At 67.7% G+C, this 48,302-nt stretch carries 46 protein-coding genes and 1 pseudogene; 37 read left to right on the top strand and 10 right to left on the bottom strand.

Annotated features, from left to right (window positions below; genetic code table 11):
- Both B0F77_RS14530 and B0F77_RS14525 read right to left on the bottom strand, forming a co-directional pair.
- A pseudogene (locus B0F77_RS14530) lies at positions 1-611 on the bottom strand (lysophospholipid acyltransferase family protein); the annotation flags it as partial.
- 24 nt (positions 612-635) lie between these two features.
- Complete coding sequence (locus tag B0F77_RS14525) at positions 636-974, bottom strand: hypothetical protein (RefSeq protein WP_086663414.1); 339 nt, start codon at positions 972-974, stop codon at positions 636-638.
- Positions 975-1,475: 501 nt separating this feature from the next.
- Here B0F77_RS14525 and B0F77_RS14520 point away from each other — a divergent pair.
- Positions 1,476-2,399, top strand: a complete 924-nt coding sequence (locus tag B0F77_RS14520; protein ID WP_086663413.1) for a GNAT family N-acetyltransferase — start codon at positions 1,476-1,478, stop codon at positions 2,397-2,399.
- Here B0F77_RS14520 and B0F77_RS14515 read toward each other — a convergent pair.
- Together B0F77_RS14515 and B0F77_RS14510 are read right to left on the bottom strand one after the other, a co-directional pair.
- Positions 2,349-3,908: a sodium:solute symporter gene (locus tag B0F77_RS14515; protein ID WP_086663412.1), complete on the bottom strand. Its 1,560-nt coding sequence runs from the start codon at positions 3,906-3,908 to the stop codon at positions 2,349-2,351. The two genes, B0F77_RS14520 and B0F77_RS14515, sit on opposite strands and share 51 nt — an antisense overlap.
- Entirely contained in the window at positions 3,896-5,023 is a 1,128-nt protein-coding gene (locus B0F77_RS14510) for an anhydro-N-acetylmuramic acid kinase (protein WP_086663411.1), read from the bottom strand. The genes B0F77_RS14515 and B0F77_RS14510 overlap by 13 nt, the downstream gene beginning before the upstream one ends.
- A 114-nt stretch (positions 5,024-5,137) precedes the next feature.
- On the opposite strand from B0F77_RS14510, the gene ftsY reads away from it, so the two are divergent.
- The gene (gene ftsY / locus B0F77_RS14505) at positions 5,138-6,433 is read left to right on the top strand and encodes a signal recognition particle-docking protein FtsY (protein WP_086663410.1); all 1,296 of its coding nucleotides are present in this window, start codon (positions 5,138-5,140) and stop codon (positions 6,431-6,433) included.
- Positions 6,434-6,661: 228 nt separating this feature from the next.
- Here ftsY and B0F77_RS14500 read toward each other — a convergent pair whose 3' ends face one another.
- Positions 6,662-7,411 (bottom strand): IclR family transcriptional regulator, encoded by a 750-nt coding sequence (locus B0F77_RS14500; protein WP_086663409.1) that lies wholly within the window; start codon positions 7,409-7,411, stop codon positions 6,662-6,664.
- 76 nt (positions 7,412-7,487) lie between these two features.
- Here B0F77_RS14500 and aceB point away from each other — a divergent pair, with 76 nt between their 5' ends.
- The 3 genes from aceB to B0F77_RS14485 all read left to right on the top strand — a co-directional run bounded on the left by aceB (position 7,488) and on the right by B0F77_RS14485 (position 10,684).
- Positions 7,488-8,972 (top strand): malate synthase A, encoded by a 1,485-nt coding sequence (gene aceB, locus B0F77_RS14495; RefSeq protein ID WP_245848150.1) that lies wholly within the window; start codon positions 7,488-7,490, stop codon positions 8,970-8,972.
- Complete coding sequence (locus B0F77_RS14490; protein WP_086663407.1) at positions 8,972-10,141, top strand: DUF6986 family protein; 1,170 nt, start codon at positions 8,972-8,974, stop codon at positions 10,139-10,141. Before aceB ends, B0F77_RS14490 begins: the two co-directional genes overlap by 1 nt.
- Positions 10,142-10,216: 75 nt before the next feature.
- Complete coding sequence (locus B0F77_RS14485) at positions 10,217-10,684, top strand: Imm1 family immunity protein (RefSeq protein ID WP_086663406.1); 468 nt, start codon at positions 10,217-10,219, stop codon at positions 10,682-10,684.
- A 33-nt stretch (positions 10,685-10,717) separates the two neighbouring features.
- Here B0F77_RS14485 and B0F77_RS14480 read toward each other — a convergent pair whose 3' ends face one another.
- On the bottom strand, positions 10,718-13,927 hold the full coding sequence (locus tag B0F77_RS14480) for an NACHT domain-containing protein (protein WP_143466724.1): 3,210 nt from the start codon (positions 13,925-13,927) through the stop codon (positions 10,718-10,720).
- On the opposite strand from B0F77_RS14480, the gene B0F77_RS14475 reads away from it, so the two are divergent.
- The gene (locus B0F77_RS14475; protein ID WP_086663404.1) at positions 13,926-15,227 is read left to right on the top strand and encodes an FAD-dependent oxidoreductase; all 1,302 of its coding nucleotides are present in this window, start codon (positions 13,926-13,928) and stop codon (positions 15,225-15,227) included. The two genes, B0F77_RS14480 and B0F77_RS14475, sit on opposite strands and share 2 nt — an antisense overlap.
- Here the strand turns inward: B0F77_RS14475 and pucL are convergent.
- Together pucL and uraD are read right to left on the bottom strand one after the other, a co-directional pair.
- Positions 15,154-16,032, bottom strand: coding sequence for a factor-independent urate hydroxylase (pucL, locus tag B0F77_RS14470; protein WP_086663403.1), 879 nt, complete (start codon positions 16,030-16,032; stop codon positions 15,154-15,156). The two genes, B0F77_RS14475 and pucL, sit on opposite strands and share 74 nt — an antisense overlap.
- 3 nt (positions 16,033-16,035) lie before the next feature.
- Complete coding sequence (gene uraD / locus B0F77_RS14465; RefSeq protein ID WP_281252513.1) at positions 16,036-16,557, bottom strand: 2-oxo-4-hydroxy-4-carboxy-5-ureidoimidazoline decarboxylase; 522 nt, start codon at positions 16,555-16,557, stop codon at positions 16,036-16,038.
- Positions 16,558-16,641: 84 nt separating this feature from the next.
- On the opposite strand from uraD, the gene B0F77_RS14460 reads away from it, so the two are divergent.
- From B0F77_RS14460 to B0F77_RS14420, 9 genes are all read left to right on the top strand, one after another.
- Complete coding sequence (locus tag B0F77_RS14460; protein WP_086663401.1) at positions 16,642-17,388, top strand: hydroxypyruvate isomerase family protein; 747 nt, start codon at positions 16,642-16,644, stop codon at positions 17,386-17,388.
- On the top strand, positions 17,385-18,242 hold the full coding sequence (locus B0F77_RS14455; protein ID WP_086663400.1) for an NAD(P)-dependent oxidoreductase: 858 nt from the start codon (positions 17,385-17,387) through the stop codon (positions 18,240-18,242). Before B0F77_RS14460 ends, B0F77_RS14455 begins: the two co-directional genes overlap by 4 nt.
- A 3-nt stretch (positions 18,243-18,245) precedes the next feature.
- The gene (gcl, locus tag B0F77_RS14450) at positions 18,246-19,946 is read left to right on the top strand and encodes a glyoxylate carboligase (protein ID WP_086663399.1); all 1,701 of its coding nucleotides are present in this window, start codon (positions 18,246-18,248) and stop codon (positions 19,944-19,946) included.
- A 58-nt stretch (positions 19,947-20,004) separates the two neighbouring features.
- Positions 20,005-21,018: a glycerate kinase family protein gene (locus B0F77_RS14445; RefSeq protein WP_245848148.1), complete on the top strand. Its 1,014-nt coding sequence runs from the start codon at positions 20,005-20,007 to the stop codon at positions 21,016-21,018.
- A gap of 5 nt (positions 21,019-21,023) precedes the next feature.
- The gene (gene allB, locus B0F77_RS14440) at positions 21,024-22,313 is read left to right on the top strand and encodes an allantoinase AllB (protein WP_086663397.1); all 1,290 of its coding nucleotides are present in this window, start codon (positions 21,024-21,026) and stop codon (positions 22,311-22,313) included.
- On the top strand, positions 22,310-23,302 hold the full coding sequence (gene alc, locus B0F77_RS14435; protein ID WP_086663396.1) for an allantoicase: 993 nt from the start codon (positions 22,310-22,312) through the stop codon (positions 23,300-23,302). The genes allB and alc overlap by 4 nt, the downstream gene beginning before the upstream one ends.
- A 123-nt stretch (positions 23,303-23,425) precedes the next feature.
- The gene (locus B0F77_RS14430) at positions 23,426-24,862 is read left to right on the top strand and encodes an alpha/beta hydrolase (RefSeq protein WP_086663395.1); all 1,437 of its coding nucleotides are present in this window, start codon (positions 23,426-23,428) and stop codon (positions 24,860-24,862) included.
- A 114-nt stretch (positions 24,863-24,976) separates the two neighbouring features.
- A complete protein-coding gene (locus tag B0F77_RS14425) occupies positions 24,977-26,494 on the top strand; it encodes an alpha/beta fold hydrolase (RefSeq protein ID WP_086663394.1) in 1,518 nt (505 codons plus the stop codon).
- Positions 26,495-26,582: 88 nt separating this feature from the next.
- Positions 26,583-27,341, top strand: coding sequence for a hypothetical protein (locus B0F77_RS14420; RefSeq protein WP_086663393.1), 759 nt, complete (start codon positions 26,583-26,585; stop codon positions 27,339-27,341).
- Here the strand turns inward: B0F77_RS14420 and B0F77_RS14415 are convergent.
- A complete protein-coding gene (locus B0F77_RS14415; RefSeq protein ID WP_086663392.1) occupies positions 27,338-28,144 on the bottom strand; it encodes a hypothetical protein in 807 nt (268 codons plus the stop codon). The two genes, B0F77_RS14420 and B0F77_RS14415, sit on opposite strands and share 4 nt — an antisense overlap.
- A gap of 241 nt (positions 28,145-28,385) precedes the next feature.
- On the opposite strand from B0F77_RS14415, the gene B0F77_RS14410 reads away from it, so the two are divergent.
- From B0F77_RS14410 to B0F77_RS14375, 8 genes are all read left to right on the top strand, one after another.
- Positions 28,386-29,723: an ammonium transporter gene (locus tag B0F77_RS14410; protein WP_169730934.1), complete on the top strand. Its 1,338-nt coding sequence runs from the start codon at positions 28,386-28,388 to the stop codon at positions 29,721-29,723.
- Positions 29,720-30,058: a P-II family nitrogen regulator gene (locus B0F77_RS14405; protein ID WP_030479675.1), complete on the top strand. Its 339-nt coding sequence runs from the start codon at positions 29,720-29,722 to the stop codon at positions 30,056-30,058. Before B0F77_RS14410 ends, B0F77_RS14405 begins: the two co-directional genes overlap by 4 nt.
- Positions 30,059-30,079: 21 nt before the next feature.
- A complete protein-coding gene (locus B0F77_RS14400) occupies positions 30,080-32,404 on the top strand; it encodes a [protein-PII] uridylyltransferase (RefSeq protein WP_086663391.1) in 2,325 nt (774 codons plus the stop codon).
- A 277-nt stretch (positions 32,405-32,681) separates the two neighbouring features.
- Positions 32,682-33,692 carry a hypothetical protein gene (locus B0F77_RS14395; protein WP_143466722.1) on the top strand — a complete coding sequence of 337 codons (1,011 nt, stop codon included), beginning with the start codon at positions 32,682-32,684 and terminating at the stop codon, positions 33,690-33,692.
- 69 nt (positions 33,693-33,761) lie between these two features.
- Positions 33,762-34,322 (top strand): AAA family ATPase, encoded by a 561-nt coding sequence (locus tag B0F77_RS14390; RefSeq protein ID WP_086663389.1) that lies wholly within the window; start codon positions 33,762-33,764, stop codon positions 34,320-34,322.
- Positions 34,319-34,933 (top strand): HAD family hydrolase, encoded by a 615-nt coding sequence (locus tag B0F77_RS14385; protein ID WP_086663388.1) that lies wholly within the window; start codon positions 34,319-34,321, stop codon positions 34,931-34,933. Before B0F77_RS14390 ends, B0F77_RS14385 begins: the two co-directional genes overlap by 4 nt.
- A 26-nt stretch (positions 34,934-34,959) precedes the next feature.
- The gene (ffh, locus tag B0F77_RS14380) at positions 34,960-36,525 is read left to right on the top strand and encodes a signal recognition particle protein (protein ID WP_086663387.1); all 1,566 of its coding nucleotides are present in this window, start codon (positions 34,960-34,962) and stop codon (positions 36,523-36,525) included.
- 2 nt (positions 36,526-36,527) lie between these two features.
- The gene (locus B0F77_RS14375) at positions 36,528-37,583 is read left to right on the top strand and encodes an amidohydrolase family protein (RefSeq protein WP_086663416.1); all 1,056 of its coding nucleotides are present in this window, start codon (positions 36,528-36,530) and stop codon (positions 37,581-37,583) included.
- Between the two features lie 17 nt (positions 37,584-37,600).
- On the opposite strand, the gene B0F77_RS14370 is transcribed toward B0F77_RS14375, so the two are convergent.
- Positions 37,601-38,080: a carboxymuconolactone decarboxylase family protein gene (locus B0F77_RS14370; protein ID WP_086663386.1), complete on the bottom strand. Its 480-nt coding sequence runs from the start codon at positions 38,078-38,080 to the stop codon at positions 37,601-37,603.
- A 148-nt stretch (positions 38,081-38,228) separates the two neighbouring features.
- Between B0F77_RS14370 and B0F77_RS14365 the strand changes: the two genes are divergently transcribed.
- The 14 genes from B0F77_RS14365 (at position 38,229) to B0F77_RS14300 (ending at position 48,292) form a co-directional block, all read left to right on the top strand.
- Positions 38,229-39,104 (top strand): RNA polymerase sigma-70 factor, encoded by an 876-nt coding sequence (locus B0F77_RS14365; RefSeq protein WP_086663385.1) that lies wholly within the window; start codon positions 38,229-38,231, stop codon positions 39,102-39,104.
- A gap of 303 nt (positions 39,105-39,407) precedes the next feature.
- Complete coding sequence (locus B0F77_RS14360) at positions 39,408-40,184, top strand: CPBP family intramembrane glutamic endopeptidase (protein WP_086663384.1); 777 nt, start codon at positions 39,408-39,410, stop codon at positions 40,182-40,184.
- Positions 40,184-40,915 carry a LamB/YcsF family protein gene (locus B0F77_RS14355; protein WP_086663383.1) on the top strand — a complete coding sequence of 244 codons (732 nt, stop codon included), beginning with the start codon at positions 40,184-40,186 and terminating at the stop codon, positions 40,913-40,915. The genes B0F77_RS14360 and B0F77_RS14355 overlap by 1 nt, the downstream gene beginning before the upstream one ends.
- A 123-nt stretch (positions 40,916-41,038) precedes the next feature.
- Entirely contained in the window at positions 41,039-41,482 is a 444-nt protein-coding gene (gene rpsP, locus B0F77_RS14350) for a 30S ribosomal protein S16 (protein ID WP_086663382.1), read from the top strand.
- Positions 41,479-41,718: an RNA-binding protein gene (locus tag B0F77_RS14345; protein WP_030468017.1), complete on the top strand. Its 240-nt coding sequence runs from the start codon at positions 41,479-41,481 to the stop codon at positions 41,716-41,718. Before rpsP ends, B0F77_RS14345 begins: the two co-directional genes overlap by 4 nt.
- 20 nt (positions 41,719-41,738) lie before the next feature.
- Positions 41,739-42,254 (top strand): ribosome maturation factor RimM, encoded by a 516-nt coding sequence (gene rimM, locus B0F77_RS14340; RefSeq protein WP_086663381.1) that lies wholly within the window; start codon positions 41,739-41,741, stop codon positions 42,252-42,254.
- Positions 42,244-42,990, top strand: coding sequence for a tRNA (guanosine(37)-N1)-methyltransferase TrmD (gene trmD / locus B0F77_RS14335; RefSeq protein WP_086663380.1), 747 nt, complete (start codon positions 42,244-42,246; stop codon positions 42,988-42,990). Before rimM ends, trmD begins: the two co-directional genes overlap by 11 nt.
- A 153-nt stretch (positions 42,991-43,143) precedes the next feature.
- Positions 43,144-43,503, top strand: a complete 360-nt coding sequence (gene rplS, locus B0F77_RS14330) for a 50S ribosomal protein L19 (protein ID WP_086663379.1) — start codon at positions 43,144-43,146, stop codon at positions 43,501-43,503.
- 3 nt (positions 43,504-43,506) lie between these two features.
- The gene (gene lepB / locus B0F77_RS14325; protein WP_086663378.1) at positions 43,507-44,247 is read left to right on the top strand and encodes a signal peptidase I; all 741 of its coding nucleotides are present in this window, start codon (positions 43,507-43,509) and stop codon (positions 44,245-44,247) included.
- A gap of 4 nt (positions 44,248-44,251) precedes the next feature.
- Entirely contained in the window at positions 44,252-45,118 is an 867-nt protein-coding gene (gene lepB, locus B0F77_RS14320) for a signal peptidase I (protein ID WP_086663377.1), read from the top strand.
- Positions 45,115-45,906, top strand: a complete 792-nt coding sequence (locus tag B0F77_RS14315; protein WP_211293787.1) for a ribonuclease HII — start codon at positions 45,115-45,117, stop codon at positions 45,904-45,906. The genes lepB (B0F77_RS14320) and B0F77_RS14315 overlap by 4 nt, the downstream gene beginning before the upstream one ends.
- Entirely contained in the window at positions 45,906-46,229 is a 324-nt protein-coding gene (locus B0F77_RS14310) for a DUF2469 domain-containing protein (RefSeq protein WP_030468024.1), read from the top strand. The genes B0F77_RS14315 and B0F77_RS14310 overlap by 1 nt, the downstream gene beginning before the upstream one ends.
- Before the next feature lie 154 nt (positions 46,230-46,383).
- Complete coding sequence (locus B0F77_RS14305; RefSeq protein ID WP_245848145.1) at positions 46,384-46,767, top strand: YraN family protein; 384 nt, start codon at positions 46,384-46,386, stop codon at positions 46,765-46,767.
- Position 46,768: 1 nt separating this feature from the next.
- Complete coding sequence (locus B0F77_RS14300; RefSeq protein ID WP_086663375.1) at positions 46,769-48,292, top strand: YifB family Mg chelatase-like AAA ATPase; 1,524 nt, start codon at positions 46,769-46,771, stop codon at positions 48,290-48,292.
- Positions 48,293-48,302: the final 10 nt, after the last annotated feature.

Here is a 48,302-nt window from a genome sequence, read left to right as displayed (position 1 = left end):
CGTCCAGTCGGGCCGCCTCTTCCGGCGTGGGTGCGGTGCCGCCGAGGTGCCGGGGAGCCCACCACGCGCCCGGTTCGGTCGGGTAGGCGGCCTGGGCGGTGTCCAGCAGGTCCTGCATCCGCTTGCGCAGCAGACCGTCGCCGGAGTCGCCGGGAGAGGCCTCGAACGGCTCGCCGATGAGAATGGTGATCGGGATGTGCCGCTGGGTCAGGTCCTTGGGCCTGCCCTTGGTCCACAGGCGCTGGGTGCCCCACAGCGCGACGGGGATGAGCGGAACGCCGGCTTCGTGCGCCATGCGGTTCGCGCCGGACTTGATGTCCTTGACCGTGAACGAACGGCTGATGGTGGNNCCGCGCTCCGGTCGACGGGGATGTGATGCATGCCGCGCATGAGCGGGCCTGCGATCTTGTTGGCGAAGATCTCGTGCTTCGCCATGAACCGCGTGAGGCGCCCCGACGGTCGCGCGCCGTAGCCCGCGAANNGTTCGACGCCAGCACGGCTCCACCTGTGCGCGGGACGTGGTGCGCCCCTTCGACGGTGATCCGCATGTCCAGCACCTTGAACATGAGCTTCGCTGCGGCGATCACCGGGGGATATACGCGATCCGACATGCTTCCGAACGGTAGTCGGAAAGACTACTGACCGGTAGCGGCCCTTTCGTTGTCTCGGATGACCCTCGGCACACCCGCTAGGTCCTCGTCGTTGCACAGCAGCTTGAGGTCGTAGTACGGGTTGCCCTTGGTGTCGTCGTAGTCGAGATGAACTGCGATGACGTCCACGGGTTCGCCCAGCCAGTCCTGCGTCTGCCGCAGCCAGGCGGCGGCACGTTCGAGGGCAGTGGGCAGATCATCGTCTCGGAATTCGACCGGCCGATACGGAACACCCTGGACACCGTCCCGGTTGTTCGGCGGCAAGGGCAGGTCGACGGCCACCCCGGATTCGTTGAGATCGAGTTGGATCGTTTCCTCACTCACTGTAAAAGAGTCCCCCACCCTCACCAGCCCTGCAAGCCCGAATCTGGGTGTGGTCCCGGCGGCGGTGTGAGTGTCATCTCTTCAGGAACGCGATCTCCCGCCTCAGCTTGGTGATGCGGTCGTGCGTGGGCATGAGCACGAGCGACAGAGCCGCGTGCAGCTCCTCCAGTTCCTCGATCGCGCCTTCGACGTCGCCGGTCCGGTACCGCAGGTTGGCAAGCAGTTGCCTGGTCTCCAGCGTGTCGTCGTGCTCGGNNTCGAGCGGACGTCCAGCGTCCGGGGGTGGTCCGCACCAGCCTCGTCCGAGAGGTCCTTCACGAGTGCCCTGAACTCGGTGACCGCGCCCCGGAAGTCGCCCGCGTGGGCCTTGGCCTTGGCCAGGTCGTTGCGCGTCCTGAGCTCACTGGGCAGGTCGTCACCGATCTGGGTGGACATCCACGCCATTTTACGCGTCCGAAAACTCCCTCGCGTCCGGCCGCCGCGGGAGCAACCATTCCTTCTATGTACGACATCCGTTTCGCCGAACCTGGCGACCTCGGCGCCACGATGGCGCTGCTGGTCCGGCTCCAGGCCGACAACGCGCACCACATCGGCTACCTCGGTGAGACAGTCGATGAGCTCCGCGCGGAGCTCGCCGAGTTCGAGCCCAGCTGGGCCGACTGCACGGTGGTGGCCGTCGACGCCGACGACAACATCACCGGCATGCTCAGCGTGGAGATCGACCCGGAGCTGGGCCGCGCGTGGCTGCACGGGCCGTTCGTCGACGTACCGGTCAACCACCCCGCGGGCAGCCGCATCTGGGATCAGACCGCCGACGCGATGTTCCGGCGCGCCACCGAGCTCCTCACCGGCGTCACCGACCTCGAGCTGTACGGGCACACCGCCCACCGACGACTCGCCGCGTTCGCCGAACGCCACGGCTTCTCCGCCGGCAAGGCGAGCGCCATCCACATACTCGACAACGGGGATCTGCGCACGTTGCTGCTGCGGGACGCGAAGTGTCCCAGCGAACGTGAGATGCGTGTCCTCCCGACCGATCGGTTCGTGCACGAAGCCGTCGCGGTCCTGCACGAACGATGCTTCCCGCGGACGTACCTGTCCGGCAAGCAACTCGTCGAATCCAAACCGGAGACCCGCACGGTCGTCGTGGCCATGGACGGCCAACGCGTGCTCGGGTACGCCGCGGGCAAAGCCCAGCCCGAGGAGTACTACGTCGATTTCGTGGCCGTCGAACCCGATGTTCGCGGCCAGGGCGTGGGCGTCGCGCTCGTCACCGAACTGCTGTGGAAGCTCGCGGCGGACCACGGTGCTCGACCGCAGGCCGCCGCGTCGATCTACGCGGGCAACGAGTCCTCGCAGAGGATGTTCGAACGCCTAGGCTTCCGACTTCACATCGAGCTCGTCGCGTACCGGCACACCGCGTGAATGCCGCACTGACAGCAAGCCACCCACGAGCAGCGTGACCGCCACCCCCAGCGGCGTGTTCCACCAGCCGGTCAAGGACTTCAGGTCGGCTGTCGCCTTGCCGAAGTTGATCGTCGGCGTGCTGCCGGCGAACTTGACTCCGAGAATCACGAAACCGACGACCAGCACCGTCGTCACGAACGCGATGATCGCGTCCACCTGGGTGACGCGCTTGAAGATGAGGCCGAGGAGGAAGGCCCCGAGCAGCGCGCCGTAGGTGTAGCCGGCGATGCCGAGCGCCTGCACCACGATCGGGTCGGCCGTGGTCTTGTTCGAGGAGGCGAACAGACCAGCGCAGACGATCAGCAGGGCAGCCCAGACGAGAGTCCACACGCGGCCGTGGCGCAGGCGTTCGTCGTCGGTCATCGGGGTCTTGCGGATGCGTTCGTAGATGTCCGTGACGGTGCTGGAAGCCAAGGCGCCCAACGACGACGACAGCGCGGCCGCGAGGATGCCGGCGATCACGAAGCCGGACAGGCCGCTCGGCAGGTCGTTGACGATGAAGTGCGCGAACAGCTCGTCCTTGTTGTTGAGCTTCAGGTCCTTCACCGGGTCGACGCCGTTGTAGAACGCCCACATCATCACGCCGATGAACAGGAAGAACGCGAACTGCAGGAACACCACGAAACCGGAGGCGATCAACGCCTTCTGCGCCGACTTCACGTCCCGCGTGGCCATGAGCCGTTGCACGATCAGCTGATCCGCGCCGTGCGAGGCCATCGACAGCAACGCGCCGCCGAAGAACGCCGCGATGAACGGGTACGCGCCGGTCAGCGGTGACGAGGTGAAGTCGAAGATCTGGAACTTGCCGACGTCGGCGGCCTTGCCGAACCAGCCGTCCGGCAGCTGACCGGCCAGCACCCAGACGACCACGACGCCGCCGAGGACGTACCAGAGCATCTGGATGGCGTCGACCCACACGACCGCACGCGCGCCGCCGAAGAAGCTGTAGAACACCATCGCGATGCCGAGCGCGACCACGATCGCCCAGTACGACGCGGTGATCCCGTACTCGGCGAGCACGACCTTGATCGGGATAGCCGTCGCGAACAGCCGGATGCCGTCCGCGAGCAGGCGGGTGAAGAGGAACGTCACGGACGCGGTGGCGCGCATGCCGTTGCCGTACCGCTTGCCCAGGAACGCGTAGGCCGTGACGAGGTCACCGGCGATGTAGCGCGGCAGCAGCACGAAGCTGACGATGATCCGGCCGACGATGTAGCCGAGTGCGAGCGTCAGGTACGTCATGCCGCCCTGCGCGGGCGTCGCCATGTAGGCGATCACCGGCACGCTCAGGACGGTGAGTGTCGAGGTCTCCGCGGACACGACCGACAGACAGACGACCCACCACGAGATGCGCTTCTCGCTGACGAAGTAGTCGGTGGACGACTTCTGCCTGCCGCCGATCCACGTGCCGAGCAACGGCATGCCGACGAGGAACAGGGCGATGATCGCCAGATCTAGTCCGCGCACTTCGGTTCCCCCACTTTCAGCTTGGTCACCGCGGTGGTGACGGGCTCCGGCAGCCGGAGCGGCCCGCTGCCGGGCGTGATGCTGCCGAGCAGCCGCGGCCCGGACGCGCCGGTCGCGGACGGCGTGTTGCCCGGAATCCCGTGCCACGTCAGGAAACCGAGCAGTGCGGCGAGGTAGGCCTCCTTGCCGTCGCGCGGCAGGCCCAGTGAGTCGCTGATCTGCAACGGGATCGGGTCGAGCGCCTTGGTGAGCGACTCGACGAGCACCGGGTTGCGCATCCCGCCACCGGACGCGACGACGGTGGTCGCGTCGTGCGCGCGGCAGGCGTCCGCGATGGTGCGGGCGGTCAGCTCTGCCAGCGTGCGCAGCATGTCCTCGGCCGGGACCGTCGGGAACCCTTGCAGGTACTCGGCGTTGAAGTGTTCCTTGCCCGTCGACTTGGGCCACGGTTTCGCGTAGTACGGGTCCGCGAGGAGCTTCTTGAGGATGTCTTCTCTCGTCTGGCCTCTTTTGGCGAACTCGCCGTTGGTGTCCTGGCGTCTTTGGCCGTTGGAGATGACCTCCATGACGGCGTCCATCAGCGCGTTGCCGGGCCCCGTGTCGTACGCGATCGGCGGGCTGCCCGGTCGCACGACGGTGATGTTCGCGATGCCGCCGATGTTCAGCGCGACCGCGGGGGCGTCACCGGCCAGCCAGAGGGCGTCGAGGGTGCTCGCCAGCGGTGCTCCCTGGCCTCCCGCGGCGACGTCCCTGACCCTCAGATCCGCGACGACCGGCACGCCGGTCCGCTCGGCGATCCACGCGGGCTGCCCGAGCTGCAGCGTGCCGAGACAGTCGCCGTCCTGCACCTCGTGGTGGACGGTCTGCCCGAGCGAGCTGATCAGGTCGGCCGGCAGGTACCCGGCGGCGACTTCTCCGAAAGCCTGCCCGAGGGAGGTGTCGAAGGCGCACACTTCAGCGAGGTCTTTCGGTTTCTCGAGCAGGTCCTTGGGGAAGGGGTGCTCGGCGTGCTGCACCGGCACGAGCTCGACCACGTCACCGCTGACAGACAGGTCGGCGACGGCCACGTCGATACCGTCCATCGACGTGCCGGAAATCAGTCCGATCACCCTCACGACGTGTGGTCTATTCCACACCGTGGTCGGACGCAAGAGCTTTGGTGAAATCTTCGCCTAAATGAGCAATATGTGGTTGACAGGTCACATGCGGGCCTGTGAAACCATGAGCCCGTGCCCACGTCTTCCCTTGTCCTGATCCTCGTCGTCGTGGCGGTCGTGCTGATCGCCGCGCTGGTGACCGGCGTGGTGCTGACGCGTCGCCGTCGCATCAGCCTGACCCAGAAGGAGGAGGCGCCGCGCCCCGGCGGCTACCAGGCCTCGTCCGGCTTCACGCTGACGCCGGCGGCACCGGAAGCCTCTGAGGCCGAGGCGGTGGCGGCGGCCGAGGTAGCGGACACCGCGCCGGTCGAGCACCCGGTCGTCGACCGGACCGAGGTCGACGGCCAGCCAGGGGTCGGGGACGACGCCTCCGTGCCGCGCGACTCGGTGAAGCGCGGCTTCGTCGAGGTCGACCTGCCCGTCGAGGCCTCCGAGGTCGAGGAGATCGAGCCGACCGCGGGCCGGCTGGAGCGGCTCCGGGGGAAGCTGTCGAAGTCGCGCAACGCGTTCGGCACGTCCTTGCTGGGACTTCTGGGCGCCGGCGACCTGGACGAGGACTCGTGGCAGGACGTCGAGGACACGCTGCTGATCGCTGATCTCGGTGCGGCTCTGACCACCGAGATCGTGGAGACGCTGCGCTCGAAGATCGCGTCCTCCGGGGTGCGGACCGAGGCCGAGGCCGCCGCGCTGCTGCGCTCGGTGCTGGTGGACGCTCTCGGGCCGAAGATGGACCGGTCGTTGAAGGCCCTGCCGCATGCGGGGAAGCCCGCTGTGTTGCTCGTGGTCGGTGTCAACGGCGTGGGCAAGACGACCACCACCGGCAAGTTGGCTCGGGTCCTGGTGGCCGATGGGCGGACGGTGCTGCTCGGGGCCGCGGACACGTTCAGGGCGGCTGCGGCTGATCAGCTGGAGACCTGGGGCAAGCGGGTCGGGGCGGAGACCGTGCGGGGGCCTGAGGGCGGGGATCCGGCTTCTGTCGCTTTTGAGGCGGTCAAGCGGGGGATGGAGACCGGCGTTTCCACGGTGCTGGTGGACACGGCTGGGCGGTTGCACACCAAGAAGGGCCTGATGGACGAGCTTGGCAAGGTCAAGCGCGTCGTGGAGAAGCAGGCTGTGGTGGATGAGGTTCTGCTGGTGCTGGATGCGACCACCGGGCAGAACGGGCTGACTCAGGCTCGGGTGTTCGCTGAGCAGGTCGACATCACCGGGATCGTGCTGACCAAGCTGGACGGGACTGCCAAGGGTGGGATCGTTTTTCAGGTTCAGCGGGAGTTGGGGGTGCCGGTGAAGCTGGTTGGGCTTGGGGAAGGGGCTGACCACTTGGCTCCGTTCGAGCCCGGCGCCTTCGTGGACGCGCTGCTCGGCTGACCTGGCCGAACGCGTCGAACGTCTCCGCCCGTGCTTGCTGATGGCGTCTGCAAGTACCACCAACTCATGATCGAATCGCCTGTAACTACACCCAACCTGTTCGGCACTCGTCGAACAGGTTGGGTGTAGTTACGAGCCTGTTGATGTTGGGTTGGTGGTACTTGCAGACGCCATAGCGGGCGGCCTGGGTGAGCGTGCGGGCGCCTTGCGAGGGCGGGCGCGGCCGGGTCAGCCGGTTGTGGCGGCCTGGTCTGCGAGTTTTTTCGCCACTGCCAGCACTTCCGGGAGGATGCGGTTCACCGCGTCCTTGGTCAGGCGTCCCTCTGGGCCCGACACCGACACTGCGGCCAGGGTTGGGCCGCCGACTACCGGTACCGCGATGCAGCGGACGCCCAGTTCCTGCTCGGATTCGTCCAGGGCGTAGCCGCGTGCCGCGATCTCGTCCAGGGAGTCGAGCAGTTCGGTCGGGTCTGTGATCGTGTTCGACGTGTAGGCGGGCAGGCCGGTGCGGTCCAGCAGTGCGCGCACGTCGTTGCGGGGGAGTTGCGACAGCATTGCTTTGCCCACGCCGGTGCCGTGTGGCAGGAGGCGGCGGCCTACCTCGGTGAACATGCGCATCGAGTGTTTTGAGGGGACTTGGGCCACGTAGACGACCTCGTCGCCGTCCAGGACGGCGAGGTTTGCGGTTTCCTCCACCGAGTCAACTAGTTGCGAGAGGAACGGGCGGGCCCAGGTGCCGTATTGGCGGGAGGCGGTTTCGCCCAGGCGGATCAGGCGGGAGCCGAGGGTGTAGCGGCGGTTGCTGTTTTGGCGTACGTAGCCCAGCGTCACGAGGGTGCGGATGAGACGGTGGATCGTGGGCAGGGGTAGGCCTGAGGTGGTGGCCAGTTCGGAGAGGGAGGCTTCGCCGCCTGCGTCGGCTAGGCGTTCTAGCAGGTCGAACGCTCTTTGCAACGACTGCACGCCACCTGTCGACACGTGCGACTCCTCTCGTTGCAGTTCCGCAATGCAAAAACTATAGTCCACACAGCAAAACCGAGAGAGGTGGATCCAGGTGCAGGTCCTCACTGACGGGGCTCTTGAGTTCGTTGCGCAGCTGCATGAGGCGCACGCCGCCCGCCGGGACGAGTTGCTCGCCCTGCGCAAGGAGCGGCGGCCTCTCGGGTTTTTGGCTGAGACCCAGCACGTTCGGGACGGGGAGTGGCAGGTCGCCGCGGCGCCTGAGGCGTTGCGGGATCGGCGGGTGGAGATCACCGGGCCCACCGAGCGGAAGATGACGATCAACGCGCTGAACTCTGGTGCGAAGGTGTGGCTGGCGGATCTTGAGGACGCGAACACGCCGCACTGGGACAACGTCGTGCAGGGGCAGGTGAACCTGTACGAGGCGGCGCGCGAGACGATCGAGTACACCTCGCCGGAGGGCAAGGAGTACAAGCTCAAGGGTGGGCCCTACCCGACGATCGTCGTGCGGCCGCGCGGGTGGCACCTCGACGAGCGGAACCTGCAGTTCGGTGGCAAGAACGCGGTGGGTGCGCTCGTGGACTTCGGGTTGCACTTCTTCCACAACGCCGAGTTGGGGCAGCCCTACTACTACCTGCCGAAGATGGAGTCGCATCTTGAGGCACGGCTGTGGAACGACGTCTTCACGACGGCGCAGAAGCTGAAGGGCGTGCCGCACGGCACGATTCGCGCGACGGTGCTCATTGAGACGATTCCGGCCGCGTTCGAGATGGAGGAGATCCTCTACGAGCTGCGTGACCACGCGTCGGGGCTCAACGCTGGTCGGTGGGATTACCTGTTCAGTGTCATCAAGTACTTCCGGGACGCCGGCGCGGACTACGTGCTGCCGGACCGCAACAGCGTGACGATGACGGCGCCGTTCATGCGCGCGTACACCGAGCTTCTGGTGAAGACGTGTCACAAGCGCGGGGCGTTCGCCATGGGTGGCATGGCGGCGTTCATCCCCAACAGGCGTGACCCGGAGGTCACGGAGAACGCGTTGCGCAAGGTTCGTGAGGACAAGACGCGTGAGGCGACGGACGGGTTCGACGGGTCGTGGGTGGCGCACCCGGACCTGGTGCCGATCTGCCGCGAGATCTTCGACGGGGTGCTCGGGGACAGGCCGAACCAGATCGACAAGCAGCGGCCCGAGGTCGAGGTGACGGCCGAGCAGTTGCTGGACTTCAAGTCGGCGGGTGGCGCGGCCACGCGGGCCGGGCTGGAGTCGGCTGTCGACGTCGGCGTGCGGTACATCGCGTCGTGGCTTGGTGGCAACGGGGCGGCGGCGATCCACAACCTCATGGAGGACGCGGCCACCGCGGAGATCAGCAGGTCGCAGATCTGGCAGTGGATCAACAACAAGGTCGTGCTCGACGACGGCACGCAGGTGACCGCCGACGCGGTCCGGGACGTGCTGGCGCGGGTGGGTGGCGAGCTGGAGGGTCCGCACGTCGCGGCGGCCGTCGAGCTGTTCGAACAGGTCGCGTTGTCCGAGGACTTCGTCGACTTCCTGACGCTGCCGGCGTACGAGCGCATCTGATGTACGAGACTTCGCTGTCCCCCGACGACGTGGCGCGGGTGACCGCGCGGTTGTCCACTGTGGAACGCAGCTGGCCGGTGGGTCGTCAGCCCGTGCACACGTGCTACGTGCCCGCCGGTCGCATCATCGGGTCCACGATCGGCGACTGGGGCAGGGAGGCGCTGGAGTCGATCGAGCCAGAGCTGCTCCCGGAACTTCCGGACGGCGTGCTCGAACGGGTCGAGGCCAAGTTGCGCCGGGAGCCGATCGAGGACCTGCGGATCGACTTCGAGGACGGCTACGGCGCGCCCGAGGACGACGTCGAGGACATGGACGCCGAGAGCACGGCGCACCTCGTGTCCCGCTGGCTGGAGCAGGGCGTCGCACCGCCGTCGTTCGGGGTGCGCATCAAGTCGTTCGACACCAAGGCGTTGCGCGAGCGCGGACTGCGGACGCTGGACATCTTCCTGACAGCGTTGGGAGAGGTTCCGCCGGGTTTCGTGATCACCTTCCCGAAGGTGACATCGGTCGACCAGGTCGAGGTGTTCGGCGAGGTGCTCGACCTCTTCGGCAAGGATCTGAGGTTCGAGATCCAGGTGGAGACCACCCAGTCCATCGTGGACGGTGAGGGGCGGCTGGCGATCCCGCGGTTCATCGAGGCGGGGCGCGGCCGGGTGACAGGGCTGCACTTCGGCACGTACGACTACACGGCGGGTTGCGGGTTGTCCGCGGCGCAGCAGCACCTGGCGCACGGCGCGTGCGATTTCGCGCGGCACGTCATGCAGGTTTCCGCTGCCGGCACGGGTGTGCGGCTGTCCGACGGCTCCACGAACGTGCTGCCCGTCGGCGACCAGAAGCAGCACGGCTGGGACACGCACTACCGGCTCGTGCGGCGATCACTGGAGCACGGTTTCTATCAGGGCTGGGATCTGCACCCGGTACAACTGGTGACACGATATGCGGCCGTTTACGCCTTCTACCGCGAGGGATTGGACGCGGACGCCAGTCGGCTGAAGTCCTATGTGCAGCGCGTCTCAGGAGGCGTTCTGGACGAGCCGGCGACTGCCGAGGCGCTGTCGTCATTCTTCCTCCGTGCGGTGGACTGCGGTGCACTCGATCCGGTGGAAGTGCAGGTCGCGACGGGTCTGGACGAGTCAGCTCTGCGAGGCCTTGTCGCACGATCGGTCTGACCGGGTCATCACCCGTTCGTGTGGTTCTGTCAATGGGTGTCGAATGTTCCCGGCAATGGGTGCAGGGTGGCTCGCATGAGCATGCGTGCCGGGCTCTGGACCGGGCTACCCGACCTCGACGCGGCGGAGCACAAGTACCAGGTCGTCGCGTGCGAGGCGGATGTGGACACGTTGATCAGGCTCCTGGGCAGGCCTGAGTGCAACGACGGATCGCTCGACCACTTCGGGAGGGCGCTCACCGCCGAGGGCGATCCCGACCACAACGTCGTGCTCGCCGTGCGCGGCGGGTGGGGCTACATGTACTTCGTCGACAACACCTTCATGGGCTGGCCGAAGGGGTCGGCGGAAGCGCCGTACGTCAACGAGAAGTACACGGACTTCCCGCCCGGCGTCGGTGTTCCACTCGACCTGTACCGGCAGCTGCTGATCGAGTTCATGACGACCGGCGAACGTCCGGCCGGGGTGGACTGGTACTCCGAGGCGGACCTCTTCCACTCGTGGCGTGACCAGCAGATGTCGTTGCGCGGTACGGAGAACCGCTGACCTCGGGCCAGTGTGGACTACCTGATGTCGATCTCAAGGTGACAGTGGCTGCGGGATCAACACCAGGTCGGCGCGGTATGACTCGTTGGTGGAAACGACTGCGACACAGGTCTTGACGCTTTCGGCAGCCGTGTTCCTGGTTCCCACCGCCAGAGCGCATTCCTCGACGATCGTCGAGGACCGGTCGTCGAAGTAGTAGAGCGATATCCGTGGCGGGCGTTTCGTCAGCCGGTTCAGTTCGACCGCATCGGCCTGGCTCACCAACGCGGTCACATGGCCGCAGTCCGCGATGCTGGTGAGCAACGCTTCTGAGACGTGCACCTGCCGGAGGTCGAGTTTCGAGTTCTTGGCACGAACGTGTTCCACCGCCGAGCAGGTGGTCGAGTCGGTTGGTGAGGGACCCAGCCACTCCGAGACCTTGCTCTTGGCGAACTCACTGGCTCGTTCGTACAGACCGGCGTCCTTAAGCCCGATGATCTCGGTGGAGCCGGACTTTCGCGACCACTCGATCTCCAGACCCACGGCGGCGTAGCTGCGAGTTTGGACCAGTCCGTGACGGTTCCTGCTCGTCGTGGTGGCGTCCAGATACAGGTCGACCAATTCGGCGGCTTCCTTGTCCTTACCGCTTTCCAGGTCGGCGAACACGAAGTCGATGTCGATCGAGCCCTTGGTCGTCCGTTGGGCCGCGGCCACCCCCACCAGGACGTCGTGCCACTCGGCCACGTTGATCAGGTCGAACTCCCCGAAGACCGACACCACGCCGTGGCCTGCGTGGTCTGTGCTGCCGAGCGCGCCAGGCGACGGTGCCAAGATGTCGGCCATCAGCCGTGCGTCCGCGGGATCGAGTTGCGGCCGCCTCCACTCGTGGTCGTCCATGTACGCGAAGCACGCGGTTTCCTCGCCTGCCTTCGCACGTTGCATTGGTGCGGTGATCTCGGCACGTCGTGCGCTGTCGCAGTCTTTGGGTCTTCCGGTCAACGCCACGCCTGTGACGAGGACGAGCAACATTGCCGCAGTCCCCAGCACGACGATGCGCACGAACGGGCGATGGTGCAGTGGCGGGCGATTCACCGCCTGCCCCACTAGTCGAGCCTGGAGCAGCACGTGCCCGAACTCGTAGGCAATGCCGATACGGCGCAGCAGGCCCAGTCGTGTGGCGTCGGCGACGAATCGTTCCAGCCGCCAGGGCAGCCGTCCGGAGCGGGCCAGCTTCAACCTGGCCGCCAACAGCCGAGGCCAGGCCCGAGTCGACGCCGTCATGAGTGTGACCAGGATCCCGATGAGCGCACTCATCTCAGCCAGCACGTTCCAGCTCAACGGCCACGACACGTAGCTGGTCAACGGTCGCAGCCGCAGGTCGATAACCGCAGGCAGATCCAACGCGGGGACGACCCATTGCCCGAAGTAGGTCCCAAGCGGTGTGACGACGGTGGCCGCGAATATGCTGAGCGGACCGACGACCAGTCCTGCTGCACCTGCTGCCAGGAAGGTCGACGCTCGCTCCCGTTTGAGCAGGTCCCGCGCGGCGTATGTGGTGTGCTTGGCCGTCGCTCGGTCCACCAGCATCTCGTGCAGTCCGATGCCCAGGCCGCTCACCAGTGCCAGCGCCAACAGGGTGCAGGCCATCGCCGATGTTTTCGGGTATCCCTTGCCCCCAATCAGGTCCGAAAGTGATGAAACGATCACCACGAGGAGGCCGGGTATCAGCACTGTGAGGAAACCGATGGTCATGCCACGGCTGAAGCCGTGCAGCTGACGGTCTGTGGCGGGACGAACTTTGCCAGGTTGCTCACGCAAGGTACCCAGCCCGACCGAGGCGAAAAACGCGCCGAGGCACAACGAGAACAGCGGGATGGAATCGGCGATGTACGATGCCGCCCTCGACGAGAAGGTCAAGTCCAGCCACCACACCGCGGCAACGATGACGAGAGCCTTCCCCAAAGGCCCGACGTCGGTGACGCGGAAGGCCACCTTCCACCAGGTGATGTCTCGTTCGCGCTGTGAGTGCATTTGCTCGGCGAGGTAAGTGAGCCATTTCCTGGCCTTGGCCGCCGTCCACCTACCCCATGGCGCCTCGCTGGGGAACGCGGTGTCCAGACGTAGGTCGACGAGGTGGTCCTCGACCGCGTGTCTGCTGGCGAACTTATTCCTGTCGAGCAGTTCACCGGGGTCGCGTTCCTGGTAAACGGCCGTGAAGAGCGACAGCATCAGCGGCGTTCGCAACGTTAAGGCGACGTGGCCGTTCGGACGGTTTTGGATGTGACGCACGATCTTGCGCCACGTAGGTACGCCCTTCAGTTGGGCGACCAGATCCGCGACGGCCACCTGCTGAACCTCGATGGCGGGTGCGCGCAGCAACGCGGGTGACCCACCGGTGAGCATCTCCTCATACTCAGCGGTGCGGCAGGTGACCACGACCGGCCGGTCGCCTGTCAGCGTGTCGTTGATCCGCCGGACGGCCATGCGCCTCAGGTGTTCGGGCAGTTCGTCGAGACCGTCCAGCACCGGCAGTATGCGCCGGGCTGTCAACAACGTCCGGGGCGTTTGCACAGCGCTGCCGTAGTAGCTTCCGGCAATGCTGCGGACGATCCATTCGTCCAGGTTGTCGTCCACCACGGGGTCCCATGACGACAACGACAGGAACACCGCGATCGGGCCGCTCCCGGTCCATCGGCGCAGCAGGCCCACCGTGAGTGTCAATGCGAGGAAGGTCTTGCCCGCGCCCGGTTCGCCGAGGACGACCATCCGCTTCTTGCCGGGAAGCGCCTCGAAAGCCGTGGCGAGTTGCCGCGCCGCTTCGTCGAGATCACCCGCCAACCTGCCGTCGAACGCCGCTTCGCCGTTCTCGCCGTGGTTCTTCCACTCCAACGGGATGGTCTCCGAGTGAGGAGAACTCCGGAGGCGGCGCCGGATCTCGGGTTCCCACTGTTCAAGCATTCTCATCCGCAGGTCCGCGGTTGCCTCGTCTTCTTTGGGCAATGGCTCCTGTTTGCGGGCGCGATCGGCGATGAACAGGTAGAACGTGACAAGTGCGATGATCCCGGAAACGATGCCCAGGACAGTGTTGCTGTCCTGGATCGAGAATCTCGCCAGGATGACGGTCAGGACGGCACCGATAAGCAGACCGAGGATGCGAGTGAGCCCGAGCAGTCCGCGTTGTGACCGGCCGGGTTCCGTCATGCCCTGCTGATCGCCGCTGCGATTCGTGTTGTTACGGCTCGTTTCGGGGTTCAATGGACCCATGAAGGCCGTGGTGATAGGTGGGGGAATCGCCGGCTTGCTCGCCGCTCGGGTGTTGACCGAGACGTGCGACGACGTGGTGGTCCTGGAACGCGACAAGCTGTCTGACGTGCCCGAACCTCGGGCGGGGGTGCCGCAGGGCAGGCACGTGCACGGGTTGCTCGTGCGCGGCGGCGAGATCATGGAGGGGCTGTTCCCCGGTCTGCACGACGAGCTCGTGCAGGCGGGCGCGCACCTGATGGACGCGGGGGAGATGCGGATCCTCAACCCGCTGGGGTGGGTGGCCTCGACGCGGACCGGGCTGCCGCTGCTGGTGGTGAGCAGGCCGTTGCTGGAGACGCACATCCGGCGCCGGGTGACCGCGAAGATCGTGGACAACGTGCACGTCACCGGGCTGTCGTTCCGTGGATCCACTGTGGACGGCGTGCTGACGAGGGACGGCAGGGTCGACGCCGACCTCGTGGTGGACGCGTCCGGCCGTTCGTCGAAGCTGCCCGCCTGGCTGGCGGACGCGGGGATCACGGTGCCGGAACCGGACGTGGTCGACTCGCGGACGGGGTACGCGACCAGGCTCTACACGGCTCCGCCGGACGCGCCGGTCGTGCTCGCCGAGTCGCTGTCCGCGCCGCACACCCCGCGCGGGGGCATCGTGATGCGCATCGAGGGGGACCGGGTGATGGTCACGGCGCAGGGGGCCGGTGGTGATCATCCGCCGCGGGATCCCGAGGGGTTCCAGGAGTTCCTGGACTCGTTGCGCGGGCCCATCGCCGGGATGCTCACGGACGCCGAACCCGTCACGCCCGTGTACCTGTTCGCGCGGACGGCCAGCCGTCGTCTGGCGTTCGAGCAGATGCCGGGGTGGCCGGGCGGGCTCGTCGCGGTCGGGGACGCGGTGTGCGTGTTCAACCCTGTGTACGGGCAGGGCATGACGGTCGCCGCGATGGCCGCGTTGTTGTTCCGGCGGCACAAGGACTTCAGTGCCAAGGGATGCCGGGACTTCCAGCGGAAGGTCGCGAAGGTGGCGCAGGGCCCGTGGGTGCTGTCCAGCAACGCCGATCAGGGTTGGGTGGACAGCACCGGCGCGGCTCCTGGGCCGATCATGCGCGCTTTCGGCTGGTACATGAAGAAGTGGCAGGTGGCGTTGACGCACGACCAGGACATCTTCGCGCGCTTCGTGCGCGTGGTGCACCTGGTCGCCTCGCCTGCCACGCTCATGAACCCGGTGGTGTTCAGAAGGCTGGCAAAGTACTCCAGGCGAGACCCGCGTCCGGCGCGTCGTCCCGGAGGATCGAGCCCTCGATGAGGCCGTACGGGCGGTCGGCGGCGTAGAAGACCTCGTTGTCGTTCTCCAGCCCGAACGCGCTGAGGTCCACCAGGAAGTGGTGCTTGTTCGGCATGGACAGGCGTACCTCGGCGACCTCGGGACGAGCCTGGAGAACGGCCTCGCCCATCGCGTAGAGGGTCTGCTGCAACGACAGGGAGTGCTTGTCCGCGAACGTCTTCAGCATGATCGACCGGATCTCGGCGAACGACTTCGCCCAGTCCGCGTCGGTGCCGGCGTAGCGCCACCGGGCCGTCACCGACGTCGCCAGGATCCGGTCGTTGGTCTCCTTCAGCGTCGTGTACGGGTCCTTCGGATAGCCGTGGAACTCCGACCCGGTCGACTTCAGCACCACGAGGTCGCGCACGCCGGACACCACCCAGGCGGACGAGCCCTCGATGGTCACGGCCGTGGTGCGCTTCTCGTTCGAGCCTTGCACGAACGCGTGGTCGTGGCCGTCGATGCGGTCCCACGAGTGCTCGTCGATCAACACCCGCGCACCTGAGATCGCCTCCTGCGTGCCGACGAAGTGCCGGCCCAGGCGCAGCGCGAAGTCCTCGATCTCACCGACCGGCGCCTCCTTGGCGAACGCGTAGACGGTGTTCTTCTGCGTGTCCGTGGCCAGCACCTTGGCGTTGTCGCCGGTGAGGTGCGTGTCCGCGAGGTCTCCACGCAGCGACGTGCTGACGGTCAGGTCTTTGACCGTGTGCACGGAACCGTTGCGCGACACCGTGACGAGGCGGTTTTCCGCCTTCCCGTACTGGTTGGGGCCCAGGACGATGGCCATGTTTCAGCTCCCGATCAGCTTCTGCAGCCGCAAGGCGGCGATCTTCGCGAGTTCGTCGTTCACGACGCGGAGCTCGACATCCGGCGGGTTGTCCATGCGACTGGACAGGTTGTCGAGCATTTCCGCACCGCTCAGGCCGGTCGCGCACACCAGGTAGATGTGCCCGAACCGATCCTCGTACGCGGCGTTCGCAGCCGCCAGGCGATCAGCCTGGGAGCTGTCCACACCGGACTGTTCGGACCGCGACCACTTCGCCGACACCCCACCTGTCTTCTGTCGTTCGCCGATGCGCGGGTGCCCGGCGATGGCGCCGAGCACCTCCTCGTCGGAAAGTCCTTGTGCGGCAACCGAAGAAGCCGCGAGGAGAGCATCCATCGACGCGTATGGCCTGCCCGCCGCAACCGCGTCGACCCAGCGGGGTACCGCGAGGCACTCGGTGAGCAGAGGTCGCAGTTCGGCCTCCGGGGCGCTGTTGAAGCTCTCCACGGCTCTCCAAGTTTCTGTATCGCGGAATCTAACTTCCACATTCTTGACCCGGGCCAAGTGAGATGTCTAGTGTCTCCATAGAGTGAAATTGAACTTCCGCAATGTGGAAGGAACGGCTGAGAGATGTTCGACGCAAACCTGTCCATGCTCTTCACCGAGCTGCCGCTGCTGGAGCGTCCGGCCGCGGCACGCGCCGCCGGGTTCGACGCGGTCGAGATCTGGTGGCCGTTCGCGGACGCCGTACCCGAGACACGCGAGATCGAGGCGTTCGAAGCCGCCATCCAGGACGCGGGCGTGCGCCTGGTCGGCCTCAACCTCTACGCGGGCGACATGCCGGCCGGAGACCGCGGCCTCGCGAGCTGGCCCGGCCGCGAGACGGAGTTCCGGACGAACGTCGAGATCACCGTCGCCATCGCGGCCCGCCTCGGCTGCCGCACGCTCAACGCGTTGCACGGCAACTTCGAGACCACCGCGCAGACCATCTCGAACTACCGCTTCGCCGCCGACATCGCGGCCGAAACCGGGGCGCAGATCGTGATCGAACCGCTCAGCGGCGCGCCCCGGTACCCGATCAAGACCGCCCACCAGGCGTTCGAGCTCATCGACGAGATCGACCGCGGCAACGTGAAGCTGCTCGCGGACCTCTACCACCTCGCCACGAACGGCGACGACCTCGACACCCTCGCCGACCACGTCGACCGCATCGGTCACGTGCAGATCGCCGACGCTCCCGGACGCGGTGAGCCCGGCACCGGCGAGCTCGACCTCTTCGGGCATCTCGCCAAGCTCCGCGCCAACGGCTACACGGGTTTCGTGGGCGCCGAGTACAAGCCCGTCACCCACTCCTTCAGTTGGAGGGACAACGCATGACCCGCATCGGTTTCATCGGACTCGGCATCATGGGCAGCCCGATGGCGGCCCACCTCGTAGCCGCCGGGCACGACGTGACGGGCTTCGACCTCAGCTCGGCGTCCCTGGAAAAGCTCGTCGCGGACGGCGGCAAGGCCGCTTCCTCCGCGCAGGAGGCCGTGAGCGGCGCCGAGGTCGTCATCACGATGCTGCCGAACCACCCGCAGGTCGAGGCGGTGATCGACGAGGTCACCTTCGACGACGGCACGCTGCTGATCGACATGAGCACGATCCGCCCGTCCACGTCGATCGAGATCGCGAAGAAGCTCACGAACGTCCGCGTGCTCGACGCACCCGTGTCAGGTGGCCAGACCGGTGCCGTCCAGGCGTCCCTGAGCATCATGGTCGGAGGCGAGGAACAGGACTTCGCCGCCGCCAGGCCGTTCCTGGAGATCGTCGGCAAGACGATCGTCCACGTCGGACCGCACGGCGCCGGCCAGGTGGTGAAGGCCGCGAACCAGCTGATGGTCGGCGGCATCTACGCGCTGGTCGCGGAGTCGATCGTGCTGCTGGAGGCGTCCGGCGTCGACCCCAAGGCGGGCCTGGACGTGCTCGCGGGCGGTCTCGCGGCGAACCGGATCCTCGACCTCAAGCGCGAAACGATGATCGCGCGCGAGTTCCAGCCCGGCTTCCGGATCGACCTGCACCACAAGGACATGGGCATCGCACTGGACGCGGCCCGCGCGGCCGACGTCGCGCTGCCGGTCACCAACCTCATCGCCGCACTGGTCGCGGCGGGACGCGCGCAGGGTTACGGGTCGCTCGACCACTCCGCGCTGCTCAAGGTCATCGAGAACTTCGCGGGAAGGGCCTGACACATGCCGAAGATCCCCGTCATGCAGGCGGTCGTCGAGGTTCTCAAGTCCGAGGGCATCGACACCGTGTTCGGCTGCCCCGGTGCCGCGATCCTGCCGCTGTACAAGGCGATGGAACAGGACGGTTCCATCGAGCACCTCATCGTGCGGCACGAAGAGGGTGCCACGCACATGGCCGACGGCTGGTCGCGCACGACCGGCAACGTCGGTGTCGCGATCGGCACCTCTGGCCCGGCCGGCACGAACATGATCACCGGCCTCTACACCGCGCAGGCCGACAGCGTGCCGATCCTGTGCATCACCGGCCAGGCCGCGGTGTCGAAGCTGCACCAGGAGGCGTTCCAGGCCGTCGACATCGTCTCGATCGCCGCGCCCGTCACGAAGTGGGCGGTGCAGGTCAAGGAAGCCGCGCAGATGCCGTGGATCTTCCGCGAGGCGTTCCGGATCGCCCGCTCCGGCAGGCCGGGCCCGGTGCTGATCGACCTCCCGATCGACGTGCAGAAGCAGGAGATCGAGTGGGACTCGTCGATCGACGAGCCGTTGCCGGTCACCAGAAGCGTGCCTTCCGACGCACGGGTCGAGCGCGCGCTGGAGATGTTGCTGGCCGCCGAACGCCCGCTGCTGCTCGCCGGTGGCGGTGTCATCCTCGGCGAGGCGTCCGACGAGCTGCTGGAGCTGGCCGAGTTCCTGCAGATCCCGATCCAGGCCACGCTGATGGGCAAGGGCGCCATCGACGAGGACCACCCGCTCTACGCGGGCATGACCGGCATCCAGACCTCGCAGCGTTACGGCAACGCGTCGTTCCTGGAGTCCGACCTGGTGCTGGCGCTGGGCGCGCGGTTCGGCGACCGGCACACCGGCGACCTCGCGACCTACCGCGGCGACCGGAAGTTCATCCACGTCGACGTCGAACCGACCCAGATCGGCAAGGTGTTCGGGCCGGACCTCGGCATCGTGGCGGACACCAAGCTCTTCCTGAAGGCCCTGCTGGACAAGGCGAAGCAGCACGGGCCTCGTGAGAAGGGCGTGTGGGTCGAACGGTGCCAGGAGCTCAAGCGGACGTTGCTGCGGCGTGAGGACTTCGACACCGTGCCGGTCAAGGCGCCGCGGGTGTTCAAGGAGATCAACGAGTTCTACGGCCCGGACACCTACTTCGTCACGGCCATCGGGCTCTACCAGATCTGGTCCGGCCAGCACCAGAAGGCGCACAAGCCGCGGCACTACCAGGTCTGCGGCCAGGCCGGGCCGCTCGGCTGGGAGATCCCGGCGGCCATCGGGGTCAAGAAGGCCAGGCCGGACGCGGAGGTCGTCGGCATCGTCGGCGACTACTCGTTCCAGTTCCTGGTGGAGGAACTGGCCGTCGGCGCCCAGTACGACGTGCCGTTCGTGCTGATCATGCTGAACAACGAGTACCTCGGCCTGATCCGGATGGCCGAGGACCACGGTGGCTACGACATGAAGTACGAGGTCGACATCCACTACGACAGCACCGGCTCGGACAACGTCAAGATCATGGAGGCCTACGGCTGCTCCGGCGTCCGGGTCGCCGATCCGGGCGAGATCCGCTCGTCCCTCGAATGGGCCCGCAAGGAGGCTGACCGCACCTCCCGCCCGGTCCTGGTCGAAATCATGATCGAACGCGAGGGCAACACCGCCAACGGCACCTCAATCGCCGCCATGCGCGAATTCGAGCCCATCCCGTGAGCCAGGCAAGTGCACGCGGGGAGCTTTCGTTCACCTGGAGCGCACGAAAGGCCTCCGCGTGAGAAAAAACAGCGCCGTGATCGTCGCGCCGGACAAGTTCAAGGGATCGCTCACCGCCCCGCAGGTCGCCGCCGCCGTCGCGCGCGGCCTGCGGGAGGCGGCCCCGGACGTGGCCGTGCGCCTCCTCCCGGTGGCGGACGGCGGCGACGGCACTGTCGACGCCGCCGTCGCCGCCGGGTTCGTGAAGGTGGGGCGCTGGGTCACCGGGCCGGTCGGGAAGCCAGTGCCGGCGTCGTTCGCGGTCAGGGGAACGACCGCCGTGGTCGAGGTGGCCTCGGCGACCGGGCTCACGTTGCTCTCCGAACCCGCGCCCCTGGAAGCCACGAGCTATGGCGTCGGTGAGCTGCTGAAGGCCGCGCTGGACGTCGGCTGCACCACGATCGTGCTCGGGCTGGGCGGCAGCGCGTGCACGGACGGTGGCGCGGGAATGCTGGAGGCGGTCGGCAAGGCGTCGTTCGCCGGCGTGGACCTGGTGCTGGCCTCGGACGTGGACAACCCGCTGCTCGGACCAACCGGTGCGGCGGCGATCTACGGGCCGCAGAAGGGGGCGTCGCCCGAGCAGGTGGAGATCCTCGAGGCGCGGCTCGAAGCGTTCGCCCGGCGGATCGGGCCGCAGCACGCCGACCGGCCGGGAGCGGGCGCGGCCGGCGGGATCGGGTTCGCCGCGCTGGCCGTGCTCGGCGCGCGGTTCCGGCCGGGCATCGAGGTCGTGCTGGAGCTGGCCGGATTCGCCGAGGCCGTCGCGGACGCGCGTCTGGTGATCACCGGCGAAGGCTCGCTGGACGCGCAGACCCGGCACGGCAAGGCACCGTTCGGCGTGGTCAGGGCCTCGGGAGACGTGCCGGTGGTCGCGGTGGCCGGGCAGTGCACGGTCGCGCCGGGTGATCTCGGGCTGAAGGCCGCCTACGCGCTGCTGGACCTGGAACCGGACGTGACGAGATGCATGGCACAGGCTGATTCGCTGCTGGGCGTTCTCGGCGGTCGCATCGCGCGCGACTGGATGTCAGAGTGAGGGACATGGACCTGGTCTTCCGCGCCCGCAGGGTCATCACCCCCCAGGGCGAGATCGCCTGCGACGTCGGTGTCGTCGACGGCAGGATCGTCGCCGTCGAGCCGTTCATCGACTCACCCAACGTCGTGCACCTCGCCGACGACGAGGTGCTGCTGCCCGGTCTGGTCGACACTCACGTGCACGTCAACGACCCCGGCCGCAGCGAGTGGGAGGGCTTCGAGACGGCGACCCGTGCGGCGGCGGCCGGTGGCGTCACGACGATCATCGACATGCCGCTGAACAGCATTCCTCCGACGGTCGAGGTCGCGGCGCTGGAGATCAAGCGCAAGGCCGCCGCGAACGTGTCGGTGGACGTCGGATTCTGGGGCGGGATCATCCCCGGCAACCTCGCCGAACTGAAGCCGTTGCACGAGGCCGGTGTCTTCGGCTTCAAGTGCTTCCTGCTGCACTCGGGCGTCGACGAGTTTCCGGCCGTGACGACGGCTGAGCTCGAAGTGGCACTGAGGGAACTGGCCACGCTCAACGCGTTGACGATCGTGCACGCCGAAGACGCGCACACGGTCCGTGACTCGGAACCGGACTACGCGGGGTTCCTCGCCTCACGGCCGCGCGAAGCCGAGAACCGGGCCATCAGCGACGTCGTGGAGCTGACCCGCAAAACGGGCGCTCGCACGCACATCCTGCACCTGTCGTCGTCGGACGCGCTGCACATCATCGAGGGAGCGCACCGCGACCGGCTTCCCGTGACCGCCGAGACGTGCCCGCACTACCTCACGTTCACCGCCGAGGAGATCCACGACGGGCAGACGGAGTTCAAGTGCTGCCCGCCGATCCGTGAGGCGGAGAACCGCGAGGCGTTGTGGCAGGGGCTGCGCGACGGCGTGATCGAACTGGTCGTCAGCGACCACTCGCCGAGCACGGTCGAGCTGAAGGAAGGCGACTTCGCCACGGCCTGGGGCGGTATCGCGTCGCTCCAGCTCGGCCTGCCCGCGGTGTGGACGGGCGCGCGGGAACGGGGTTTCCACCTCACCGATGTCGTCCGCTGGATGGCCACGCACCCCGCGCGCCAGGTCGGCCTGGAGAGCAAGGGCGCCATCGAGGTGGGCAAGGACGCGGACCTCGTGGTGTTCGCGCCGGACGAGGCCTTCGTGGTGGACAAGAACAAGCTCCACCACCGCAACCCGGTCACGCCCTACCACGGGCGTTCGCTGCACGGCGTGGTTCGGCAGACCTGGTTGCGCGGCAAGGAAATCAGCACGACGCAAGGCAAGTTGCTACGCAGAGGAGAAGCATGACGGAGTGGACCCGGCTGCCCGATCTCGCCTCGCGCGCGGTCGGAGGCGGTGTGGTGTGGGCGAACGACGAGCTGTTCGCCGAGCGGGAGAACCTGATCAAACCCGCCGAGCCGGTCTACCAGACCTACACCTTCGGTCACAAAGGCCAGGTCTACGACGGCTGGGAGACCCGCCGCCGTCGTGAGGCCGGTGTGGACCAGGCGGTGATCCGGCTGGGCATGCCGGGTGTGGTGCGCGGAATCGTCGTGGACACGGCGTTCTTCAAGGGCAACTACCCGCCGTTCTGCTGGGTCGAGGGCGCCCAGGTCGAGGGTTACCCCTCCGGCGAGGAGATCACCGAGTGGTTCCCGTTGGTCGAACGATCGGCACTCAAGGGCGACGACAAGCACTACTTCGACGTTGCTGAAGGACGCCGCGTTACGCACGTACGCCTGACCATCGACCCCGACGGCGGTGTCGCCCGACTGCGCGTGCACGGCGAACCACTCGCTGATCCACGGCTGCTGATCCCGGGAATCGACCTCGCCGCGCTGGAGAACGGCGCGGTCGTCACGGGCTGCAGCAACATGTTCTACAGCTCGCCCAACAACCTCATCGCCCCTGGTCAGGCCACGGTCATGGGGGAGGGCTGGGAAACCGCGCGCCGGCGTGACGACGGCAACGACTGGGTGTCGATCCGGCTCGCCGCGGCCGGTGCGGTGCAGCTGGTCGAGCTCGACACCAGCCACTTCAAGGGCAACGCGCCGGGCTGGGCGTCGGTGAGCGGCTGCGACGAGCGCAAGGACCCGGCCACGTGGTTCGACGTCCTGCCACGCACCCGGCTGCAGCCCGACACACGGCATCGGTTCGTCGTGGACTGTCCCGAGGTGACACACGCTCGTCTGGACATCTACCCGGACGGCGGGATGGCACGACTCCGTCTGATCGGGACTCCTACGAGCGACGGCCTAGCGCACCTGCGGTCGGCCTGGGCTGAAAGCACCAGCTGAGAAACGGTTGTCCGACTCCGGTGGGATTCTTCTCATTCCCCGGTCGGTTGCCGGTGCCACCCGGTCGATGAAAGCGTTTTCCTCCTGCTGGACAGGGAACCAGGGAGGAAATCCGTGCGACCGATGACGCGCGCCTTCGGGGCCGCGCTCGCGAGTTCCGCGTTGGTCTGGGGAATGACGCCGCTCGCGTTCGCGGCTCCGGAGCACGCGATCGACTGGAAGCCGTGCGCAGAGGCGCCGGTGGTCGACTGCGGGTTCTTGACGCTGCCGATCGACTACGCCAGGCCGGACGGGGAGAAGTTCCAGCTCGCCGTCTCCCGCCGTAAGGCGAACGACCAGTCCCGGCGCGTCGGCGCGCTGGTCGTCAACCCCGGCGGACCTGGGGTCTCGGGTGTCGGCTTCACCTTCGAGGCGGACCGGTACTTCAGCAAGGAGATCGTCGACAGGTTCGACGTGGTCGGGTTCGACCCGCGTGGTGTCGCGCGCAGCCGGCCGATCAAGTGCTCGGCCGAGGCGGTGCGGCGGCCGCACACCGACACCCCGAAGACCACGGCCGAGTACGACCAGTTGGTCGCCTACAACAAGGCGCTGCACGAGGACTGCCGCGAGCAGTCCGGGCCGATCTTCGATCACGCCTCGTCGCGGGAGGCCGCGGACGACATCGACTCGATCCGTCGTGCGCTGGGTGAGAAGAAGATCAGCTACTACGGCGTCTCGTACGGCACGATCATGGGCCAGCAGTACGCGGAGCGGTACGGCCGCAACCTCCGCGCCATGGTGATCGACTCGAACATGGACCGCAGCCTCGGCGTGTGGGGGTTGCTCGAGACCGAGGCGCGTGGCGCGGAGGCCGTGTTCGGCGAGTGGATCAAGTGGAACGACCGCACGCCGTCCTCGCCGTTGCACGGTCAGGACCTGCGCGAGATCTGGAAGAACCTGCTCGCCAAGGCCGCCCGCGGCGAGCTGAAGGACCCGCGGAGCGGCCTCGTGTTCACCCCGGAGCTCCTCGGCATCCGCTTCCTGAACTACAGCCACGTCCCGGCGTGGAAGCTGTTCGCCGACTACGTGGTGACGCTCGTCCGGGGTGCCTCGGCGCCCGCCAAGGCGTTCGCGGAGGTCGACGCGATCGAGTACCCGTTCCAGGGCATCGTCTGCAACGACTACAACCTAAGGATCAGCTCGTTCGCCGAGTACCAGGCCCTGAACGACATGGAGAACCGCGTCGCGCCGAACGCCGTCATGGTGCCGTTCGCCCACGGCGCGATGACGGGCTGCGCCGGGTTGCCGGATGCCACGAACCCGCAGCATCCGCTCAAGTTCAGGAACGCGCCGAAGATCCTGGTGACCAACGCCAGGTACGACCCCGCGACGGTCTACGAGTGGGCGGCCAACGTGCACCGGCAGACCCGCGGCACGACCGTTCTCGTCACCTACGAAGGCTGGGGTCACGGCGTCTACGGCCGCAGCGACTGCACGCGGAAGATCAACGACGATTACCTGGTGTGGTTGCAGCTGCCGCGCAACGGCACCACATGTGCTGCGGCCGAACCGACTAACTGACGGTGGTTGTACGACCACAGGCTGATTCTTTTACCTACCTCGGTCGGTTGTCTGCGTCACACGTTCGGTGGAAGCGTTTCCTCCCGCAAGATCGGGGATCTAGGGAGGAAATCCATGCAACCGATGATGCGCGTCTTCGGAGCCGCGCTCGCGAGTTCTGCATTGGTACTGGGCATGTCGCCGCTCGCGTCCGCGGCTCCGGAGGGGCAGCCGGAGTTCGGAGTGGGCGCGATCGACTGGAAGCCGTGCGCCGAGGTGCCGACCGTCGACTGCGGCTTCTTGACGCTGCCGATCGACTACAGCAAGCCGAACGGGGAGAAGTTCCAGCTGGCCGTGTCGCGCAGAAAGGCGAGCGACCAGTCCAAGCGCATCGGCGCGATGGTCATCAACCCCGGTGGGCCCGGTGGTTCGGGAGTCGACTTCTCGTTCGGCGCCGACCGCTACTTCAGCAAGGACATCATCGACAGGTTCGACGTCATCGGGTTCGACCCGCGTGGTGTCGCGCGCAGCCAGCCGATCAAGTGTTCGGCGGAGGTGCTGCAGCGGCAGCCGTCCGAGTACCCGAAGACCAAGGACGAGTTCGACAAGCTGGTCGCGTTCAACAAGGAGCTGCGGGCCGACTGCCGCAAGGTCTCCGGCGCGATCTTCGACCACGCCTCGACGTTCGACGTCGCGAACGACATCGACTCGATCCGCCGGGCGCTGGGCGAGAAGAAGATCAACTACTACGGCGTCTCGTACGGCACGATCATGGGCCAGCACTACGCGGCGCAGTACGGCAAGAACATCCGCGCCATGATCATCGACTCGAACATGGACCACAGCCTCGGCACCTGGAAGTTCCTCGAGACCGAGGCGCGCGGGGCACAGGACATGTTCAACGAGTGGGTCAAGTGGAACGACCGCACGGCGACGTCCCCGCTGCACGGCAAGGACGTGCGCAAGATCTGGAACGACCTGCTCGCCAAGGCCGCGCGCGGTGAGCTGACGTACCCCGACGGCACCAAGTTGACGCCGGAGAACCTCGGCTCGATGGTGGTGGGCATGGGCTACGGGCCCGCGTTCCAGATGTTCGCCCAGCGGGTCAAGGACCTGAGCGAGGGCACTACGGCGTCCTCGAAGGCGTTCGCGGAGGGTGAGACGTTCGAGAACCCGTTCGCGGGCATCTTCTGCAACGACTACAACCTGCGCGTCAGCTCGTGGGGCGAGTACCAGGCGCTCAACGCGATGGAGAAGCGCGTCGCGCCCGACACCCTGGGTTCGTCGATCGGCCACGGCGCGATGATGGGCTGCGTCGGGTTCCCGAAGGCCACGAACGCGCAGCGGCCGCTGAAGATCAAGAACGCGCCGAAGATCCTGATGACCAACTCCAGGTACGACACGGCGACGGTCTACGAGTGGGCGGTCAACGCGCACAAGCAGACCCGTGACACCACGGTCTTCGTCACCTACGAAGGCTGGGGCCACGGTGTCTACGACCGCAGCGAGTGCACGCTGAAGATCAACGATGAGTACATGGTGGGTCTGAAGCTCCCGCGCAGCGGCACGACGTGTGCCGCTGTCGAGCCTGCGGCCCAGGCGTCGATCCTGTCGGCGAAGCCGGTGCCGGCGGGACCGTACTCGGTTCGCTAGTGCCAGTTGGCGGACCGCGCCCCTGGTTCACCCGCCAGGGGTGTGGTCCGCCGTTTGCCGTAAGCGATCGTTTGAGTACGTTCGGTCCATGTCGATCGAGAACCACTTCCCCGGCCGAGCTCACAACGTGGCGCAGATCGGCGAGGTGGGGACGATCAACGTCCACCAGAAGCCGAAGCGGACCAAGCTGTTCGTCATCGGTTACGTCGTCGCCTTGCTGGCCGTGTTCGGTGGTGTCGGCGCCTACTTCCTGACCAGGCCGCAGCCGTTGGAGATGGCCGCGGACTACCACCGCGAGGCCGAACTTCCCGCCGCCGTGCACCCCCGGCCGCTGGGCAGGACGGAGTTCCCGTCGGACAAGGACTGCCGTGCCGTCGCCGGCTGGGCGGTCGAGCAGGGTGGCGCCCGTGCGTCCGGTCAGCCCGTACGCCTGTGGATGAGGGGGCGCGGTGTCGACGTGAACCGCATCAGTGTCGTGGTGACCGAACGGCTGGAGCCGCCCGCCGGCACGTTGCTGCGGTGCGTTTCCTCGGGAAGCAACCCGACAGTCAAGCTGAAGGTCGACCTCGACTCGGATCAGCCGATCGTGCGGGACTCGGGCAGCGGCAAGATCTACGCCGCCGACAGCGCGATCACGCTGAACAACGAGGCGATGTTCTTCGACATCGAACCGACCACGGTGAAGTGCCTGTGCCGCTGGCACATCGAGGTCGAGCACTACGCAGGTGGCCGGCTCGTGACGACGGAGGTGAAAGCTCCGGGGGACAAGCCGTTCGAGACCGCGGCGACAACTCGTGTCGTGCGCGCCTACTCGGCGCTCGGTTCGATGTGGTCGCAGGAGCGTTAGCACACCGCGCCTTCGCGGAACTTCCGTTCCGGCGCGTGACACCACGCGAACTGCTTGTCGAAGTCGTACCCGCGCTGGGCCGGCTCCGTTTCGAGCTTTCGGCCGTTGGTCGTGGTCTTGCTCGTGAACGTGTGAGTAGTGCCTTGGTGGACGTATTCGACCTCCACCTGCCACTCGTAGGCGTTCCCCAGCACGACGACGTCGGCGTCCTTTTGCCACACCTCCATGTGCTGTCCGGAGATCGTGGTGGGAAGTCCCCGCGGCGCCTGCTGCCTGAAGCTGAAGACGTCGTCCTGCGTTCCGTCGGCGCGTACCTCGACCACCTGCTGGTAGCTGGTCGAGTTCGGGTTCGAGCAGCCGTACACGTACGACGGTGAGGGCATGCGTCGCTTCGGTGTCAGGAAGCGGATCCGGAAGTCGGTGACCGTGAACTCCTCGAACGCCCTGGGCACGAGCATCACGTCGATCCTGGTGTTCGCCTCCCGCGCTTCCGCCCGCCGGAGTGCGTAGAACGGCTCGTCGCAGCTCGTTGAACCCGAGAGCGACTTGTCGTTGGGATTCAGCTTCTCCGGGATCGGACCCAGCTGGTCCGGCGTCTTGGCGGCGACGAACGTGTTGCTGCTGGTGGACACGTATGCCAGGAAGGGGGCGTCAGGGCTCAGGTCGGCGGCGGTGGTACGCGGTGCCGTGGACTCCTGCCGGACGAGCGGTTCCGCCGGGCCCGGCCGGAAGACGAGGAAGGCGGTGGTGCCGGCGAGCACCAGCCCGGCCACGGCCGCGAGCGCGATCAGAGAGCTCCGCATCGGCTCACGGTATTGCTTGGGGACAAACGACACGCCTGGGTTCACCGTATCGAGCGAGCCGAGTCGCTACTCCTCGTCACCGCTTCGCCGCCGTGAGGTGGCCGAATCGAGACCGTGAACCCGGCGAAACGTGGACGTAACACGTCCAGCTCGACAGTTCACCTCCGCGAAACGTTCGGCGTAAGTGCGTGAAACAGGACGTCTCGATGCTCCCTGCAACCGACGTGCAGTGGAGGTCGAAGTGAACACAGGTGACACGGCCTGGGTGCTGATCAGCGCAGCGCTGGTCATGCTCATGACGCCGGGCCTGGCCTTCTTCTACGGGGGCATGGTCCGATCCAAGAGCGTCTTGAACATGCTCATGATGAGCTTCATTTCCCTGGCCGTGGTCAGCATCCTGTGGGTGTTGTACGGCTACAGCCTGGCGTTCGGCAACGACATCGGCGCCGGTCTGCTGGGCAACTTCGACAACATCGGTCTGAAGGGCATCCTCGGCACGCTGGGCGGTCCGGCGGACCACCAGTTCCCGACGATGGCGTTCGTGATGTTCCAGCTGATGTTCGCGATCATCACGCCCGCCCTGATCTCCGGTGCGATCGCCGACCGCGCGAAGTTCTGGGGCTGGACGCTGTTCATCGGCCTGTGGGTCACGATCGTGTACTTCCCGGTGGCGCACTGGGTGTTCGCGTTCTCGAGCGCTGACGGTTCCGTCGTCGGTGGCTGGATCGCCAACAACCTGAAGGCGCTCGACTTCGCCGGTGGTACCGCGGTCCACATCAACGCCGGTGCCGCGGGTCTGGCCGTCGCGCTCGTCCTCGGCAAGCGCAAGGGCTGGCCGAAGGAGCCGATGCGGCCGCACAACCTGCCGTTCGTGCTGCTCGGTGCCGCTCTGCTGTGGTTCGGCTGGTACGGCTTCAACGCCGGTTCGGCGCTGGGCGCCAACGAGACCGCCGCCGTCGCGTTCGCCACGACCACCATCGCCACCGCCGCCGCCGTGCTCGGCTGGCTGCTCGTCGAGCAGTTCCGCGACGGCAAGCCGACCACCCTCGGTGCCGCGTCCGGTGCGGTCGCCGGTCTCGTCGCCATCACCCCGGCCTGTGCGTTCGTCAGCCCGCTCGGTGCCATCGCGATCGGCGTGATCGCCGGTGCGCTGTGCAGCCTCGCCGTCGGTCTCAAGTTCCGCTTCGGCTACGACGACTCGCTGGACGTCGTCGGTGTCCACCTCGTCGGCGGTCTCGTCGGTACGCTGCTGATCGGTTTCTTCGGCACCACCAGCGTGAACTCGGCCGGTGCTGACGGTCTCTTCTACGGCGGCGGGTTCGGCCTCCTCGGCAGGCAGGCCGTCGCGGCGATCGCGGTCCTCGCCTTCTCGTTCGTGCTCACCTTCATCATCGCGTTCGTGGTGAACAAGACGGTCGGCTTCCGCGCTGACGAAGAGGCCGAGGTCGCGGGCATCGACGAGTCGGAGCACGCCGAGTCGGCCTACGAGTTCGGCGCGTTCTCCAGCGCTCGCGGTGCGAACAAGGGCAGTGTGACCGCGGGTGCGACCGCGGTTCTCGAGGGGAGCAACAAGTCATGAAGCTGGTCACCGCGATCATCAAGCCGTTCACGCTCGACGACGTGAAGGGCGCCCTCGAACAGCTCGGCGTGCTCGGCATGACCGTCAGCGAGGTGCAGGGCTACGGCCGCCAGAAGGGCCACACCGAGGTCTACCGGGGCGCCGAGTACTCGGTGGACTTCGTGCCCAAGATCAAGATCGAGGTCGTCATCGACGACACGGCCGTCGAGAAGGTGCTGGAAGCGGTGGTCGAGGCCGCCCGCACCGGCAAGATCGGCGACGGCAAGGTGTGGGTGACTCCGGTCGAGACCGTGGTGCGCGTGCGCACCGGGGAACGTGGATCGGATGCGCTGTAACTAATTTTGGGGAGACGGTCCGTGGAGAACAACGAAACGGCCGTCGTCACGGCTGACGACCTGGTGCGAGCGCGCGAACGCCTGCTCGCACCAGGTCGTCGTCGCTTGGCCGCCGAACCACTGCGCGAAGCACTCGTGGACCTGCACGAGTTCTGGTTGACCAAACACGCGGGGGGAGCGGGGATATCCGGATCGGGTATCGCGCTCGTGGCGGTCGGCGGGCTGGGGCGGCGTGAGCTCGTGCCCTATTCCGACCTCGATCTGGTCCTGGTGCACAACGGCGTCAAGCACGTCGACGAGATCGCCGAGAAGCTCTGGTACCCGCTGTGGAACTCCGGCATCGGGCTGGACCACTCGGTCCGCACCGTCGGCGAGGCGTTGCGGGTCGCCGCCGGTGACCTGCGGACCGCGTTGGGACTGCTGGACATCCGGCACATCGCGGGTGATCCCGAGGTCTCGCAGAAGCTCGCCGAGGGGGCGCGCCAGGCGTGGCGCGGCAACGTCCGCAACCGGCTGGACGAGATCTCCGAGTCGTCGCAGAAGCGCTGGGGCCGCAGTGGCGAGATCGCGCACCGCGTCGAGCCAGACCTGAAGCACGGCCGTGGTGGGTTGCGGGACATCACGATCCTGGACGCGCTGTCGGTCGCGCAGATGGTGGACCGGCCGTCGGCTGATGTCGACGAGGCCCGCAAGCTGCTCCTCGACGTCCGCACCGAACTTCGCCGGGTGGCGCGGAAACCTCGTGACGTGCTGCGGGCGCAGGACGGCGACGAGGTGGCGTCCGCTCTCGGTTTGGCCGACCGGTTTGCTCTGGCCCGTTCGCTTTCCTCTGCCGCACGCACTGTCGTTTACGCGTTCGACGTCGCCGTGCGCACGGCTCGTGCCGCCGCGCCGAAGCGTGGGCTCGGGGCGTTCCTGAGAGGACAGCCGCCGCGCAGACCGTTGGACGAAGGTGTTGTGCTGCACGGGTCTGAGGTCTCTCTCGCCCGTGACGCGATTCCCAGCCGTGATCCCGCGTTGTTGTTGCGCGTCGCGACGGCGGCGGCACGCAGCAAGCACCCGATCGCGACCGGCACGTTGGCCCGGCTCGCGGACTCGGCGCCGGAGCTGCGTCAGCCGTGGCCGCGCGAAGCCCGTGAGGAACTGCTGGCGTTGCTGGGCAGCGGTAGCGGACTCGTGGACGTCGTGGAGGCGTTGGACCGCACGGACTTGTGGGGCCGGCTGTTCCCCGAGTGGGGTGCGGTGCGGGACCTGCCGCCGCGCGACGCCGCGCACATGTGGACGGTCGACCGGCACTTGGTGCAGACGGTCGCACATGCTGCGCGTCTCGCGACCACGGTGTCACGGCCCGATCTGCTGTTGCTGGGCGCGTTGATCCACGACATCGGCAAGGGTCGGCAGCAGGACCACTCCGAGGTCGGGGCCGCGCTGGCGACCCAGATCGGTGAGCGGATCGGGTTGTGGCCGCAGGACGTCGAGACGTTGTCCGCGATGGTGCGTCACCATCTCTTGTTGCCGCACACGGCGACTCGGCGTGACGTCGAGGACGAGGCGACCGTGCACCGTGTGGTGGAAACGCTCGGTGGCGACGCTGTGCTGCTGGAGCTGCTGCACGCCTTGGCGGAGGCGGACTCTCTCGCGACCGGACCTGGTGTGTGGACGGACTGGAAGGCCGCGCTGATGGCCGACCTGGTCGCACGGTGCCGCAAGGCGATGGCCGGGGAGGCGTTGCCCAAACCGGAACCGCTGGATCCGGCCTTCGTGGCCATGGCGGAACGCGTTGCGGCGTCGGGGAAACCGGACGTGCTGCTGGAGAAGCAGGATCACGCGGCGATCGTGACGGTGCTCGCGCCGGACCGGCCGGGCATGCTGTCCAAGGCCGCCGGCGTGCTCGCGTTGAACTCGTTGGAGGTCCACGCGGCGACGTTGCGGGCGCACGGCGGTGCGACGGTGGACGCGTTCACGGTGTCGCCGCGGTTCGGCTCGCTGCCAGACGCGTCGTTGCTGCGCGAACAGCTGTCCAGGGCCATCGAGGGCTCGCTGCTGTTGGCGGACAAGCTCGCCGCGAAGGAACGCGACTACGGCGGCCCGCCGCTCGACCCGCCGCCCGCGAAGGTGCTGTGGTTCGACGACGAGGCGACCGGCGCGGTGGTGCTGGAACTGCGCGCCGCCGACCGGATCGGCCTGCTGCACCGGGTGGCCGGGGCGTTGGAGCAGTGCGGCGCCGACGTGCAGTGGGCGCGGGTGTCCACGTTGGGCGCGACGGTGGTCGACTCGTTCAGCATCGCCGGCTCCGACCTGGACCGGCGGCGGATCGAACGGGCCGTGCTCGACGCGGCCAAGTAGAGGTTGAGTAGCTCTACGCACAACCTCTCCGGGTGCTCACGCTCCTGAACGCATGCGGAACACGGCAGTCTTCGTGGTGTCCGGAAAGCGTCCTCGAGGGGTGGATGGCTTCCCGGACTGGCAGAGGCGGTGGTGACGAGTGACGGCGCCGGGGGAGGTACCGGGCACTCGCACCACCGCCGATTCCCTTGCCTGACAACGAGACAGGTTCCTGGACAATCCGCGTCCGGCCTGGGCAAGGTCGAGTTCTCGTTGTTCTGACTGGGGAGGAAGAACGTTGAGAACCGCAATGGTGGCCGCCGTCGTCGCGGCCCTGATCATTCCCGCCACCGCACAGGCCGCTCCGCTCGCCGTGGAGGATCTCGGCACGTTGCCGGGCGATCTCAGGAGTTCCGCGGTCGACATCAACGACTCCGGCACGATCGCCGGCGTCTCCCACGGCACGGGCACCGCGCAGCACGCCGTGCGGTGGGACCGGTGGGACGGCATCAAGAAGCTCGCGGACCTCGGGTTCGACTCGTGGGCGGCGGCCATCAATCGCGACAACGTTGTCGTCGGTTACGCCGTGAACTCCGCGGGTCAGGCCCAGGCCGTGAAGTGGCTGTCCTCCGGGGCGCTGGTGCAGCTGACGGTCGCGGGCGCGACGAGTTCGGTCGCGTACGACGTCAACGACTCCGGCACGGTCGTGGGTACCGCGACGATCAACGGCGTCAGCCAGGCGGTCCTGTGGGAGTCATGGGGTGACGTGACGATCCTGGGCACGGGCAGCGCGCACCGCGTGGCCAACGGCAACACGGTCATCGGGAAGAGCGGCAACGACGTGGTCCGGTGGAGCCCGTCAGGCGTGCGGACCGTGCTCGACGCAGGCGAGTTCTACGGCGCCAACCAACTCGGTGAGGCGACCGGAACCGTTGGTGGCAACGGCGTGCTGTGGCTGCGCAACAGCAAGACCCAGCTCGGTGCCGGCGCACGGCCGTTAGACATCAACGACAACGGCTTCGCGGTAGGGGAACTGTCGTCGCAGGCGACCAGGTGGGACGTCTTCGGCAGTGGCGTGGAAACTCTGGCACCCGCGCCCTCGCGTGCGTCCGAGGTGAACAACTCCGGCGTCGTCGCGGGCACCGTCGGCACCACCGCCGCGACCTGGGACATGAGCGGTGCTCGGACCTCGCTGCCGTCGTTGACAGGTGCCGCACGTCACACCGTGACGGGGCTGAGTGAGGTCGGGCTGGTCATCGGCGTGGCAACCTTCGCCGACGGCACCTTCCGGGCCGTCGTCTGGCGCTGAAAGCCTGTGCATTTCGCCAGAAATCGGACCAAACTGAACGAGAAGGATGGGCAAGACGTCTTTTAGGGCATGACCGCCGTGTTGAACACGCAGACCGCAGTCGTCCGGGTGCAGCCGCGCTCGCTCGTAGTCCTCGCCGGCATCCCCGGCGCGGGCAAGACGACGCTGCTCACCCGCCTCGACGCGGACGAGCCGGTCACCGTGCTCGACTCCGACCAGGTGCGCATGTGGCTGGAACCGCGGATGCCGCTGCCGTACAAGTACTGGCGCGTCTTCGTGCATCTCACCCACCGGTTGCGCGTCTTCTGGGCGGCGATCTTCTGCGCGGGCCTGCTGGTCGTCCACGAGCCGTCCACCCGCCCCGGCACCCGTTTCATGCTGGTGCTGGCCGGCCTGCTGTCGGCGCGTCACCGCCACTTCCTGTGGCTGGACGCGTCGGCGGCCCAGGCCCTGGACGGCCAGATCGCCCGCCGCCGCGTCGTGCGAACCCATGCTTTCGAGCGACACGTCCGCCGCGGTTCGTCGATGCGAGCCCAGTTCGAAGCGGGCTGGGTGCCCTTCGGTTTCGCGAGCGTGACGCTCCTCACCCGTGCGGGCACCTCGGGTGGTCTGCGCATCATGGTGTCGTGATCAAGGCTGTCCTCTTCGACTTCGCAGGCACCCTGTTCGGGCGTCCCACCTACCGCTGGCTCTCCCCGTCCCACCTCTCCGTGCTGCGTGCGCCCGCGCCTTACATCGCACGAATGAACGCGGCTGAACGAGCCGTGTGGGACGCACGGGACCTGACCGCGCTGGCGAACCGGTCGGCCTACTGGACCCTGTTCCGGCTGGCCGGGCTGTCGATGCCCGACGACCTGTTCCAGCGCCTGCACAACCCGGCGTTCTGGCTGCCCTACTCCGATACGGCCGAGGCCTTGCGGGTCGCGCGGCCGTTGAAGGTCGGGGTGCTGAGCAACATCTCGTGGGACATCCGCAGCGTCTTCGCGCGCGAGTCGCTGTCCGTGGACGCCTACGCGCTGTCGTTCGAGATCGGCGTCTCGAAGCCTTCTACCCGTGCGTTCGAGGCCGCCTGCGTGCGGCTCGACGTCGACCCGTCCGAATGCCTGTACATCGGCGACGACCCGGTGTCGGACGGTGCGGCGGTGGCGGCGGGGCTGCGGTTCGCACAGATCTCCACTGCTCCGGTCGGGCGCCGTGAGCCGGTGCTGCTGGAGGCCCTGGCGAGCCACGGGATCGGGTGAACGCGAGGTTAGCTAGTCTGGGAGGCGTGTTCTCCACGCTTTCCGACCGGCTGACCACGGTTCTCCAGGGCCTTCGCGGCAAGGGCCGGCTCAGCGACGCCGACATCGACGCGACCGCCCGCGAGATCAGGGTCGCCCTGCTCGAGGCCGACGTCGCGCTGCCCGTTGTGCGCGGCTTCATCGCCAAGGTGAAGGAGCGCGCCAAGGGCTCCGAGGTGCACCAGGCGCTGAACCCGGCGCAGCAGGTCGTGAAGATCGTCAACGAGGAACTGATCAACGTCCTCGGCGGCGAGACCCGCAGGCTCAACCTCGCGAAGAACCCGCCGTCGGTGATCATGCTGGCGGGTCTGCAGGGTGCGGGTAAGACGACGCTCGCCGGCAAGCTGGCCAAGTGGCTGAAGGGCCAGGGCCACACGCCGCTGCTCGTCGCCGCCGATCTGCAGCGCCCCAACGCGGTGACGCAGCTCCAGGTCGTCGGTGAGCGCGCGGGCGTGCCCGTCTTCGCTCCCGAGCCCGGCAACGGCGTCGGCAACCCGGTCGAGGTCTCGCGCCGCGGCGTCGAGGAAGCCAAGGCCAAGCAGCACGACATCGTTCTCGTCGACACGGCCGGCCGGCTGGGCGTCGACGAGGAGATGATGAAGCAGGCCATCGACATCCGGGCCGCGGTCGACCCGGACGAGGTCCTGTTCGTGGTCGACGCGATGGTCGGTCAGGACGCGATCAACACCGCCACGGCCTTCCGTGACGGCGTCGGCTTCACCGGTGTGGTGCTGACCAAGCTCGACGGCGACGCCCGCGGTGGTGCCGCGCTGTCGGTCCGCGAGGTCACCGGCCAGCCGATCCTCTTCGCGTCCAACGGCGAGAAGCTCGAGGACTTCGACGTCTTCCACCCGGACCGGATGGCGAGCCGCATCCTGGGCATGGGCGACGTCCTCACCCTGATCGAGCAGGCCGAGCAGCACTTCGACCAGGAGCAGGCCGAGAAGGCCGCCCAGAAGCTGCACTCCGGCCAGTTGACGCTCGAGGACTTCCTGGAGCAGATGCTCGCGATCCGCAAGATGGGTCCGATCGCGAACCTGCTCGGCATGCTCCCCGGCGCGGGTCAGATGAAGGACCAGCTGGGCATGCTGGACGAGAAGCACCTCGACCGCATCCAGGCGATCATTCGCGGCATGACCCCGGCGGAGCGGGACGACCCGAAGATCATCAACGGCTCCCGCCGGCTGCGCATCGCGAACGGTTCGGGCGTCAAGGTCAGCGACGTCAACGACCTGGTCAACCGCTTCTTCGAGGCCCGCAAGATGATGGCGTCGATGGCCGGCCGGATGGGCTTCGGCGGCGGTGGCGGCAGCAAGACCCGCAAGGGCAAGAAGGGGAAGAAGGGCAAGGGCGGACGTGGCCCGACGCCCCCGAAGATCAAGGGCGGCTTCCCGGGGATGTTCCCCGGCGGCATGCCCGGCATGCCCCCCGGCGGGATCCCCGGCATGCCTCCCGGCGGTGGCCTGCCGAACCTCGGTGGCGGCATGAACGAGCTCCCGCCCGGCTTCGACCCCACGAAGTTCAAGTTCGACGGGGACGACAAGAAGAAGTGACGATGCACCTGCGCGGCGTCGTCCTGCCGGACGGCGAACCGCGAGACCTGTGGGTCGTCAACGGTCGTGTGCGCACCCAGCCGGTGCCGAACGCACAGACCGTGGTCGACGGCGGGTTCCTCGTTCCGGGCCTGGTCGACGCGCACTGCCACGTCGGCCTGGGTTCGCACGGCGGCGTCGAGCTGTCCGAGGCCGTCGAGCAGGCACTGACCGACCGCGCCGCGGGCACGTTGCTGATCCGCGACTGCGGTTCGCCGATCGACACCACGCCGTTGCAGGAGCGCCTGGACCTGCCGCGGATCATCCGGGCGGGCCGCCACATCGCCCGCCCGAAGCGCTACCTCCCGCACATCGGCGTGGAGATCGAGTCGGACCTGGCCTCGGCGGTCGCCGAGCAGGCCGCGTACGGCGACGGCTGGGTGAAGCTCGTCGGCGACTGGATCGACCGCGGCGTGGGCGACCTGGCTCCACTGTGGACGGACGACGAACTGGCCCAGGCGATCAAGGTCGCCCACGACGCCGGTGCCAAGGTCACCGCCCACGTGTTCGGCGAGGACGCCCTGCCGGGGCTGATCAACGCCGGCATCGACTGCATCGAGCACGGCACCGGCCTCACCGACGACACGATCTCGTTGATGGCCGCCAGAGGCACCACGCTGGTGCCGACGCTGGTCAACATCGAGACGTTCCCCGGCATCGCGGACAGGGCCGGCAAGTACCCGACGTACGCGAACCACATGCGTGACCTGCACGCCCGTGTGTCGACGACCGTGGCGTCGGCGATCGAGGCGGGCGTGCCGGTCTACGCGGGCACCGACGCGGGCGGCGGCATCCAGCACGGCCGCATCGTCGACGAGATCACCGCGCTGCACCGCGTGGGCATGAGCGCCGCGGACGCCATCGGTGCCGCGTCGTGGAACGCCCGTTCATGGCTGGGCTTCCCCTCGTTGAGCGAGGGCGCGGCCGCGGACATCGTGGTCTACGACGAGGACCCTCGCGAGAACCTCGAGGTCCTGCGGTCGCCGCGCATGATCATGCTCAGGGGCCGGATCCACTAGGGCCGGTGGTCACGGCACTAGGCCTTGAAGTCGGCCATCGCGCCGGTCTGGTACGAGCCGCCCTTCTGACGCGAGATCACGGCCATCCGGTTCGCGGCGTTGATCAGCCCGACCAGGCAGACGAGCGCGGCAGTCTGCTCGTCGTCGTAGTGCTTGCACAGGTTCGCCCAGGTCTCGTCGCTCACGCCTTCGCGCGTGAGCAGCGTGCCTTCCTCGGTGAACGCCAGCGCGGCCTGCTCGGCCTCGGTGAACACCGTCGTCTCGCGCCAGCCGGCCACCAGGTGCAGCCGCAGCGGGTCCTCGCCGGCCGCGATGGCCTCCTTGACGTGCATGTCGAGGCAGAAGCCGCAGCCGTTGAGCTGGCTTGCCCGCAGGCTGACCAGTTCGGCGGTGATCGCCGGCAGCGACGTCTGGTGGACCGCCTGACCCAGTCCCGCGAACCGCTTCGCGAGCTTGGTGCCGGTCTCGGTGCCGAAGAGGTTGAAGCGCGGTTCCATGATTTCCTCCCTCGTGGGCCTTGCTTGACGACCATGAGATGCCGCTCCTCCGCCGCTTGTGACACCGGCTTTTTGTGACGCACGACACGGTCACAAACCGCGGTTCGCTGGTGTCTTGTGGGGAGGCTCGTTTCCGAGGGGGAGATCAATGTCCGACGCCACCGACACGTTCGTCAGCCACCGCAACCTGCTCTTCACGATCGCCTACGAGATGCTGGGCTCGGCCGCCGACGCCGAGGACGTGCTGCAGGAGACGTGGCTGAAGTGGTCCGGCGTCGACCTCGCCGTGGTCGAGAACCACCGCGCCTACCTGGTCCGCATCGTCACCCGCCAGGCGTTGTCGAAGCTGCGGACCTTGGGCCGCCGCAAGGAGTCCTACGTCGGCTCCTGGCTCCCCGAACCCCTGCTGACCACTCCGGACGTCGCGGAGGACGTCGAACTCGCCGACAGCGTCTCGATGGCGATGATGCTCGTCCTCGAAACCCTGACCCCGACCGAACGTGCCGTCTTCGTCCTGCGCGAGGTCTTCGACCTGGACTACGACGAGATCGCGTCCGCCGTCGACAAGAACCCCGCAGCGGTCCGCCAGATCGCGCACCGGGCCCGCTCGCACGTGGCCTCCCGCCGCCCCCGCGAGGTGGTTCCCCAGGCGGTGTCCCGCGACGCTCTCGCCGCGTTCAAACGCGCCACCGAAACCGGCGACCTGCAGGCGTTGCTGGACCTCCTGGCCCCCGACGTCGTCTTCCTCGGCGACGGCGGCGGCGTGAAGCAGGCGGTCCCTCGCCCGGTCGTCGGCGCGGACAAGGTGGCGCGCATGCTGCTCGGCGGCCTGCTCAAGGTCAGCGGCTGGACGATGGAGCCGGCCCACGCGAACGGGCACCCGGCGTTGATCGTCAGGTTCGACGGCGAACTCGACACGGTGATCGCGGTGCGCATCGACGAAGGACGGATCAGCGGGCTCTACGCGGTGCGCAACCCCGCGAAGCTCTCGCACATGAAGGAGGAGACGGCGCTGCGCCGGTGAGGTTTAGTAGCAGCGTTCGTCTGCCGATCCAACCAGCAGGAGAAGGACATCCGGCGGGGACCCGATCTGACCATCTTTTGACCAGATGCTTGGCCCGGTTTCCGTCGGTGCCGCACAGTAGCCTCGGATTCGGGGGCGGCAGCACTCCCCCAGGGGGATCGCGGTCCCCACTCCAAGCGTATCGCGAGGCACCGACAGCGCATCGGTGTCTCAGAAGCCGTCGATCGCGAGGTAGCTGATCATGAGAGTGGCACTGATCGCTGTGCGGCCGCAGGCAGCCGGGGCGTGACTAGATTGCAGAGCGTGAGTGAGCCGGAGTCCCTGAAGCCGAAGCGAGGCTTCCTCGAAAGCGTGCGGGACATCAGCCGCAACCCGGAGCCCGAGCGGGTCGGCCAGCGCTGGGGGTTCGGCGCTTTCCTCCTGGTGGAGGCCGTCTTCATCCTGAGTGCCGTGTTCATCACGGCTGTGGCCAGGCAGTTCGGCGTCAGTCTCGCCGACTCCGTGGCGTTCGTGCTGATCGGCTCGATCGTGCCGACGATCCTCGCGGCCGCCACGGCGGTCGCGATCACCTACGTCAGAGGCAACGGGCCGAAGATCGACCTGCGCTTCAGCATGACCAAGGAAGACCTGGCCACCGGCCTCAAGCTCGGCATTCTCGGCCTCGTCCTCACCTACTCCGCCGCCACGATCTGGGCGAAGGTCGTCGGCGAGGAGAACGCCACGAGCGCGGTCGGCGACCTGCTGTCCGGCTCGAACCTGCCGATCAGCGCCGCGATCACGATGTTCCTCTACGTGAGCCTCATCGGGCCGGTCTGCGAGGAGATCATCTACCGCGGCCTGCTCTGGGGCGCCGTCGAACGGCAGGGCTGGAGCCGCTGGGCCGCGTTCGCGCTCACCACGGTGATCTTCGCGATCGGGCACTTCGAACCGCTCCGCACGTCGTTGCTGCTCGTCATCGCGATCCCGATCGGCATAGCCCGCCTGCTCACCCGCCGGCTCGGGGCGAGCATCGTGGCGCACATGATGAACAACTTCCTGCCGGGGCTCAGCCTCCTCCTCGTCTCCGCCGGGGTCATGTGATGGACCTGAACAGCGACCTCGGCGAGGGGTTCGGCATCTGGAAGCTCGGCGACGACAACGCGCTGCTGGGCATCATCACCAGCGCGAACGTCGCGTGCGGCTTCCACGCCGGTGATCCGCGGACCATGCGCCAGGTCTGTGAGGAAGCGGCCAGGAACGGCGTCCGGATCGGCGCCCAGGTCTCCTACCGCGACCTCGCGGGGTTCGGCCGCAGGTTCATCGACGCCGACCCCGTCGAGCTGGCCGACGAAGTGCTGTACCAAATCGGTGCGCTCGATGCGTGCGCACGAGCAGCAGGCACCGAGGTCGCGTACGTGAAGCCGCACGGCGCTCTCTACAACGCGGCCGTGCACCACGAGAAGCAGGCGGAAGCGGTGGTCAACGGCGCCAGGGCGTTCCGGGACCTGCCGATCCTCGGTCTGCCCGGCTCGCAGCTGCTCAGGAAGGCCGAGGCGGCGGGCCTGCGACCGGTCCAGGAGGCGTTCGCCGACCGCGGCTACACCCCGCAGGGCACGCTGGTGCCGCGCAGTGAACCGAACGCCCTGCTCACGGACTCCGCGCAGATCATCGAGCGTGCGCGAAGGCTCCAGGACGGCGAGATCGTCGCGGTCGACGGCACCGTCATCAAGACCCACGCGGAGTCGTTGTGCGTGCACGGCGACACGCCTGGCGCGGTCGAGCACGCGCGAGCCGTGAAAGAGGCACTGGGAACGGTCACGCCGTTCGCTTAGCGCCCCGATTCGGATCCGCCGGCCCCCATCTGGCAGAATTGCCGGTTGTCCGTCGCGGTCGGCCCCTCTGCCCGGGCCGCGGCTGTGCGAACCACCAACACAGAGTCAAGGAGTACCAGGCCAGTGGCCGTCAAGATCAAGCTTCAGCGTCTCGGCAAGATCCGTCAGCCGTACTACCGCATCGTGGTCGCCGACGCGCGCACCCGTCGCGACGGCAAGGCCATCGAGACGATCGGCAAGTACCACCCCAAGGAAGAGCCGTCGTTCATCGCGGTCGACTCCGAGCGCGCGCAGTACTGGCTGGGTGTCGGCGCGCAGCCGACCGAGTCGGTGCAGCGTCTCCTCGAGATCACCGGTGACTGGCAGAAGTTCAAGGGCCTGCCGGGCGCCGAGGGCACCCTGAAGGTCAAGGAGCCGAAGCCGTCGAAGGCCGACCTGTTCGCCGCCGCGCTCGCCGCCGCGAACGAGGAGCCGATGACCGAGGCCACCACGCCGAAGGCGAAGAAGGCCAAGAAGGCCGACGACGCTCCCAAGGCTGACGCCGAGGCGCCCAAGGACGAGGCGTGAGTTTGTTGGCTGACGCCCTCGAACACCTCGTTCGCGGCATCGTCGACCACCCGGACGACGTCCGGGTGAACCTCGTCACGACCCGCCGCGGCCGCACCCTCGAGGTCCACGTCCACCCGGACGACCTCGGCAAGGTGATCGGTCGTGGCGGTCGCACCGCGACGGCTCTGCGCACCGTGATGGCCGGTATCGGCGGTCGTGGTGTGCGGGTCGACGTCGTTGACACCGACCGCTGAAGAACGAGTTTTCAGGGCAAATGGACGTAGTTGTCGGCCGTGTGGCCAAGGCGCACGGGATCACCGGCGAACTCGCCGTTGACGTGCGCACTGACTCTCCCGAGTTGCGATTCGCGATCGGGTCGACGATGCAGGCCAAGCTGCGTGACGGCACGTCCCGAAGCCTCACCGTGACAGCCGCCCGGCCTCATGCCGGGCGGCTGCTCGTGCGTTTCGAGGAAGTCGTCACGCGCGATGTCGCGGAGGCGTTGCGCGGCACGTTGTTGCTGGGCAGCACCGACGACCTGCCGCCGACCGACGATCCCGACGAGTTCTACGACCACGAGCTCGAAGGGCTCGCGGCCGAACTCGTCGACGGCACGAAGATCGGCACGGTCAAGGAGATCCTGCACGGTCCCGGCGGCGAGCTGCTCGTCGTCATCCGTGACAGCGGCGAGGCGCTGATCCCGTTCGTGCGCGAGATCGTGCCCACTGTGGACGTTCGCGGCGGTCGTGTCGTGATCGATCCGCCAGAGGGTCTCCTCGATGCAGATTGACGTCGTCACGATCTTCCCGGAGTACCTGGCGCCGCTGCGGGCGGCGTTGCTGGGCAAGGCGATCGACAAGGGCCTGATCAGCGTCGGCGTCCACGACCTGCGGGACTGGACGCAGGACGTGCACAAGGCCGTCGACGACAGCCCGTACGGCGGCGGTCCCGGCATGGTCATGAAGGCCGACATCTGGGGCCCTGCTCTGGATGACGTGTGCACGGACGAGACGCGTCTCATCGTGCCGACGCCGGCCGGACGCCCGTTCACGCAGGCAGTCGCGCACGAGTACGCGAACGAGTCGCACCTTGTGTTCGCGTGCGGCCGTTACGAGGGCATTGACCAGCGTGTGGTCGATGACGCCGCACGGCGCGTGCGCGTCGACGAGGTGTCGATCGGCGACTACGTGCTGGTCGGCGGCGAGGTGGCCGTGCTCGCGATCGTGGAAGCGGTCGCGCGGCTGCTGCCCGGTGTGCTCGGCAACCCGAAGTCGCACGCCGAGGACTCGTTCCAGGACGGCCTGCTCGAAGGCCCGAGCTACACGCGGCCGGAGGTGTGGCGTGAGCTCGCCGTGCCGGACGTGCTGCGGTCGGGCAACCACAAGCTGATCAACCGCTGGCGGCGTGACCAATCGCTCGTCAGGACCTTCGAAAGGCGTCCTGACCTGCTGGAATCGTTGCCCGCGGACGCGTTCGACAAGCACGACAAGGCCCTGCTCGCGCGCCTGCGCGAGGGTGGGGAGTAGTCCCGATTTTTCGTGCGGCGGAGCTGTCTGGCACACTTGGGCAGTTGCCGCAGCTGGTTGTCATACCGGCGTGCGCACACAAGCCGACCCCCATCATGTCGTGCACAGCCATGGAACATGCTCTGGGGAGTTCAAGACACGTGAGGAACACCGATGAACATCCTGGACGCGCTTGACGCCCAGTCGCTGCGTACTGACATCCCGGCCTTCCGCGCCGGTGACACGCTGAAGGTTCACGTCCGCGTCATCGAGGGCTCGCGCGAGCGCGTCCAGGTGTTCCAGGGCGTCGTGATCCGTCGCCAGGGTGGCGGCATCCGTGAGACCTTCACCGTCCGCAAGGTCTCGTTCGGTGTCGGCGTCGAGCGCACCTTCCCGGTGCACTCCCCGAACATCTCCGAGGTCGAGGTCGTGACCCGCGGTGACGTGCGTCGCGCCAAGCTGTACTACCTGCGCGACCTGCGCGGCAAGGCTGCCAAGATCAAGGAGAAGCGCGAGGCCCGTCCGGTCTCCTGATCGGTGGCTTCGAGCCCAGAAGACTTCGAGGACGCCTCCGCACCGGATGAACCGGAGCGGGGGCGTACTCCTGTCTGGAGAGATGTTCTCTACGTCGTCGTGACGGCCGTTGTGCTGACGGTGCTGATCCAGGCGTTCGTGGCGCGGGTCTACGTGATCCCCTCGGCGTCGATGGAACGCACGTTGCACGGCTGCGGCGGCTGCGAGAACGACCGAGTGCTCGTCGACAAGCTCACCTATCGCTTCAGCGACATCGAACCCGGCGAGGTCGTGGTGTTCCGTGGGCCTGAAGCGTGGACCGCGAACGACTTCCGTGCCGCACCGTCGACGAATCCCGTTGCACGCGTTGTGCAGAACATCGGTTCGTTGCTGGGCATCGCGCCCGCGAACGAACGTGACTTCGTCAAGCGAGTCATCGCGCTCCCCGGCCAGACGGTGATGTGCTGCGATGAGCAACACCGTCTTGTCGTTGACGGCAAACCGCTTGATGAGCCGTACGTCTACTGGCAGCCCGGCACTTCGTCAGCGAACCACGAGCCGTTCGCTCCAGTGCGCGTGCCGGAAGGCCGGTTGTTCGTAATGGGGGACAACCGGATGAACTCCACCGACTCGCGCAAACAGGGCGGTGGGGGCGTAGCGGGCACAGTGCCCGTCGAGAACGTCATCGGGAAGGCCAGGTACGTCGTTTTCCCGAAAGATCGGTGGAGTGTTGTGTCGGATCACAACCCACAGCCCCTAGGCTGATCTCGTGGTTGACGTCGATCCAGCGCAGAACCCGTCCAGTGACGAACCCGCTTCGGACGCTTCGGAGGAAACTTCGAAGAAGAAAAAGAAGAAGGGCAACTTCTGGAAGGAACTGCCAGTCCTCATCCTGGTCGCCTTCGGCCTCGCGATCGGCATCCAGATCTTCCTCGGCCGCGTCTACATGATCCCGTCGGAGTCGATGGAGGCGACGCTGCACGGGTGCACCGACTGCTACGGCGACCGGGTGCTCGTGGACAAGGTCACCTACCGCTTCACCGAACCGTCGCCCGGCGACGTGATCGTGTTCCGCGGGCCGCCGTCGTGGCAGAACGACTTCATCTCCGACGAGCCGGCCAACCCGATCTCGCAGGGGCTGTCGTGGCTCGGGTCGCTGATCGGGCTGCCGTCGGCGAACGAGGAGGACTTCGTCAAGCGGGTGATCGCCGTCGGCGGGCAGACCGTGAAGTGCTGCGACGAGCAGAACCGCGTGACGGTGGACGGCAAGCCGCTCGACGAGCCGTACAAGCACTTCGACGAGGGCACGCCGGCCGAGCAGGAGTCGTTCGAGGAGCTCAAGATCCCGGACGGCATGCTGTTCGTGCTCGGCGACAACCGCAACCACTCGTGCGACTCGCGGTGCCAGGGGCAGGGCGGGATCAACGGGCTGGTCCCGGTGGACAACGTGATCGGCAAGGCGCGCGTGATCGTGCTGCCACCGTCGAGGTGGGGCGGGGTGACGGACCACAACCCGCAGGCCGTCTCGATGGGCGCGCCGGGCTGGCAGCAGAACGTTCCGCTGGGCCTGGGTATCGTCGCAGCGTGGCCGCTTCTCCTGCTCGGACGTCGAGCGCGGGACCGATTCCGCCGATGACCATGCTGATGCCGCCCCGTGCCGTCGTGCGGGGCTCGGCGGGGAACTGGGCGTTGCAGGGCTCGCTGGAGCGCCGCGGGCTGGGGCCGGTCGCCGGTGTCGACGAGGCCGGACGCGGGCCGTGCGCAGGGCCGTTGGTGATCGCGGCGTGCGTGCTGCGGCCGGGTGACGCGGCGCGGCTCGAGGGTCTGAACGACTCGAAGCTGATGACGGCGCTGGCGCGGGACCGGATGTACGACCTGGTCCTCAAGCGTGCCGTGGATCACTCCGTGGTCGTCGTGTCGCCCGCCGAGATCGACTGGCTGGGCATCCACGTCATGAACCTTGAAGGCATGCGGCGCGCGGTGGCACGAATGTCGACGCATCCCGGGTACGTGCTGACGGACGGGTTCAAGGTGCCGGGGATGCCGGCGCCGAGCGTCGCGGTGATCAAGGGCGACCAGGCTGCGGCGTGCGTGGCGGCGGCATCGGTGCTGGCCAAGGTCACGCGGGACCGGATCATGGAAGATCTGCACGCGCGATATCCGCAGTACGGGTTCAACGTGCACAAGGGGTACTGCACGCCCGAGCACACAGCCGCGTTGATGGAACACGGGCCGTGTGCGGAGCATCGCTGGTCGTATGTAAATGTGGCAGCAGCGGCCTCGAAGCACGGTCTCGCCGCGCCGCACAGGGTGGCGCGCGGCACGACCGCGACGGCCGTGGTCCAGAATGATGCAGCCCCGGTTGACGCCGGGGAGCTCGCGACGAGGGAGGGCGCGGAGCAGATGACCCGCGCGGAGGCGTAATGAGTGCAGAGGATCTCGAGAAGTACGAGACCGAGATGGAGTTGTCGCTGTACAAGGAGTACCGCGACATCGTCAGCCAGTTCTCGTTCGTCGTGGAGACCGAACGGCGTTTTTACCTGGCCAACTCGGTGGACGTGCAGGTGCGCAACGCCGACGGCGAGGTGTACTTCGAGGTGCGCATGTCGGACGCGTGGGTGTGGGACATGTACCGGCCCGCTCGGTTCGTCAAGAACGTTCGTGTCATCACGTTCAAGGACGTGAACGTGGAGGAGCTGGACAAGCCGGACCTCCGCCTGCCGGAAAGTGGGCCGTTCCCCACGTAGCACACCCCACCGACAATTCCGCCGTTTCAAGATCGACAACGGCCGACTTGTCCACAGCCGCTGAGTTGTCCACAGATTCCCCTCAGCCCGGCCACCCACGCCGCCCCGCCCTGCAAGGTCGTACCCAACGACCCGCAGGGAGGCGAGGGCAGTGGTGGCAGCGGTTGCAGCACAGGAACTGGTCGAGACCAAGCAGCAGGAGCTGGGCCGGCAGGGCGAGGACCTGGCGTGCAGGTACCTGGAGGGGCAGGGCCTGGTCGTCCTGTCCCGCAACTGGACGTGCCGCGACGGCGAGCTCGATGTCGTGGCCGTCGAGGACGGCCGCCTGGTCGTCTGCGAGGTCAAGACCAGATCCGGCCCGGTGTGGGGCCGCCCGGACGAGGCGGTGGATCAACGCAAGCTGTCCCGCCTCCGCCGGACGGCCCTGCGCTGGCTGGGCGCGCACGGTGTCGGCTGGTGCCAGGTCCGCGTCGACCTGATCTCGGTCACCTGGCCCGCGGACGGCAAGGCGCACCTGCAACACCTGCGGGGTGCCTGAGATGGGCCTCGCGCAGGCGTGGTCGGTCGCCCTCCACGGCGTCGACGGCCTGGCCGTCGAGATCGAGGCCGACGTGGGCGTGGGCCAGCCGCGCACCCACCTCCTGGGTCTGCCCGACGCTTCCTTGCACGAGTCGAAGGAGCGCGTGAAGGCCGCTGTCCGCAACAGCGAGGAGGAGTGGCCGAAGCAGCGCATCGTCCTGGGCCTGTCCCCGGCGAACCTGCCCAAGGGCGGCAGCGGCTACGACCTGGCCATTGCCTGCGCCACCCTGGCCGCTGCCGGCTCGGTGCCGCCCGAGCGCCTGTCCACCACCGTCCTGCTGGGCGAACTGGCCCTGGACGGCCGCGTCCGCCCCGTGCGCGGCATCCTCCCGGCCCTGCTGGCCGCCCGCAGGGCAGGCCTCCGGAAGGCCATCGTCCCGGTGGACGCCCTGCCGGAGGCGTCCCTGGTGGACGGAGTGGAAGTCCACGGCGCGCTGACCCTCGCCGAGGTCCTCGGCTGGCTTCGCGCCGAGGGCGTGACGTTGCAAGCCGCCCCACCACAGGTCGACCCGCCCAGTCCCGAAGCCCCGGACCTGGGCGACGTGGTGGGCCAGCCGGAAGCCCGCTGGGCCCTGGAGGTAGCCGCGGCCGGCGCCCACCACCTGCTCCTGACCGGCCCACCAGGTACCGGCAAGACGATGCTCGCCGAACGCCTGCCCGGCCTCCTCCCGCCGCTGACCCGCCAAGAGGCCCTGGAGGTCACGGCAGTGCACTCGGTGGCCGGAGTCCTCTCCTCGGACTACCCGCTGGTGGCCAGCCCGCCGTTCGTGAACGTCCACCACACGACCTCGATCGCGGCCTTGATCGGCGGCGGCAGCGGCATGGCCAAGCCAGGCGCCGCCTCCCGGGCCCACAAGGGCGTCCTGTTCCTGGACGAAGCCTGCGAGTTCGGCCAGAAGACGATCGACACCCTCCGCACGGCCCTGGAAGACGGCGAAGTCCGCATCCCCCGCCGCGACGGCATAGCCCGCTACCCGGCCCGCTTCCAGTTGATCCTCGCCACGAACCCCTGCCCGTGCGCCCCACCCAAAGAGATCGACTGCGTCTGCACCACCACAGTCCGCCGCCGTTACCAGGCCCGCCTCTCCGGCCCGCTGCTCGACCGCGTGGACCTCCGAGTCCGCATGCGAGCCACCACAGCCATGGCCAACGCCGACGCCTCCCCACCAGAACCCACCGAGGTGGTCCGCACGAGAGTCCTCAAGGCGAGATCGAGAGCCGCGACCCGCTGGTCCGCCCACGGCCACACCTGGCCCACCAACGCCGTGGTCCCCGGCCCAGCCCTGCGCAGAGAGTTCGCCCTCCCGCGCCAAACCACCGCCCTCCTGGACCGGGCCCTGGCCACCGGCGCTCTAACCGGCCGAGGCGCCGACCGCTGCCTGCGAGTCGCCTGGACCCTCTCCGACCTGGCCGAGTCAGACCGCCCCACCGCCGACCACGTGGCAGCCGCCCTCCAATTCCGAGAACGCCGAACCCTCGTCTAACCCCACAACC

It is taken from the genome of Lentzea kentuckyensis (genome assembly GCF_002150765.1).
GTDB lineage: Bacteria > Actinomycetota > Actinomycetes > Mycobacteriales > Pseudonocardiaceae > Lentzea > Lentzea kentuckyensis.
This window is presented reverse-complemented; position numbering and strand designations above follow the sequence as displayed.

Excerpts from the sequence above, each read along its gene's own strand:
- B0F77_RS14475 (WP_086663404.1), top strand. The coding sequence starts at position 13,926 with ATGAAGGCCGTGGTGATAGGTGGGGGAATCGCCGGCTTGCTCGCCGCT.
- B0F77_RS14460 (WP_086663401.1), top strand. The coding sequence starts at position 16,642 with ATGTTCGACGCAAACCTGTCCATGCTCTTCACCGAGCTGCCGCTGCTG.
- B0F77_RS14480 (WP_143466724.1), bottom strand. The coding sequence starts at position 13,927 with ATGGGTCCATTGAACCCCGAAACGAGCCGTAACAACACGAATCGCAGC.
- pucL (WP_086663403.1), bottom strand. The coding sequence starts at position 16,032 with ATGGCCATCGTCCTGGGCCCCAACCAGTACGGGAAGGCGGAAAACCGC.
- B0F77_RS14485 (WP_086663406.1), top strand. The coding sequence starts at position 10,217 with ATGAGCATGCGTGCCGGGCTCTGGACCGGGCTACCCGACCTCGACGCG.
- rimM (WP_086663381.1), top strand. The coding sequence starts at position 41,739 with ATGGACGTAGTTGTCGGCCGTGTGGCCAAGGCGCACGGGATCACCGGC.
- B0F77_RS14300 (WP_086663375.1), top strand. The coding sequence starts at position 46,769 with ATGGGCCTCGCGCAGGCGTGGTCGGTCGCCCTCCACGGCGTCGACGGC.
- B0F77_RS14415 (WP_086663392.1), bottom strand. The coding sequence starts at position 28,144 with ATGCGGAGCTCTCTGATCGCGCTCGCGGCCGTGGCCGGGCTGGTGCTC.
- B0F77_RS14310 (WP_030468024.1), top strand. The coding sequence starts at position 45,906 with ATGAGTGCAGAGGATCTCGAGAAGTACGAGACCGAGATGGAGTTGTCG.
- gcl (WP_086663399.1), top strand. The coding sequence starts at position 18,246 with ATGCCGAAGATCCCCGTCATGCAGGCGGTCGTCGAGGTTCTCAAGTCC.
- B0F77_RS14490 (WP_086663407.1), top strand. The coding sequence starts at position 8,972 with ATGTACGAGACTTCGCTGTCCCCCGACGACGTGGCGCGGGTGACCGCG.
- B0F77_RS14405 (WP_030479675.1), top strand. The coding sequence starts at position 29,720 with ATGAAGCTGGTCACCGCGATCATCAAGCCGTTCACGCTCGACGACGTG.
- B0F77_RS14430 (WP_086663395.1), top strand. The coding sequence starts at position 23,426 with ATGACGCGCGCCTTCGGGGCCGCGCTCGCGAGTTCCGCGTTGGTCTGG.
- allB (WP_086663397.1), top strand. The coding sequence starts at position 21,024 with ATGGACCTGGTCTTCCGCGCCCGCAGGGTCATCACCCCCCAGGGCGAG.
- B0F77_RS14315 (WP_211293787.1), top strand. The coding sequence starts at position 45,115 with ATGACCATGCTGATGCCGCCCCGTGCCGTCGTGCGGGGCTCGGCGGGG.
- B0F77_RS14375 (WP_086663416.1), top strand. The coding sequence starts at position 36,528 with ATGCACCTGCGCGGCGTCGTCCTGCCGGACGGCGAACCGCGAGACCTG.
- rplS (WP_086663379.1), top strand. The coding sequence starts at position 43,144 with ATGAACATCCTGGACGCGCTTGACGCCCAGTCGCTGCGTACTGACATC.
- B0F77_RS14370 (WP_086663386.1), bottom strand. The coding sequence starts at position 38,080 with ATGGAACCGCGCTTCAACCTCTTCGGCACCGAGACCGGCACCAAGCTC.
- B0F77_RS14520 (WP_086663413.1), top strand. The coding sequence starts at position 1,476 with ATGTACGACATCCGTTTCGCCGAACCTGGCGACCTCGGCGCCACGATG.
- alc (WP_086663396.1), top strand. The coding sequence starts at position 22,310 with ATGACGGAGTGGACCCGGCTGCCCGATCTCGCCTCGCGCGCGGTCGGA.
- B0F77_RS14455 (WP_086663400.1), top strand. The coding sequence starts at position 17,385 with ATGACCCGCATCGGTTTCATCGGACTCGGCATCATGGGCAGCCCGATG.
- trmD (WP_086663380.1), top strand. The coding sequence starts at position 42,244 with ATGCAGATTGACGTCGTCACGATCTTCCCGGAGTACCTGGCGCCGCTG.
- B0F77_RS14425 (WP_086663394.1), top strand. The coding sequence starts at position 24,977 with ATGCAACCGATGATGCGCGTCTTCGGAGCCGCGCTCGCGAGTTCTGCA.
- B0F77_RS14365 (WP_086663385.1), top strand. The coding sequence starts at position 38,229 with ATGTCCGACGCCACCGACACGTTCGTCAGCCACCGCAACCTGCTCTTC.
- B0F77_RS14420 (WP_086663393.1), top strand. The coding sequence starts at position 26,583 with ATGTCGATCGAGAACCACTTCCCCGGCCGAGCTCACAACGTGGCGCAG.
- B0F77_RS14390 (WP_086663389.1), top strand. The coding sequence starts at position 33,762 with ATGACCGCCGTGTTGAACACGCAGACCGCAGTCGTCCGGGTGCAGCCG.
- B0F77_RS14355 (WP_086663383.1), top strand. The coding sequence starts at position 40,184 with ATGGACCTGAACAGCGACCTCGGCGAGGGGTTCGGCATCTGGAAGCTC.